Below are 55,833 nucleotides of genomic sequence, written 5' to 3'. Positions count from 1 at the left end.
CGGAGTCCGAGCGTGGCTGAGTCGCGCCTCGTCGACGATGAGTCGGCCGACATTCCGTCGCTGAAGAAGGAGATCGTGCGGCTGAACAAGATCGTGCGCTCGCTGATGGATCGGGCCGAGCGCAGCACGATCGTCTGCGGATCGGACTTCAGCCTGTTCCAGATGGCGGTCACGCTGGAGGACCAGGTGCGGCATCGCACGCGCGAGCTGGAAGCGGCGCTGCACGAGAACCAGAAGATCATGCACGCGCTGCAGCGCACGCAGGCGCTGATGAAGCAGGAGATCGACGAGCGGCGAAGGACGCAGGCGGAACTCGAGACCGAACGCGAAGCGCAGCGCCATTTGATCGAGCAGCTTGCGCAGGCGCACGGGAAGCTGCTGCAATCCGAGAAGCTCGCGTCGATCGGCCAGCTCGCGGCGGGCGTCGCGCACGAGATCAACAATCCGATCGGCTTCGTCGATTCGAATCTGCGCATGCTGAAGACGTGGGTGAGACAGTTGCTCGACGTGATGGCGCTGCAGGACACGATGGCCGGCGATCTCGGCGACGATGCGCGGGCCCGCCTGCGCACGGCGCACGAAGCGGCCGATCTGGATTATCTGCGCGGCGACATCGGCACGCTGATCGACGAATCGATCGAGGGCGCGTCGCGCGTGCGGCGGATCGTGCAGGACCTGCGCGACTTCTCGCGCGCGGGCACCGAGGAATGGAGCTTCGCCGACATCCACAAGGGCCTGGAGGCGACGCTGAACGTGGCGCGCAACGAACTGAAGTACAAGGCGGACGTCGTCAAGGATTACGGCGAGCTGCCGCCCGTCGAATGCATGCCGTCGCAGTTGAACCAGGTCGTCATGAATCTGCTGATGAACGCGGTGCAGGCGATTGTCGAACGCGGCACCATCACGATCCGCACGCGCCGGGAGGGCGATGGCGTGACGATCGCGGTCGAGGATACCGGCGTCGGCATGCCGGCTGACCGGCTCGCGAAGATCTTCGATCCGTTCTATACGACGAAGCCCGTCGGCATGGGAACCGGGCTTGGGCTATCGGTTTCGTATGGAATCGTCGAAAAGCACGGCGGCAGGATCGCGGTCGACACCGAGCCGGGCAAAGGGTCGTGCTTCACGATCTGGCTGCCGATCGTGCGTCAGCGAACCGAGCCGGCGGAACATTGACCGATGCGCTGCCGGATTACCGGTTCCCGCCACGGAGCATGCGCGCGCTCCATCCGTCGACGCGGCATGTGCCGCGGAAGATTCGCGCGCGGGTCGATTTCATGAAGCGCTGCGTTCGGCGGCGTGCGGACGTCTGACGCGTCGTGCGCCGGATCGGAATGCAATCCGTATTGCGCGGTCGGTCGAGCCATGCGGCGCGCGCCGTGGCCGTGGCCGGCATCGGCCGGCTTCGATCGCGCGACGCCGCTAGCCTTCCGTTCTTTCGAAGGCTGCCCCCGCAAATACCGCATTGTCCGGTGCGAATCGAGTGGCGACAATGAGCTCGTTGTCCCACTCGGCGACGCGCATCGAACCATGTCAGTCCCCTACGACGCGGCTGCATCGGCATCGCGCAGCTGGCTGTTCACGCCGGCCGCGCGCCCGGATCGCTTCGCGAAAGCGCGCGAGTGCGGCGCGGCTTCGCGAGGCGCGGCCGTCGTCGACGGCCGCATGGTCGACGAAGCCGTCGCGCGTCGAAGGCAACCCCCCGTTCTTTCTTTGACAAGGAGACGAGCATGAGCACGACGATTCCCGCCTATCGACAAATCGGCGACAAGCGTTTTCGTGAGATATCCGGCCTGTATTTCGAGGATTTCGAGCCGGGCAACGTCTACGAGCACCGTCCGGGCCGCACGATCACGGACGTCGACAACATCTGGATGACGCTCCTGACGATGAATACGCAGCAGGTGCATTTCGACGCCGAATACGCGGCGAAGACCGAGTGGAAGAAGCTGCTCGTCGACAGCACGTTCACGCTCGCGCTGCTGACGGGCATGAGCGTGCGCACGGTCAGCGCGAAGGTGGTCGCGAATCTCGGCTGGGACAAGGTGAGGGCGAGCGCGCCCGTGTTCGCGGGCGACACGCTCTATGCCGAATCGACGGTGCTGTCGCGCCGCGAATCGAAGAGCCGGCCGACGCAGGGGATCGTGACCGTCGAGACGAAAGGCGTCAATCAGCACGGTGTCATCGTGATGTCGTTCGAACGCACGATGCTGATCTACAAGCGCGGCCAATCCCCGGAAGCCGAAGCCAACTATTGAACGTGAACGTCAAGGAGATTCGGGATGCAGAGGAATCAGGACGCGAGAGCAATCTATGCGGGCAAGCTGACGTCGCCGGACGACGCGGTATCGGCGGTGCGCAGCGGCTCGGCGATCGCGCTCGGCATGGCGATGTCGCAGCCGCCGGCGCTGCTCGCCGCGCTCGCCGCGCGCGCGGAAGCGGGCGACGTCGACGCGCTGCGCGTGTACTACTTCCATGCGGAAGCGTTTCTGCGCGAGACGCTGCTGCGCTATTCGCTGATGGGGCGAATCCTGCCGCACTGCATGTTCATGGGGCAGCCCGAGCGCGAGCTCGTGAAGCTCGGCGAACAGGACGGAGGACGCAAGGTCGTGTTCTTCGTGCCGAATTCGTTCAGCCAGTCGCCGCGGCTCTTCGCGGACCACATCGACGTCGACACGATGCTCGTGATGGTGTCGCCGATGGACCGCAACGGCTATTTCACGTTCGGCACGAACAACGACTACACCAGCTCGGTCGCGCGCGCCGCGCGCCGGCTGATCGTCGAAGTCAATCCGAACATGCCGCGCGTGTTCGGCAACTCGCTGCTGCACGTGTCGGAGGTGGATGCGATCGTCGAATCGAACCAGCCGCTGCCGGAACTGATCCCGAAGCCGAGCGGCAAGCTCGATCGCGTGATCGGCGAGCAGATCGCGGAATGCGTCACGGAAGGCGCGTGTCTGCAGATGGGGATCGGCGCGTTGCCGAACGCGGTATGCGGCGCGCTCGCCGGCCATCGGCACCTCGGCATCCACACCGAGCTGCTGACGCCGGGGCTCGTCGAGCTGATCCGGCGCGGCGTCGTCGACGACAGCCGCAAGACGCTCAACCGGGGGAAATCGGTGTTTACGTTCGCGATGGGCGACCGGGCGATGTACGACTTCATCCACGACAATCCGGCGATCGAGAGTCATCCGGTCGATTACGTGAACGACCCGTGCAACATCGCGTGCAACGACAACATGATTTCCGTGAATTCGACGATCGAGATGGACCTGACGGGCGCGTGCAATTCCGAGCACGTCAACGGGCATCAGTTCAGCGCGTCGGGCGGGCAGCTCGATTTCGTGCGCGGCGCATACGCGTCGCGCGGCGGCAAGTCGATCCTCGCGTTCCACTCGACCGCGGCGGGCGGGACGATCTCGAAGATCGTCCCGCGGCTGACGGGACCCGTCACGACGCCGCGCACCGATACGCATCTCGTCGTGACCGAATACGGCGTCGCGAATCTGAAGGGCTTGTCGTCGACCGAGCGGGCGCGCGCGCTGATCCGGCTCGCGCATCCCGATTTTCGCGACGACTTGACCGTGCAGGCGCGTCGGCTGCACTTGATTTGAACGGAGGATCACATGGCAAGCATGATTGCGGATGACCTCGCTCAGCCGCTGGCCGCCGCCGGCGTCACGAAGATCTGGGGCGTGACGGGCGATAGCCTGAACGGATTGTCCGACAGCCTGCGCCGGATCGGCGGCATTCGCTGGATGCACACGCGCCACGAGGAAGCGGCGGCCTTCGCGGCGGGCGCCGAGGCGGCGGAGACCGGCCGGCTCGCCGTGTGCGCGGGCAGTTGCGGGCCCGGCAATCTGCATCTGATCAACGGCCTGTTCGATTGCCATCGCAATCACGTGCCGGTGCTCGCGATCGCCGCGCAGATCCCGTCGACCGAGATCGGGCTCGGCTATTTCCAGGAAACGCACCCGCAGGCGCTGTTCCAGGAGTGCAGCCACTACGTCGAGCTCGTGACGAACGCGTCGCAGTTCCCGCGCGTGCTCGAACGGGCGATGCTGCTCGGCGATCTGCTGACCGCGCGGCAGCTCGATCTGCCGATCAAGGTGATCGTCTACAACAACAGCTCGCTCGGCTTCGTCGCAATGGAGATGATGGCGGGCGGCTGTCTGGATACCGGCACCGATCTGCACGAGACCGACTTCGCGGCGATCGCGCGGGGCGCGGGCATCCATGGGCTGCGCGTGACCGAGTCGGAGGCGCTGCCCGACGCGATCCGCAAGCTGCTTGCCTATCCGGGACCCGCGTTGCTCGATGTCGTCACGGACAAGCACGAGCTCGCGATGCCGCCGAAGATCGAATGGGCGCATGCGAAGGGATTCAGCCTGTACATGCTGCGCGCGGTGCTGAGCGGGCGCGGCGACGAAGTGCTCGAACTCGCGCAGACGAACCTGCGGTGACGGGGCGAGGCGGCTTCGCGGGGAGCCGCCTCGCCGACGAACGCGTGACGGCGCTTGCGCGCCGAGAAGAATGTCGCGATCACGGGCGGATGGCTCACGCCGCTCGTGTCGTTTGCGTCAATCGCGCTTCGGGGAAGGCAGCGTCTCGAAGTCGTTATGCAGGCTCGCCGTCGCGCGCGATGAGATCTGAGGGTCCGGATGCTGTCTGGCCGCCTCGAAATCGCGCGCCGGGCCGACGGTCATCGACGCGGCGGCGTTGATCGCCGATCCGAACGCGGTGACGGCGCCGTCACGGTATTCCCCGGCCCGCAGATGCTGCTGCGCGTCCCTGCCGAACGACGCGCTTTCGGCCAGGTGCGCGCCGGTGTGCGTCTGCGTGCCGTCGTGGATGCCCCGCAGGTTGCCCAGTACGCTGTCGTGCGACCCTTGCGTGATGCCGAGCCCGTTGTCCTGCAGTGTCGAGCTGACCTGATGCACGGCGGCCGAATAGTAAGTCGCGTTCGGGTGCGACGCAAAGGCGGCCGCCTGGTTCGTCACGTTCTCCCGGCGCGTTTGCGGCGTCGACTGACCGCCGAGATTCTGCAAGCCGCGCAGCGATGCGTCGCCCGCCGGCCGCTCGCTCGACCGACGGGTCGACTGCGGATTGCCGCTGGATGACGACGAAGCGGATGAGTAGTTGTCCAGAGGTGCTGTGCTTCCACCGGTGACTTTGCTTGGCATGGTCGGTACCTTCGATCAGGAGGAGGAAAAGGGCGTCGAGCGCGATGGCGCTCGGCGTCGAGGTCGACGGGCGGCCGGCCCGTCGGAACCGCATGACGGCGACTGTCGGTCGATGTGCTAATGGTGCGCGTTGTCGCGGAGCGCGGCGTCCGGATGTGCGAAGCAAGCGGCGCGAACGCGAAACGCGCGGCGCCCGATGCGATGCCGGGCGCGTTGCGGCCCAGTTCGTATGCAGCGCGGTTCATCCGGTTGCCGGCGATTTCGTGGCGGATGTACAGCGTCGGCAGCCGGTCCTTCGCGTGCGCGCTCGCCTGTGCGAGCTCGGGGCTGTCGTCCGCCGCGCGCTTCATCACCTTGCCGGGGTCGTGGCCGAACGTTCCATTGCGATCGCGCGCTTGGCCCGATGCCGCGCCTGTCGGCATCAATCCCGGAGTCGGCGAACGGACGTTACGCTGGGGGCGTCAGAAGATGCCTGAAGTCCGTGAAGTTCCTGAAGTTCCTGAAGTTCCTGAAGTTCCTGAAGTTCCTGAAGTTCCTGAAGTTCCTGAAGTTCCTGAAGTTCCTGAAGTTCCTGAAGTTCCTGAAGTTCCTGAAGTTCCTGAAGTTCCTGAAGTCGCTGAAGCCGCTGAAGCCCCCGAAGCCCCCGAAGCCCCCGAAGCCCCCGAAGCCCCCGAAGCCCCCGAAGCACCCGAAGCACCCGAAGCACCCGACCGCGCGTCGCGCGACGACCATTGCGCAAGCTGCCTGACCTGCTGCGCGAGCCCGGCAAGCGAGATCTGCCCGCGCACCTCGGTGACGAAGCTGCCCGCGAGCACCGCGACGATCAGCACCGCGATCGCCCCTTTGAGCGGCTGGCTGATCGACATCAGATCGAGCTTCTGCGCCGATCGCGTGACGAACGCGAGGCACAGGTCGATCAGGAGCACCATCACCATCATCGGCGTCGCGATTCGCGCGATCATGTTCATCAGCATGTCGAGGCGCGCTTGCGCGAACATTTCGAGAAGCGGCGCGGGAACCGGATCGAACGACCCGAGCGGCCACCACGCATACGATTCGTACAGTGCGCCGAGCAGGAACATCATGCCGCCCAGCATCCAGAACGACGCAATCGTCAGTTGCCCGAACAACGTGCCCATCAGCGAGGTCTGCGCGCCCGTGCTCGGGTTCTGCATCTGCACGTTATTGAAGCCGGCGACGTCGTCGACGTAGGTGCCGATCGCTTCGGCGGCCCAGAACACGGTCGACGCGGCAATGCCGAGCACGAGTCCGATCACGGCTTCCTTCGTGCAGACGATCACCAGGAACGCGCCGCGCAGCTGCGGAATCAGCGCCTGCTGGCCGCACGCGACGAACAGGCACCAGACCGCGGCCGCGCCGTTGCGCAGCGTGCCTTTCAGCACGTTGTCGGCGGTCGCGGGCAGGATCGTCATGATCACGAGCAGCCGCTCGCTCGACAGCGCGAGCAGGGTGATGAAGCCGATGAATTCGTCGCCCAGGTGTTGCAGCGCAAAGATGTCGTAGGTCGTCATTCGCATGCCTCGGTCGATGCTCGCGCGGCGGCGAGCCGGTGCGCGAGCACGCCTTCTTCGATCTCCTCGTCCTGCACGTCTTCCGCGGCTGCGTCGGCCGCGCGCGCGAGCCGCCGGACACGCTCGCGCACGACGTCGATCTGCGCGTCGTTGCGGGCGATCCGGCGCGCGGTCGTGGCGAGCTGGTCGAGCTTCGTCTGCAGCGCGGCGCGCAAGCGCACGCACTGCGCGTCGGCGAGCGCATGCGCGTCGAGCAGCGCGTCGCGATAGCGGCGGCAGGCCGCGTAGTCGGCGATCGCGAACGGCGCGCGGCCGGCCGCCATCGCGTCGACGCGCGCCGCATAGCGGTTCGCCGCGTCGAGCTTCGCCCGCGCGTGCGCTTCGCCCTCCGCCAGTTCCGTGGCCGCCGCGTCGCGCTCGGCGCGCTGCGCGGTCTGTTCGGCGCGCAGCTTCGCGCCGCGCTGCTCGCGGCGCGCGAGCAGCGTCTCGAACGCGCGTTGCTTTCGAGGCTTCATTGGACGAGTGCGTGCAGCGCGGCGAGCGTCGCGTCGGGCGGCGAATACTCGTCGGTGCGCTGATTGAGGAACGTGCGAATCCGGTCGATCTTCGCGACCGCCTCGTCGGCCGCCGGATCGCTGCCCGCCTGGTATTCGCCGAGTTGCAGCAGCGTCTCGATCTCGCGGTGCTTCGCGAGCAGTTGGCGCAGCCGGCCGGCCGCGCCGATGTGCTCGCGCGTCGCGACCTGCGGCATGATCCGCGACAGGCTGCCGAGCACGTCGATCGCCGGATACTGGTTGCGCGCGGCGATCTCGCGCGACAGGATGATGTGGCCGTCGAGAATGCCGCGCACTTCCTCGGCGATCGGATCGCTGCCGGAATCGTCCTCGGCGAGCACCGTGTAGAGCGCGGTGATCGAGCCTTGCTCGCCCATGCCGGTGCGCTCGAGCAGGCGCGGCAGCTCGGCGAACACGGACGGCGGAAAGCCGCGCCGCGCGGGCGGCTCGCCGGCCGCGAGGCCGATTTCGCGGCCGGCGCGCGCGAAGCGCGTCAGCGAATCCATCATCAGCAGCACGCGCTTGCCCTGGTCGCGGAAATACTCGGCGATCGCGGTCGCCGCATACGCGGCCTTCGCGCGCTCGATCGACGAGCGGTCGGACGTCGCGCACACGACGACGGAGCGCGCCATCCCGTCCTCGCCCATGATCAGCTCGACGAACTCGCGCACCTCGCGGCCGCGCTCGCCGATCAGCGCGATCACGTTGATGTCGCATGACGCGCCGCGCGCGAACATCCCGAGCAGCGTGCTCTTGCCGACGCCGGCGGGCGCGAAGATCCCCACCCGCTGGCCTTCGCCGAGCGTGATCAGGCCGTCGACGATGCGCACGCCGGTCGCGAGCGACGCGTCGACCATGCGCCGCGACATCGGGTTCGGCGGCGGCGCGAGCACGGGGCGCAGCGCGTCATAGTCGAGCGGGCCGCGTCCGTCGATCGGTTCTCCGAAGCTGTCGATCACGCGTCCGAGAATGCCGTCGCCGACCTTGACCGACAGCGGCCGCCGCAAGCCGATCACGCGGGTGCCGCGATTGATTTCGCCGAGCGTGCCGAACGGCGACAGCAGCGCGACGTTGCGCGTGAAGCCGACGACTTCCGCATGCTGGAGCAGCGCGCCCGATGCGCTGCGCAGCTCGCACAGCTCGCCGAGCGTCGCTTCGAGGCCGACGACGCGCACGAGCGTGCCGATCACTTCGAGCACCTTGCCCGTCATGCCGACGGCGGGCTCGATCGCGAGCCGCGCGGCCATCGCGTCGGCGACGCGGGACAGGTCGGTCAGCGCGTTCATGAGCGCCCCGCGTCGTCGAGCGCGCGGGCGAGCGCCGCGCGGATCGCGTTCAGTTGCGTGTCGAGGCTCGCGTCAACGGTGCCGAAATCCGACTCGCACACGCAGGTGCCGGGCGCGACGCGCGGCTCGACGACGACATCGACCGGCACGTTGCGCCCTTGCCGGCGCCATGCGTCGGCGAGCGCCCCGAACTGCTCGCGCGCGGCTTCGTAATCGGCGTCGCACACGCGCACCGTCAGGTAGCTCGCGCCGGCGACGACGCGCTCGACCGTTTCCGCCGCGCGCGCGAACAGCCCGCGCGCATCCTCGGCGCGCACCATCTGCTGGACGGCCGCCGCGACGAGCTCCGCGAGCCGTTCGCGCATGCGATCGCGCACGCGCCGCTCCTGCTCGAACGAATCGGCCGCCTGCGCGTGCCAGTCGGCAATCGCTTGCGCGCGGCCCGCGCCGTAGCCGCGCGCGTACGCGCTGTCGTGCTCGCGCCGCGCGGCTTCGACGAGCGCGTCGGCTTGCGCGCGCGCGTCGGCGGCGATCCGTTCGGCGTCGTCGCGGGCCGCGCGCAACACGGCGTCGCGTGCTTCGGCGAGTGCGTCGAGCGCGGCGTCGAGCATCTCGACCGTCTCGAACGCGTCGCGGCGCAGCACGCCGTGCGGCGTGTCGATGCAGAGATCGTCGGCGAGCGGAATCTGTCGGTTCTTCAGCCAAAAAGCCATGACCACTCCGGAAACAGCGACGGCAGGCGCGCGAGCAGCATCGCGCCGTCCGCGCCCGCCGTCGCGCGTTCGATCCATGGCGGGCGCACGGTGTCGCGCGGCAGCGCGAGACGCACGATGCACATCGGGCCGGCCGCCGACCAGACCCGCTCGCGCTCGAACAGGCGCCAGCCTTCCCATGCGAGACCGTCGCCGGACAGTTGCGCGAGCGGCGCGAGCGGCGCGAGCGGCTCGCGGCGATCGAGGTCGCGCGAGCGGGGCGCGTCGGGCAGCGCGGCGAGCGCGCGATAGCCGTCGGCGCCCACCCAGCCGATGAGCCGCTCGCGGCTCGCGCGGTCGATCCAGTGGCGCAGCTCGGTGCGCCGGAACAGCAGCGCGCGCAGGCGCAGCAGCCGCAACGCGTCGGCGACGGGCAGCGCGGCGAGGCGGTCCGCGGGCGCATCGAAGCCGTCGAGCGACGGCGACGCCGCCCCAAGCGTGCGCAACAGCAGCAGCGAGCACGGCGCGCGCAGCGCGGGCGCGCGATCGCGCATCGTCGCGACGAGCGGCGCGAGCGCGCCGTGCCAGCTCGCGTGGACCCAGTCGGCCGCGCGCCGCACGTTCGCGTCGTAGCCGGCGAGCCACGCGGCCCGCGCCGCGACGCTCGCGACGGACGCGCCGCCGCCGTTCATCGCGCGCCGGCCTGCCGGGGCGCGGCCGCGGCCGCGGCCTTCGCGTCGCCGCCGCCGCCGCGCAGCCGTGACGCGAGGCCGCCCGCGCCGGCACCACCGTTCTTGCGCGCGCGCCACCACAGCGCGCCGCCCACGGCCGCGAGCGCGATGCAGACGATGACGGCGATCAGCACGCCGATGAGCGCCGCGCCGCCGGACTTTCGCGCGGGCGGCTGGCCGGCCGACACGAGGTCGATCGGATCGGCCGCGACCGACGTGACGCTCACTTCGTCGTACGTCAGCCCTTCGACGCTATGGACGACGAGGTTCTTGATCTGCGGCGTGAGCGTCGCGAGGTTCGCGTTCGGCCGGTACTTGATGAACACCGACGCCGACGAAGGCTTCGCGACCTGCGCGAGCGGATCGTTGTTCGGCAGCACGATGTGCACGCGCGCGACGACGACGCCGTCGATCTTCGACAGCGTGTCCGACAGCTCCTGCGACACGCCGTAGATGAAGCGCACGCGCTCTTCGGTCGGCGTCGACACGAGGCCGTCCTTCTTGAACAGCGCGCCGAGGTCGTCGTAGCGCGTCGCGGGCAGGCCGCGCGCGCGCAGCACTTCCATCGCCCTGACGATCTGCTTGTCGTCGACGGCGAGCGTCCAGGTCTTGCCGCCGTCGGGCGTCCTCTTCTGCGCGTCGACGCCGTTTTGCAGCAGCGCGGCCATCATCTCGTTGCAGTCGCGCTCGGCGAGGCCGCCGTACAGCTCCTGCTGGCAGCCGGCGACGAGCGCCGCGCACGCGAGCAGCGCGCAGAGCCGGGCCGCGCGGCGGCCGCACGCGGCGGCGGAGATCGGGAGACGGATTCGTTTCATGATCACTGGTTCTTCATCAGTGAACCGATCGCGTCCTTCGTCGACGTGACGACGCTCATCTTCGCCTGCAGGTCGATCTGCATCGCGGTCGCCTCGGTCGACGCCTGTATCGATGCGGCGAACATCTGGTTCATCGTCAGCGCGTCTGCATGCTGGCTCAGGTAGGCGGCGTTGTCGAGCACCTGCTTGATCGCGGCATCCGACGTTTCGACGAGCTTCGCGATCGAACTGGTGTCCTGCGCGTGCGCGACGGGCGGCGTCGGCACGGCGTTCGACATCAGCGCCTGGAAGCGGTTGGCGACTTCGGCGGGCACGTCGGGGATCGACGCGGCCGTCGCACCGGTCGGCGCGGCGGCCGCATCGGAGAACGCGACGTCGAGCGCGCGGGTCAGGTCGATCGGAGAAAGCGGGGCGTTCATGCCGATCTCCTCGTCAAAGACGCAGATATTGCTGGTGCGCGAACTCGGCCTGCGGATCGAAGCTGCTCGCCGGATTCACGGGCGGCGCGTCGGCGGTTTCGCCGCTCGCCGCCGCGACCGACTCGGGCAGCTCCCATACGCCGGTGCGCTCCGCGCGTTCCTTCGCGAGCATGACGTCGTGCTGCCGCTCGAGCGCGCGCACGAGCGCGACTGCCTGCGCGGGGCTGCCCGCCGCGAGCACTTCGTCGGCGGCGATCCGCCATTGCGGATCGCGCTTCAACTGCAGCGCGAACGCGAGCAGCGCCTTGCCGTAGATCGCGTTCGTCGTGCCGTTCGCGATCTCCGCGAACACGCGCACCGCGTCGTCCCAGTTGCCGAGCGCGACCTGAAGCATGCCGTCGAACATGTCGGCGGCGGGCAATTGCGGCGCGAGAACGCGCAGCGCGTCGATCAGCAGGCCGATGTCGTACGGATCGGCGGCCGGGCCGCCGAGCGCGCCGCCGAGCGCGAGGCTGGCGGCATCGATCAGTTCGTTCAGCGCCGCTTGGCTGCATCGCAGATAGGTCGGCCGGGATTCGTCCATGGTGTGCGCTCCGTGTCGCCGCGTCCGCGGCGCATGTCGTTGAGGGGAACAGCGTATGGAGCGCAAGGTAGCAGCGCGGCGCGGCCGGGCGGCCGCCGATGCGAAGCGCGCGCGCCCGGTGCGAAGCGTCGCGCGCGCTTCGCATCGGGCGGCGCGGCTTCGGGCCGGTGCGCGCGCGCGGCGCGGCGCGCCGCTAACGTACGCGTCGTGTCCGACTCTCGACAGGAACGGCGGCCATGGCCGAAGAGAAAACGGAAGAGCCTTCCGAGAAGAAGCTGAAGAAGGTGCGCGAGAAGGGGCAGGTCGCCAAGAGCAAGGACATCGCGGACGCGATGACGCTCGCGGCGGCGATCGGCGTGCTGACGGCCGGCGAATCGATGCTGGGCGGCGGCCTGTCGCGCGTGATGCGCACCGCGCTCGATTTCGTGCACGGCGAGCGCACGCCGCAGGCGGCGCTCGCCGCGCTGCACGACCTCGCCGCGAGCGCCGCGCTGATGCTGCTGCCGTTCGTCGCCGGCGCGATCGTCGCGGGCATCGTGTCGCAGGCGCCGCAGGCGGGCTTTCTCGTCACGCTCGAACCGGTGATGCCGAAGTTCGGCGCGATCAATCCGATGGCGGGCATCAAGCGGATCTTTTCGCTGAAGTCGCTGCTCGAGCTCGTGAAGATGATCGTCAAGGCGGTCGTGCTGGCGTGCGTGATGTGGAAGATGATGACGTCGCTGTTTCCGCTCGTCGTCGCGAGCGTGTACGAAGCGACGCCGCAGCTCTCGCGCGTGCTGTGGACCGTGCTCATGAAGCTGCTCGGCGTCGTCGTGCTCGTCGTCACGGTGTTCGCGGCGGCCGACTACAAGATCGCGCGCGTGATGTTCATCCGGGAGAACCGGATGACGAAGGAGGAGACCAAGCGCGAGCACAAGGAGAGCGAAGGCGATCCGCACACGAAAGGCGAGCGCCGCCGGCTCGCGCGCGAGATCGCGACGAGCGCGGCGCCGCGGCAGAAGGCCGGGCAGGCGAACGTGCTCGTCGTCAATCCGACGCACTATGCGGTCGCGATCCGCTACGCGCCCGACGAGCATCCGCTGCCGCGCGTGATCGAGAAGGCGATCGACGACGGCGCGCTCGCGCTGCGCCGCCATGCGCACGCGCTCGGCGTGCCGATCGTCGGCAATCCGCCCGTCGCGCGCGCGCTGTACCGCGTCGAGCGCGACGCCGCGATTCCCGAAGAACTGTTCGAAACGGTGGCCGCGATCCTGCGCTGGGTCGAGGCGGTCGCGGGCGCGCGCGCCGGCGCCGCCGATGCCGTTGCTGCCGTTGCCCCATCCGCGAGGTCGACATGATGCTGAAAACCCTCAAACTTCCGGCCGGCGGCGAGGTCGGCATCACGGCGCTGGTCGTCGCGATCGTGTCGCTGATGATCCTGCCGCTGCCGCCCGAAGTGATCGACGTGCTGCTCGGCGTGAACATCGCGATCAGCGTCACGCTGCTGATGGTGACGATGTACGTCGGCAGCATCGTGTCGCTGTCGGTGTTTCCTTCGGTGCTGCTGTTCACGACGCTGTACCGGCTGTCGCTGAACATCGCGTCGACGAAGTCGATTCTCCTGCACGCGAACGCGGGCGACATCATCGAGAGCTTCGGCGAGCTTGTCGTCGGCGGCAATCTCGTCGTCGGTCTTGTCGTCTTCCTGATCATCACGACCGTGCAGTTCATCGTGATCGCGAAGGGCTCGGAGCGCGTCGCCGAGGTCGGCGCGCGCTTCACGCTCGACGCGATGCCCGGCAAGCAGATGAGCATCGACGCGGACCTGCGCGCGAACATCCTGACGCCCGACGAAGCGCGCCGCAAGCGCGCGACGCTCGCGAAGGAGAGCCAACTGCACGGCGGGATGGACGGTGCGATGAAATTCGTCAAGGGCGACGCGATCGCGGGGCTCATCATCACGCTCGTCAACATCGTCGCGGGCATCGCGATCGGCGTGATGTACCACGGGATGACGGCGGGCGAGGCGGCGAACCGCTTCTCGATCCTGTCGGTCGGCGACGCGATGGTGTCGCAGATTCCATCGCTGCTGATCTCGGTCGCGGCGGGCGTGATGATCACGCGCGTCGCCGACGATCACGACGAAGGCGACGGCACGTCGCTCGGCGCCGAGATCGCGAAGCAATTGGGCGGCAGCTACCGCGCGCTGTATTTCGCGTCGGTTCTGCTGATCGGCTTCGCGGCGGTGCCGGGTTTTCCGGCGGCGCTGTTCGTGCTGCTGTCGGCGATCCTCGCGTTCGCCGGCTACCGGCTGCAAAAGGGCGCGCACCGCTCGAGCGCGCGCGGCGAGCCGGTGATCGCGCTGCAGCGCGCCGGCGCGAAGAGCAGCACGCCGTCGATCCTGCCGCGCGCGCCGCTCTTCACGTGCGCGATCGGCGTGCGCGTGTCGCCGGATCTCGTCGCGCGGCTCGCGCCCGCGGCGCTCGATCAGGCGTTCGACGAAGAGCGCGCGAAATTGCAGGAAGAGCAGGGGCTGCCGTTTCCGGGCATCACGCTGTGGACGAGCGCGACGCTGCCCGAATCGACCTGCGAGATCCTGATGCGCGACGTGCCGCAGTCGCGGCTCGAACTGCCGGCCGACCAGACGATGCTGCCCGATGCGGCGTCGGACCCGGCGCTCGCCGGCCGCTGCACGAAGCGCGGGCCGGCGGGCGGCTTGGCCGAGAGCTACTGGATCGACGACAAATCGGCGCCGGCCGGCGCGCGCGCGTGGCGCGCCGAGCAGGTGATCGCGCACGAGACGATCGCGCTGTTGAGACGCAACGCGCATCTGTTCCTCGGCATTCAGGAAACCCAATGGATTCTCGACCAGCTCGGCACGGATTATCCGGGGCTCGTGGCCGAAGTGCAGAAGGCGCTGCCGACGCAGCGGATCGCCGACGTGCTGCGCCGCCTGCTCGAAGAGCACATCCCGATCCGCAACGCGCGCGACATCATGGAAAGCCTGATTGCATGGGGGCCGAAGGAAAAGGACATGCTGATGCTCGCCGAATACGTGCGCGGGGACCTGTCGCGCTATCTCGCGTATCGCGCGGCGCGCGGCGCGCGGCAGTTGCCGGCCGTGCTGCTCGATCTGCCGGTCGAGCAGCACATCCGGCAGTCGATCAAGCAGACGCCCGCGGGCAATTTCCTCGCGCTGCCGCCCGAGCAGGTGCGCTATCTCGTCGACAGCATCGCGTCGTTCGTCGGCGAGACGGCGCGCGACGACGTCGTGCTCGTCACGTCGATGGACGTGCGCCGCTATACGCGGCGGATGCTCGAGGCGCGGCTCGGCTGGCTGCCCGTCTATTCGTATCAGGAGCTGGGCGACCAGGTCGAATTGCAGCCGGTCGGCCGCGTGTCGATGCCGACGGCGGCTCGCGCATGAGCGCCGCCGATCTGCGGCCCGTGCGGATCATCGCCGGCGAGCCCGCCGTCGAGCCGGGCGGCGCGTCCGCGATGCGCGGCGCGCGGCGCGGGTTCGACTACGCGCAGTTGATGCGGCGTTCGCGCGTCGCGCCTGCCGTCGAGCGCGCATCGGCCGACGACGAAGGGCGATGCGACGCGCGATCGCCGTGGCGCGACGACGCGACGCCGTCGTACGCGCGCGATCCGGCCGCGCTGCCGGACGCGGCCGGGCGTGAAGCGATGGCGCGTGCACGCGCGGGCTCCGATGCGTTCGTCAATCAGGTATTCGCGCAGCGCGAGCGGATGGTGCGCGTCGCCGAGGCGCTCGCGACCGAGATCGCCGCGCTGTGCGGCGACGATGCGTCGAGCCAGTGGGAAATCAGCCTGCCGCTCGACGCCGCGCTGCTGCCCGACACCGTGCTGCATCTCGTTCTTTCGCGTTTCGACCTGCGGCTTCGGTTCGACACGCCCGATGCGGCGACGCGGCACTTACTCTGTACACATGGCGCGACGCTGCACGCGCGACTCGACACGCTGCTCGCGCATTACGGCGCGCCGCGCGCAATCGAGATCGACGTCGGCTGAGCGCGACGCAACCGAACCGACCGACCGCGACGATGGACACCGAGCTGATCGAATTCGAACCCGATACCGCCGAGCCGCCCGGCATCGATGCCGCGCTGCCGCTGCCCGCGTGCGGCGCGTTCGACGCGGCGCTCGCGCGCCTCCTCGCCGATGCGCGGCTCGGCGCGTGGCTCGCGCGCTTTCCGACGCTGTCGGACTGGCGCGCGACGACGGGCGAGCGGCCGCGCTTCGAGCGGCCGGGCGTGCTCGATCTGCGGCTTGCCGGCGCGGCCGCGCGCGTCGCGATCGATCTCGCGGCGTTCCCGGCGCTCGACGTCGTCGCGGTGCCGGCGCTCGATGCGCGCGGCGACGCGAGCGTGTCGCTGCGCACGGCGCTCGCGTCGACGCTGCTCGCGCCGCTCGTCGCCGCATTCGCGGCGGCGGGGCTCGGCGACGTGACGGTCGCCGGGCTGCGCGCCGCGCATCCGGCGGCGCTCGACGCGATGCGCTGCGTGCTGTCGTTCGCGCTCGACGGCGCGCCGATGCGCTGTGCGCTGCTCGACGCGCAAACGCCGTGGCTCGACGCGCTGACGGCGCGGTTGCGCGGCGAGCGGCTGCATGAAGCGGCGAGCGCGCTTGCGCGCGTCCGACTGCCGGGCCGCGTGCGGCTCGGCACGCGCATGCTGCCGCTCGCGGTGCTGCGCAGCCTGCGGCCGGGCGACGTGCTGCTCGGCGCGGCGCCGGCCTCGCTCGGCGGCGCACAGGCGGGCCCGCTGCACGCATGGTGGGGCGCGCGCCGCACGACGCAATGGCACGCAAAAGTGCTGATCGAGGGAACCACGATGACGATGACCGAAACGCCAGACACCGCCGACGATCTCGACGAGCCGATCGCGCCCGACGACCTGCCGGCCGCCGCGCAGGACGACGGCGCGCCGGCCGCCGCGCCCGAAGCCGCCGATCTCGGCGACGTGGAGCTGCCCGTGCATGTCGAGATCGACACGCTGTCGCTGTCGATCGCCGAGCTGGCCGCGCTGCGGCCCGGCTACGTGCTCGAGCTGCCGCTCGCCGCGCGCGACGTGCCGGTGCGGCTCGTCGCGTACGGGCAGACGATCGGCGGCGGCGAGCTCGTCGCGGTGGGCGCGCATCTCGGCGTGCGGATCAACCGGATGGCGGGCGACGATGGTTCAGTTTAACGACATCACCGGCCTTCTGATCGCCGTGCTCGTGATGAGCATGGTGCCGTTCATCGCGATGGTGGTCACGTCGTACGCGAAGATCGTCGTCGTGCTCGGCCTGCTGCGCAACGCGCTCGGCGTGCAGCAGGTGCCGCCGAACATGGTGCTGAACGGCATCGCGATCCTCGTGTCGCTGTACATCATGGCGCCGATCGGCTTCGCCGCGCAGCAGCAGCTCCAGGGCCAGGCGCTGTCGCCGCAGCCGACGCAGGCGATGCTGCAGGCGTTCGGCGCGGCGAAGGAGCCGTTCCGCCAGTTCCTCGCCGCGCACTCGCGCGAGCGCGAGAAGCGGTTCTTCCTGCGCTCCGCGTCGGTGATCTGGCCGAAGGCGGCGGCCGCACAGCTTCGCGACGACGACCTGATCGTCCTCGCGCCCGCGTTCACGCTTGCGCAGATGACCGACGCGTTCCGGATCGGCTTCGTGCTCTACATCGCATTCATCGTCGTCGATCTCGTGATCGCGAACGTGCTGATGTCGATGGGGATGAACCAGGTGCAGCCGACCAACGTCGCGATTCCTTTCAAGCTGATGCTGTTCGTCGTGATGGACGGCTGGTCGACGCTCGTGCACGGCCTCGTGCTGACCTATTCCTGATTACCGATTACCGATTACCGATTTCGAGGAGGCTCGCCCGATGGAAATCGACGACCTGATCCGGCTCACGTCGCAAGGCATGATGCTGTGTCTGTATATCTCGCTGCCCGTCGTGCTTGTCGCGGCCGTGTCCGGGCTCGCGATTTCGTTCCTGCAGGCAATCACGTCGCTGCAGGAACAGAGCATCTCGTACGGCGTGAAGCTCATCGCGGTGACGGTGACCGTCGCGATCGCCGGACCGTGGGCGGCCGCCGAGATCCTGCATTTCGCGCAGCAGCTGATATCCGCGGCGGTGCCGTCATGAGCCGCATCACACGTGCGATCGCGCAGGCCGTTCACGCGGCGAAGCCCGATATGCGGCGTCGCCGGCCGGTGCGCGCGCGCACCGCGACGACCTACGGCAAGTACGGCACGCGCTTCGCGTATTCGAACGGCTATCAGGCGAATGCGATCGCCGTGCGCAACCAGATGCTGGCCAAGCTGAAGCCGCGCCCGAAGGCGGGGGCGGCGTCGACGCGCCGGCGTCGCCGCGCGGACAGACAGACGGACGCGTTCGACGCGGGCGACGAATCGTCGGTGCAGCACGCGCACGTCGTGCCGCATGAAGAGCGCGAACGGCATTCGGGCGGCCAGGGCGGCGGGCGGCAGCAGCGCGACGAGGACGAGCGCGACGACGAATCCGCGAGCGTATCCGCGCTGCCGCGCGTGCGCGCGGCGCGCGCACGGCCGACACCCGCGCCCGCTCAGCGCGCGCTGACCGACATCGCCCGCACCCTCGCGGACGCGGCGGAGCGCGAGCATGCGCTGAGGCATCTGTGGGCCGACACGCTGGTGCGGCTCGGCCGACGTCTCGACGCCGAGCCGGGCGCGCGGATCACGGCGGCGCTGCTGAATCACAACGCGGACCTGCTCGCCGCGCGCCTGCGCACCGGGCCGTGGATGCCGATCGGCTGGGACGGCGTGAAGCCACTGCTGCTCGATGCGATGCGGAGCATCGGCGGCGCGCCGCGCGACGCGGCGGCCGCGCGCAGCGAACGCGCAAGCACGCATTACCTGTTGCTGCCGCTGCTCGTATTCAACGCGGAGCGTCCGTCGACGAGCGTGCAGCTCGCGCGCGCGGTTGCCAGCGTCGGGACGCTGCGCGGCGGCGCGTCGATCGGCGAGCGGTCGCGTTCGTGAGCGGCGCGATGCGCGCGGCGCTTCGCAAACGCGGCGGCGATTTCGCACGACGAACGAACCGCGACGCTGCATCGAACTATTCTGGCGGCATGGATGAACGATGCAGCGCGATCGAAGCGGCGCATCGAACCCGATCGATTCGATCGAAGCAATGAAGCACTCGACGCAAGGAGCGACTCATGAAGCTGTTGCGAATCCTGACCGGCTTGCACGCCGGCGCGGAAATCGCGCTCGACGCCGGCGAGCACCGGATCGGCGCGGGCGAGGACACGGAGATTCGCATCACCGACTGGCGCGACGGCGATCTGCTGCTGTCGATCGATGCGCAGGGCGTGACGCGCGCGCGGCGCGCGGCCCCCGTGCCGTCCGGGACGGCCGCCGATCCGTTCGACGCGGACGGCTCGCCGCTCCTGATGCTCGACTTCGTGCCGGTGCCGTTCGGCGAGACGGCGCTCTGCGTCGGGCCGGCGGATGGCGAGTGGCCGGGCGATCTCGAATTGCTCGCGACGCTGTGGGCGCCGCCGCCCGGCGCCGATGCGGCAAGGCGCGGCGCGCAGCGCAAGCTCGCGGCATGCGCGGCGGCAGGCGGCGCGCTCGTCGCCGGCCTGCTCGCGATGGGCGCGATGCTGGCGAGCGCGCATCCGAGCGCGCCGCCCGCGATCGAGACCGTCGATGCGCTCGCGACGCGCGTCGGCGCGGAGCTGAAGCGCGCGGGCCACGCGGAGCTGCACGCGGCGCCGCGCGGCGCGATGGTCGCCGTCACAGGGATGGTCGCGACGCCGGCCGACGACCTCGCCGTGCGCAAGCTGCTCGACCGGCTCGCGGCGCGCCGCGCCGAACGCCAGTACGACGTCGCGCAGGACGATGCGCAGAGCATCGGCGAGTCGCTCGGCGCATCGGGGACATCGGGCGCGACGCTCGCGTATGCGGGGCAGGGGCGCTTTCGCGTGTCGGGCGTCGTGCCGGACCTCGCGCAGCTGCGCAAGGCGGTCGAGCGCGTGCGCGCGGACGTCGGGCCGAACGTGCGCGCGATCGAAGTCGATGCGCGCCAGTCCGGCGACGCGCCGGTGCCCGTCGCGTACTCGGGGATGCTCGAGATCGGCGACGTGCGCTACATCGAGACGCCGGACGGCGTGAAGCACGTATTTGCCGGTGCATCGGCGGACGGCGCGCCGGACCTCAACTGACGAGACTCAACTGACGAGACTCAACTGACGGGAGAAGCGGCATGTACGAAGCATTGGAACGGGCGGCGGGCGAATTCGGACCGATCGAGCAGGCGCTCGCGGCGCCCGACGCGGCCGTGCGGATCGGCGCGATCCGCCAGGCGCTCGGCGAGACGGCCGAGCGGGTGAGCGCGGCCACCGTGCAGGCGGCGAGCGACTACGACCGCGATGCGATGCAGAAGATCTATCGCGGGCTGCTCGCGGCGCAGCGGATCGTCGCGACGCTGCACGACGCGAACGCGGCGGCCGCCTGACGGCCACGGTTTCGCCGCGCGGCGTGCGGCGGCTGAAGGCATGGCGCGAGCCGTGCCCGACGAAGCCGCACGCCGCGCGGCATAAAAGCGGCGAGCCGCGACACGAAGCGGCGCGCCGGATCTTTGTCACCGCGTGAACGAATCACGCACTTTCTGGAGAGCAATCATGGGAGCAATTCTCGGTTCAATGCTGGGCGGCATGACCAAGGACACGATGGAGGGCATCGCGTTTTCGAAGGCAACGACCAAGCTGAGTATGCTGACGGAAACGCAGAAAGCCGAAAACGACCTGAAGAAGACGGTAACGAAGATGGTGGCGGAAGGCTCGAAGCCGGCGCAGTAAGCCGGCTGCCGTTCGGCATCGTGTTGGGCGGCCGGCGCGCGAGCGCCGGCTGTTTTCTTTGGGGACGCCGGATACCGGGGTGGAACTGTCATGAGTTGGGAACGTTATGCACAGGTCGTCGCGGAGGTCTGCGCGGTCGTCGACCTGCCGGACGTCGATTACGTGCTCGAGACGCGCACGATCGACGTCGAGGGCTTCGACGTGCGCATCGAGTACTTCGACGAAGATCCGGAGTCGATGTACGTGAACTTCCATTACGGGATCATCAGCGCGGGCCGCACGCTCGCGGTGTACCGGCTGCTGCTCGAGGCGAACCTGCTGATCTACGCGCAGGACCAGGCGCAGCTCGGGATCGACGCGGACACGGGCAGCATCGTGCTGCTGATGCGGCTGCCGCTCACGCCGGACGTGACGGGCGAGACGGTCGCCGATCTGTTCGCGCACTACGCGGAGCACGGCCGCTACTGGCGGCAGAACATCATCGAGTCCGGCGACGAGATGTTCAGCGGGATCGCGTCCGGCGAATATTTCTGGCTGCGGGTGTAGCGGCGCGCGGCGCGCGGATGGCGACGCCCGCCAATCGTAACGGAACGTCACAAACTGCTGCGCGGATTCGGCCCGGGCGAGACGATAGCGGCACGCATCCACGCGCTGCGCCCCGCGACGAGCGGCGGCGCCGGGCGCGCGGATCGAGCCTGGACACTTCGTATTCGAAACCGCCCGCCGAGAGGACCCGCCATGTTTTCGACACTGTATTTCGCCGCCGCCGCCGCGCTCGCCAATCCGTCGTCCAACCCCGGCTACGCCGCACGCGCGCTCGATGGCCGCTTCGGCGAAGCAGCCGCGCTCGTCGCCGCGCGCTGCGACGCCGAGCCGGGCGGCGCGGCCGCCGACATGCGCGATGTCCACGCCTATGCGGACATCCAGCTCGTGCTCGGCCGCTTCGAAGAAGCCGAGGACACGTTCCGCCGCGCGCAGAAGCTGCTGCGCGAATCGCGCGACCAGACGCGCGTGATGACCTGCCGCAACGCGAGCTGGCAGGCGTTCTTCCAGAACCGCTTCGGCATCGCGCAGGCCGGATTCCAGCGGATCGCCGACGATCGCGCGGCAGGCGCCGAGCAGAGGCTCGAGAGCCTCGTCGGCGCGTGCGTCGTCATGCACCATCTCGGCCGCGCCGAAGATGCGATGGCGACGCTCGATATGCTCGACGCGGCCGCTCGCGACGCCGATCCGCGCTGGCGGCAGCTCGCGGGCGCACTGCGTGCGGATTTGCTGCTGCAATACCAGATCGGCCGCGCCGACGCGCTCGACGATCACGTGTATTGGCGCTCGGCGCTCGCCGATCTGCCGCTTTCGGCGTTCGCGGAAACGCGCGCGTCGACGGCCGACGCCGACGCCGAAGCGATGCCGCTGCTGCGGATGCGTGTCGACTACATGCGTCAGGTGCGCGCGCTCGCCGCGGGCGACCACGCGGCGCTCGCGCGGATCGACGCGCACGTGAGCTGGTGCGCGAAGGCGGGCCTCGTCGACTATCAGCGCAGCGTGCGCCTCGAAATCGCGCTCGCCGCGCTCGCCGGCCAGGCGCCGAACGTCGCGGACACGATGATCGCGCCGTATCGCGACGCGGCCGGGCGCTGCGGCTCGCACGTGCGCTGGACGCTCGATTATCTGTATTGCGCGGCGAAGGTGCGCGAGCAGCAGGGGCGGATTCGCGAATCGTCGTCGTTGTATGCGCGCTATGCGCTGGCGTCGGTGCGGCATGTGCGATCCGACGGCGCGGCGCTCGCGCCGGCGCTCGCGATCGCGCGCTGCGGCACGCACGCCGCCGCGCCGAGCGACGACGTCAGCGCGCGGCTGCCCGGCAAGTACCGGCGCGCATATCGCTATCTGATGGAGCGGCTCGACCAGCGCGACCTGTCGGTGCGCGAAATCGCCGCGCATATCGACGTGACCGAGCGCGCATTGCAGGCGGCGTTCAAGACGTATCTCGGGCTGTCGCCGAGCGAGCTGATCCGCAGGCAGCGGATGGAGCGGATTCGCGGCGAACTGCTGTCCGACGCGCCGCGCGCGACGAGCGTGCTGGAGATCGCGAGCCGCTGGGGCATCCAGCATCGCTCGACGCTCGTGAACGGCTATCGGCGGATGTTCGACGAAGCGCCTTCGCAGACGTTCGATCGGTGAGTTGTGTGGCGGCACTGTACGTCGACGTGCGCGTCGCGGCCGGTCGCGGTGCGACGCGATGCGACGCGATGCGACGCGATTGCCCGCGAACGTCGCGGGCGCGATACAGGAGCGATCGCGGTTCGCGCACGCCGCCACGCCTTCGCACGCGCCCGGCGCGGCCGCGCGTCGACGCCCGACAATTGGCGTGTCTTTTCCTTGAACCGGAGTCGCCGATGAACGCCTTCCGTCCGCCCGAGCTGATCGAAACCGAACGTCTGCGCATGCGCCCGCTCGTCGACGACGATGCACACGAAGCCTTCGACGCGCTGTTCGGCGATCCCGTGACGACGCTCGATTTGCCGTGGCCGATGCATCGCAGCGTCGACGAATCGCGCGCGAGCATCCGCCGTCTCGCCGACGGCTGGCGCAGCGGCACGTTCTTCAGTTGGGGATTGTTCGAGAAGCGGGACGGCTGCCTGATCGGCACGCTCGAGATGCACGGCTGTCCGCCGCGCGTCGAGATCGGACTCCTGACGAGCTTCGCGCCGGGGCGCGTGAGGACGCGCGCGTGGTCGGAGATGCTGCGCAAGATCCTCGGCTGGCTGATCGCGCAGCCGGGCGTGTACCGGATCGAGGCGTTCTGCTCGGTGACGGGCAAGGCCGCGCCGTTCATGCCGCGCTTGGGCTTCGTCTGCGAGGGGGCGGTGCGGAATTACGAGGCGCGTCCGAATCGCGGGATGAGCGCGGGCGACAGCTATCTGTTCGCGATCACGAAGGCGTCGCGGGCGTTGGGCGAAGTCGTGGAGGCTGGCGGCGAGCGAGCGTCGTCGCGGCGAGCGGCGTGAACGGCGGGCCGGCGGACGAATCGGTTCGTCGGTTCGTCGGCTCGTCGGCTCGTCGGTTCGGGGAGCATGCCGATTTCCATTGCGGCCGGTCTGTCGGCGCGGAAGGGATCGCGCGTGACGACGATTTCGACTGTCGCGAATTCACCGTGGCATGGTGCTGACGCGACACCTCACGAGGCTTCGGTGTCGTGTTCTTCGCATCCGAGCCGTTACGGTTTCTCCGCGTTCGAGTGCCGTCGCGCCGGCCCGCGTGAGCGTTTCATCGAATTCTACGTCGCGGCAAGGGCCGAGGGGTGACGATATTCGAACGATCGGTGCTTGCGGTCGAACAGTTCGTCGAGCACCGGATTCTCGACGCGGGTCAGGGCATCTTGATGCCGTTCGAGCCAAGTCACATGCGAGGGAATAGCGATCGCGCCGCGACTGCGCGGCATGGAGCCGGACGTCGTGCCGATCCGCAGTGCCGGCACGCGCATTCGCGCAACGCGTCGAGCATTGACTGACGGCATGTTGCGGCGCGCATCGCCAAGCCCGTGCGGCCCGGCTTGCTGCGATGCGCCTGATCGCGATCGCAGCCACGAACTGCACACTGCGCATCGCAGACCAAGAGTCGAGCACCAAGCACTAAGCAAGCACCAAGCACCAAGCACCAAGCACCAAGCACCAAGCACCAAGCACCAAGCACCAAGCACCAAGCACCAAGCACCAAGCACCAAGCACCAAGCACCAAGCACCAAGCTCCAAGAGCCAAGCTCCGAGCACCAAGCTCCGAGCTTCGAGCTCCGAGCTCCGAGCTCCGAGCTCCGAGCTCCGAGCTCCGAGCTCCGAGCTCCGAGCACCAAGCTCCGAGAGCCAAGCGCCCCCGAAAACCACGCGAACCGAATCCAAGCCCTCAAGCAATCCCGCTTGCATGCGCGTGCCGCGCCCACTGATAGCGATCGAGCCGCAGCAGCTGCGCGATGCGCGCGGCGACGTCGTCGTCGTGGCAGCCGACGCCGCCCGTCGCGAACGCGCTCACTTTCAGGAACCGGCCGACGAGCACCGTCGACGCCTGATCGCCCGACAGCAGCACGGTCTGCGCATAGCGCCGCCAGTCGTCGTCGTGCAGCGCATACAGACACCAGCTCTGCAGCGCCGCGCACAGCGGCGTGCCGCGCTCCTGCTCCTCGAGCGTGCGCAGGATGTGCAGCGCGCCGATCCAGTCGCGCCGGCCGATGCGCAGCCGAACGTCGCACAGGTCGACCGCGGCGCTGCGAGGCTGCATCACGCGCAGCGCGAGCAGCAGTTCGTCGAGGTCCGCGTGCGCGCTCGCGCGCAGCCCGGCCGAGAAGACCGAGAGCAGTGCGCGCAACGCGGCCTTGTTGCACGGGTTGATCGCCATGTTGGTGCGATGCGATGAGAAGAAATGATCCGTCGACGATGATCGCCGTCGCGCGCGCGTGAGCGGACGGCGCACGCGAAGCGCCGTTGCGCGTGACGAAGCGCGGCGTGTCGCGCGATGACGAGGTGCGATGACGAGGTGCGATGACGAGGTGCGATAACGAGGTGCGATAACGAGGTGCGATGACGAGGTGCGATAACGAGGTGCGATAACGAGGTGCGATAACGAGGTGCGATAACGAGGTGCGATGACGAGGTGCAATGACGAGATGCAATGACGAGATGCAATGACGAGGTGCGATGCGCGCCCGATCGATTCGGCCGCCGCGACGCCGCTTCGCGCGGCTCGCGGCGCGCGCGGGCGCGCTGTCTAAGCTTGTCGACGAACCGCAGGCACAGGACGGCCGTGCGCGTTCTTTTCCCTTTCCTTCATTGGATTCACATTCATAGCGAGACGATCATGAGCGTTAACAACATTTCGTCGCAGACTCTCAATCCGACGCAGTACCAGCGCCCGTCGACGTCGTCGAGCAGCCGCGATCAGAAGATCGAGGAACTGCTCCACGAAATCGAAGACCTGCTGATGCAGGACGATTCGGGCGGCGGCGACGACACGAACGTCGGCGGCGATCCGGGCAACAACACGCCGACGGGCCACGACGGCACGACGAACAACGTGACCGCGCCGCCGGCCGACAAGCCGGGCCAGGGCCTGCACGACGTGAAGCTGAACACGAAGGCGGGCGGCGAGGCGCTGCATCTGAAGGAAGACTCGCAGGGCAACCTGTACAACGGCAGCAACAACTCGGTCGGCGTCGTCGACAAGAACGGCAAGGTCACGCTGAACGCCGGTGCGACGAAGGAGCTCGAGCGCCTCGAGACGGGCGGCAATCCGTTCATGAACGCGAACGTCGGCAAGCGCGGCGCGGGCGGCAACATGGAGTTCACGTCCGACGAAGTGACGGTGAGCGTGGGCGATCTGGACCAGAAGGCCGACTTCTGACCGCGCGGGCGGCGCGGCGGCACTGGACAAGCGCTTTCGAATCGGTACACACTGCGCGCTCGCGCCGCCGCGTCGCGGTCCGTCCAATCATTCGCGGAGCCCAGCGTCCGCCGGAGTCGAACTTGAGCGTGCCGCACGGAGCCGATGCCCGAATCTTCCAGGTGATGCAGGACCAGCAGGCGTCGGGCACGCTCGCGCTCGACCGCGACGGCGCGATCGTCGCGGCCACCGCGCGTGCGCACGCACTGTTCGGCTGCACGCTGTCCGCCGGATTGCCGCTGCGAACCGTGCTCGGCGACGCGGCGGGCGCCGATACGGCCGCACTCTTCGAGGTGCTCGAACAGGGACTCGAATTCGAAACCGACGACGCGATCCTGTGGCTCACGCTGCGGCTGGTCGAGTGCGATCCGGCGATCGCGGCGACGGTCACGGTTGCCGAGGTCACGCCGCTGCGCCGCGCGCTCGACGAGCGCGTCGCGTCGCTGCGCTTTCTTGCGCACGATCTGCGGTCTCCGCAGAATTCGATTCTCGCGCTGACTCAGCTGCACGACGCCGACTCCGATGCGTTCGCCGCGTGCGGCGGCCTCGAGCGGATCGCGCAGCTCGCGCGGCACGCGCTGCTGCTCGGCCAGGACTATCTCGTTGCTTCGGCGGCGGACGATCTCCGGCAGCGCCACTTCGTGCGCTTCGACCTGCGCAAGATGCTGGGCGAGCTCGTGCCGAAGCTCGAAGTGGGCGCTGTCTATCGCGGCGTCGCGTTGCAGCTATGGCTCGACGACGCCGCGCCGCTGTGGTTGCGCGGCGCACGCGTGTTTGTCGCCCGCGCGTTGCAGAATCTGATCGACAATGCGGTGCAGGCATCGCGTCAGGGCGCGCGCGTCGAGATCCGGATGCACGTGCGCGACGCGCACGCGGAAGTCACGATCCGCGATTGGGCGGGCGGCCTGCCGGGGCTCACGCCGGACGGGCGGATGACGGATTTCGCGCCGCTCGCGAAGCGCGGCTCGATGGGCTTCGGCCTCGGGCTGCAGCTCGCGTCACAGGTGGTCGCCGCGCATGCGGGCACGCTGCACGCCGAATCGAATCGCGGCGTCGGCACATCGTTCGTGTTGCGTCTGCCGATGCTCGTGCCGGTCGGCGGCGCACCGTCGGTGCCGGAAGGCATCGCGCGCTGGCGCGCGAGCGTCGCGCCGGACGGCTGAGCGGCGGCGCGCGCGCTTTTCGCCATTTTTTCGCTTGACGACCTACATTTACACGATGTCCGAATCGAACATGCAGCGCACCGTGCAGCCGCCCAAGCAGATCGTCGTCGTCGAGGACGATCCGGTGCAGCGCACGCTGCTCGTCACGTGGCTCAAGGCCGAGGGCTACCGCGTCGAGGCGTTCGACGACGGGCTCGAAGCGCGCCGCTTCCTCGGCGACAGCTGGGCCGATCTGCTCCTGCTCGACTGGGACCTGCCCGGGATGACGGGCGAGCGCCTGCTCGCATGGGTGCGCGGCCGCGCGCGCTCGATCGTGCCCGTGATCTTCCAGACCGTGCATTCGGACGAAGAAGACATCGTCAAGATCCTCGACGCCGGCGCGGACGACTTCCTCATCAAGCCGCTCGAAAAGCAGACGCTGCTCGCGCGCGTGCGCGCGCTGCTGCGGCGCTTCGCGGCGCTGTCGGTCGACAGCGGGCGCATGCAGCTCGGCCGCTACATGCTGTCGCGCGCGACGCTGACCGTGTCCGACGGCCGCGCGTCGCATCCGTTCAGCGCGAAGGAATTCGACATTCTCTGGCATCTGGCCGAGCATCCGGGCACGGTCGTGCAGCGCCAGGACCTGCTGCGGCTCGTTTGGGGCTCGGATGCGTCTGCGCAGACCCGTTCGGTCGACATGTACGTGAGCCGGCTGCGCGGTCGCCTGAAGGCGGCGGGCATCGGCTGGAGCGTGCACGCGGCGTACGCGACCGGCTATCGCCTCAATCTCGGCGCGAACGCGGAACCGACGGATCGCGCATCGTGACGCGGCGCGCGGCCGCGTCGGCTGCCGCCGTTGCGCTCGCGCTCGCGGGCCATGCGCCGGCGCTGCATGCGGTGCCGCTCGCGTGGCCGATCGCGCGCTTCGATTATCGCGTCGGGCAGGTGAACGCCGCCGACGCATTGAGCGAGCTGAGCCGCCGCTCGGGCGTCGCGATCGACATCGACGCGCGTGCGTCGTGCCGGCTCGACTTGCGCGACGCGCTGCCGCCGCGGCGTTTCATCGACAGGGTCGCGCGCACGTGCGGACTCGCGTGGTACTACGACGGCGCGGTGCTCCAATTCGTCGCGCCCGACGCGTTCGAGCGCGCGGCGGTGCGGCTCAATTACGCGACGCCGGCCGAGCTGCGCGCGACGCTCGCGCGGCAGCGAATCGTCGATCGGCGCTGGCGGCCCGATGACGACGACGCGGCGCGGATCGTGCGCGTCGCCGGTCCGCCGCGCTATGTCGCGCTCGTGCTCGCCGCCGCGCGTGCGCTCGATCGGGCGGCGCAGGCGCGCGTGCCGACGGAGACGCGTGCGTTCAAGCTGCGCGCGCGCGCCGCGACCGATCGCCTCGTGCGCGGCGACGCGGGCGACGCATCGCTGCCGGGGCTCGCGACGCGGCTGCGCCGCCGGCTCGAGCAGGACGGCGTCGCGCCGCGCGCGGTGCCGGGCGTGCGCGAATTCACGGCGTCGCTGCCGATCGTCGACGCGGACGCGCGTTCGAACACCGTGCTGATCCGCGACGTGCCGGCGCGCCTCGCGCGCGATGCGCGGCTCGTCGCGCAGCTCGACACGCTGCCCGCGTCGATACGGGTCGACGCGTTCGGCGCGACGCTGCAGCCGGCGCAGCTCGATGCGCTGGGGCTGCGGTGGCGCGACGAGGCGGGAGCGTCCGCGGCGTCGAGCGGGGCCGTCGACATGGCCGATACATTTCGGCTATCCGGTCGAACCGGCTCGTCCGGCGCATCGGGCTCGCCCGGTTCGTCCCGCGCGACCGGCGTACCGAACGCATCCACCGCGTCAGGCTGGTCCGCCGCATCCGGCGCGGTGAACTCAGCCGGGATATCCGGCCCATCCGATCCGTCGAATGAGTCCAATACGTCCAATACGTCCAATACGTCCGCACCGCGCATCGCGATCGCAACGGACGGCTGCGCGCAGACGCGCGCACGCATCGCCGAACTCGCCGCGCATGGCGCGGCATCGATCGACGTTGACGGCTCGACGTTGACGTTCCCCGACGGGAGCGCGGACTTCGGGCGTTTGCGGCAGGCATTCGTCGCGTCGAACGACGGCGGCGCGCCGTCGCTCGACGCGCAGCGAAACGGTTTCGCGATGCGGGTCACGCCGCGCGAGACGGCACAGGCGGGCCGCTACGCGCTCGATATGCGGATCGTGGCGCGCTGGGCGGCGGACGGCGACGGTCGCGCGGCGGGCGCTGCGGCGGGCGACAGCATGTCGAGCGCGACGCTCGCGGCGGGCGAGTGCGCGGCGATCGCGTTGCCGCCCGGGGCCGGGCGCGGCGTGCAGCGGCTCGTCCTGGTGACGCCGCGCGTGATGCCGGCCGATCCGGCGTCCGCGACGCCGCAGGCATTGTCGACAGCGCCGGCACCCGCGCCGGCGCGGGCCGCGGCGCGAGCGACGGCCAAGCCCTCTGCGCGAGCGTCTTTGCCGTCGCACGCGCGTCCGCTCGCGGCGCAGCCTCTTTCCCCGAAGCCGGACGGTCTCGGCCTCAGGATTCAGACCCGCCTGATCGGTAATTGATGCAAAATCGGCCCGTTATTGAGCGCCGGTCGCGCACTTTTTAGATGCGCCATCGCAATCGACTTTTGAAATTAATGCGGCCAGTCGATTAACACGTGATCCGGCGTGTTTATATGATTTTTTTTCGATTTTAGATCGACATATAAAAATGCCGGATCACAGGCATGAGCGGCTACCGATTAACAATGGACTGCATCATTTCGTGCAGTTCGAGCCGATTGTAAGTTGCCCGTAACGCATCCTTCGTCGTGATCCGGTTGCGGGCCGCCAGCGTGGCGAGATCGTCGTTCAGCGAGCGCGACATGTTGTCTTCCCGGCGCCGCAGGAAGTCGTTGACGAGGTGCAGCTTCGTCGGGTCCGCGATCAGCTTCGCGACCTGGTTGTTGTTGTTGAACAGCAATTCGCTCGCGAGCACGAGGCTCTCGCCGTCCGCGCTCGGCACGAGGCTCTGGCAGACGATGCCGATCAGCGATTCCGCGAGCGCGACCGCGTGCCGGTCGCGCTGCTCGACCGGGAAGAACGACAGCAGCTTGTTGAGCGCGCTGACCGCGCTGCCCGTGTGCATCGTCGCGAGCACGAGATGCCCGGATTCGCCTGCCTGCAGCAGCGTGTCCGCCGTCTGCGCGTCACGCACCTCGCCGACCATCACGACGTCCGGCTTCTGCCGCAGCGCCTCGCGCAGCCCGTGCGGGAAATTCGGCGTGTCGGTCGGCACTTCGCGTTGCGAGATGATCGACTGGCGGCGCTCCAGATAGTATTCGATCGGCTCCTCGATCGTGACGATATGCGTGTTGCGGGTCGTGTTGACGTGCTCGAGCAGCGACGCGATCGTCGTCGTTTTGCCCGAGCCCGTCGGGCCGGTGACGAGGATGATGCCCTTCGTGTTGTCGAGCATCGAGCGCACGTAGACGGGCAGGCCGAGCTCCTCGAGCGGCAGCGGCGTGAGCGGCAGCCGGCGCATCGAGATCACGATCTTGCGGCCGCCGCCCGCGCGATACACGTGACAGCGCAGCCGGCAGCGCGTGAGGACGAACGGGCGATCGAGCGTGCCTTGACGCAGCGCGCTCTCCCAGTGCTCGTCGATCGCGTCGAGGAGCGGCCGCATGTCGTCGAGCAGCACCGGTTCGTCGCTCGTCTCGATCCAGCCGCGCGGCGTCTTGATCGTGACGGGGCGATCCTGCTCGATGTGGATGTCGGTGAACATCTGCTTCAGGTCGATCAGACCGAGCACTTCGCCCGCGAGATCGCGCAGCGGGGCGGCGGCATGCTGGTTCATCTTGAGGATTCGAATGAATGGAATGGGCGCGCATTGCGCGCGCGGCGAGTGGGAAATTGAATGGTCTATTGAATTTTGCACGTCAACTAGCTTTTGTCAAACTATTCGGGGTATATTTGCCGCGCAATAATCAATTCAATAATGCGACTGCGTGCGTAGACCTATTATGTAAAGCCGAGGTAATCCCGGGTTCGGAAAGCCATTTCCGGCCGCGAAGGCGCTCCGATGTATCGGACGCGGCATCCGGGAGCGTCGAGCGGCGAAGCGCGGGGGCCACAGGCGCACGGCAGCAGTCGAATAACGAGGAAAATCATGATGCACGGCGCCACGGTCGCCGCGGCCGCGTCTATCGCGATCGCGCTTCTTGCAACCGATTGCGCGGCGAGCGGTCCGCCGGCCGGCGCCGATCCGGCGCCGGCCGGCGCATCCGCCGAGCGCTTCGATCACGCGCCGCTGACAGCGCAGCGCGTCGACGTCTTTCGAGCGCAGCCGCCGTCGGCGCCCGCCGTGTCCGCCGTGTCCGCGCCGGCCGCGGAGGCTTTGCCCGCGGCGCCGGCCGCACCGCTGGCGCCGCTGCCCGTTTGGGACGTGCGCGCATCCGACGGCACGATTCGCGGCGTATTGTCGCGCTGGGCGCGCACGGCGGGCTGGCAGCTCGTCTGGGATGCGCCCGTTGATTTCAGCATCGATGCACAGGCGACGCTGCGCGGCTCGTTCGAGGATGCGCTGCAAGCGCTTGTCGCGAGCCTCGACCGCACGTCGACGCCGATTCAGGCGATTCTCTATCAAGGCAATCACGTGTTGCGCGTCGTTGCACAAGGAGCGGGCTGATGCGTGTCTTTCTGGCGATTTCGTTTCTGGCCGTCGCGCTGCTGAGCGGCTGCACCGGGCTCAAGGGCGGCATCGAGCGGGACGTGCGGCGCGATTCGACCGAATCCGGCGCGCTGCTCAAGCGGACGGCCGCCGGCGACAACAGCGTGCACGCGCTGTCGCCCGTCGTCGTCGATGACGGGCTGTGGGTGTCGGCGGGCGCCGTCAAGCTGCAGAGCGGCGAGCAGTTGCCCGCGCTCTTCGACGAGCTGGCGTCGTTCGACCGGTCGGTCTCTTCGTTGTCCGAATTCGCCGAGCAGATCACGCGGCTCACGCAAGCGCCGACGCAAGTCGCCGCGAGCGCGATGCAGGCGGCCGCGCGCTCGCAGCACGGCGGCGCGGACGGCGCCGCGCGCGGCGCGCCCGCTTTCCTTAACGCGGCGGGCGAGCGCTCGGTGCCGCCGCTGCCGCCCGGCATGCCGGGCGGCGCGTCGTCCGGCGGCGGCAAGCCGGGCGGCGGCGGGGCGGGCACGGACGGCGGCGGCGCGGGGACGTCGTTCGCGCCCGTGCGCATCCTGTACACGGGCGGCACGCTGCGCGGCCTGCTCGACGCGGCGTGCGCGCGTTTCGGCGTCTTCTGGAAATACGAGCAGGGCACGATCCGTTTCTTCTTCACCGATACCCGCACGTTCCAGGTCAACGCGATCCCCGGCGACTCGTCGCTGAACGCGTCGGTCGTGAGCGGCGCGACGAGCGACGGCACGTCGGGCGGCTCGCAATCGGGCGGCGCGGGCGGGGGCGCGTCGTCCGGCACGACGGGCCTCACCGCGAACAATTCGGCGAACACCGCGGTCAATTCGCAATTGTCCGTGTTCAACGGCTTGCAGAGCGCGATCCAGTCGATGCTGTCGCGCCACGGCAGCTCGGTTGCGTCGCCCGCGACCGGATCGATCTCGGTGACCGACACGCCCGACGTGCTCGAACGCGTCGCTGCGTTCATGACGCAGCAGAATCGCGCGCTGTCGCGGCAGGTGCTGCTCAACGTGACCGTGCTGAGCGTGTCGCTGTCGGCGGGCGACGCGTACGGAATCGACTGGGGCCTCGTCTACAAGACGCTGTCCGCGCAGTTCGGCATCGCCAATACGTTCAAGCCGGCGTCGCTGACGTCGCCCGCCGAGCTGTCCGCGTCGGTGCTGAGCCCGACAAGCCGCTTCAACGGCACGAAGCTCCTGATTCGCGCGCTGTCGCAGCAAGGGCAGGTGCGGCGCAAGACGTCGGCGTCGGTGACGACGCTCAACAATCAGCCGGTGCCCGTGCAGGTCGCGACGCAGACCGGCTATCTCGCGTCGGTGTCGACGACGAACACCGCGAACGTCGGCTCGTCGACGGCGCTCACGCCCGGTTCGGTAACGACGGGCTTCAACATGACGCTGCTGCCGCACGTGCTTGACGACGGCACCGTGATGCTGCAGTTCTCGACGAACATCTCGTCGCTGCTCGCGCTGAAGAAGGTGGCGAGCAGCACGGGGAGCGGCGCGATACAGATCCAGGCGCCCGACATCGACATGCGCAACTTCCTGCAGCGGGTCGCGATGAAATCGGGCGAGACGCTCGTCATCAGCGGCTACGAAGGCACGAACGATTCGCTCGACGAGCGCGGCGTCGGCACGCCGAAGATGATCGCGCTCGGCGGCGGCTACGAAGCGCAGCGCGCGCGCGAGGTGATCGTGATCCTGATCACGCCCGTCACGCAGCGCGGCGGCGCGTGACGAGGCGGACGATGAGCGAGCAGGTCATTCAAATCGGCCGCCAGCGCTTCGTCGGCGGCCTGTTCTGGCAGTCGCTGTCGAGGCGCAACGAGCTGCGCGCCGAAGCGCTCGAGCTCGCGAAGAAGCTGAAGTTCGACCTGATGGTGCTGCGGATCGATCGCGGCGTCGCGGCGGCGGGCTACGCGAACACGCGCGACGGCTTCGCGCCCGGGCATCTGTCGCTCGGCGCGATGGTGTCGCGCGCGATCGCGCTCGAAGGCGCGTTCTACAACGGACGGCGCCAGCCGGCGCCGAACTGGCTCGGCGCATTCGCGCTGCCGGACGGACGCTGGGCGTACTTCGCGGTGCGCGATCACGCGTTCATGCCGAACGGCGACTGGGTCGGCAGCCGCGAAGAGGCGCTCGAGCGGCTGCATACCGATTACGCGTGGGGCGGCTGGAACGTCGTGATCGGCGAGCCGGAGCTCGAAAAGCAGGGCTTCCAGAATTTTCAGCCGAAGCGGCTCGACGAACTGCTGCCGCGTCGCGGCGGGCGGCCGCGCACCGAGCGCTGGTGGGCGCTCAAGCCCGTCGAGCGGCGCCTGTCCACGCGCACCGCGCTGATCGCCGCGACGGCGGTGTGCGTCGCCGGCGGCGGCGTGCTCGCGTATTGGCATCATCGCGCGAAAGTCGAGGAAGCGGCGCGCGAGGCGGCGCTCGCGCGCGTGCGCGCCGAGCTGGCCGCGCGGCAGGCGAAGAGCGGGGCCATCGCGCATCCGTGGGCGATGCTGCCCGACGCGATCGCGTTCGCGCGGGCGTGCGCCATGCGCTTCGGCCGGCTCGCGCCGGGCGGCTGGCGGCTCGACCGCTACGAATGCACGCCGGGCATCGCGCATTACGCGTGGACGCGCAACGGCTCGAACGTACGCTACCTGCTCGCCGCGGAGCCTGCCGCGATCGTCGACACCGACGGCGAACGCGCGACGCTCGACGTGCCGCTCACCGCGCCCACGGCGGACGATACGTCGCTCGTCGACGATTCGGCTGTCAGGACGCAACTTCTGTCGCGTCTCCAATTGCTGGACGCGGCCGCTAAACTGGACCCACTGCCTCCCGATCAATCGTCGCGCGCGCCGCTCGCGAATCTCGCCCAGCAGGCGGCCGCCGCGCCGGCGTGGCGTGCATATCGGCTGAATGCGAGCCTCGGCGGCTTCGCGCCGCCCGAGTTCATGCGTGCGATCGACGTGCCGGGGCTGCGCGTGCAGCGCATCGCTTACCAGAACAATCAGTGGACTCTCGAAGGAGTGCTCTATGCGAAATAGTCGCGTCCGATCGATGTGCGCGCTCGGCTTGGCGCTCTTTGCCGGCGCCGTATGCGCGGCGGGCCCCGTGTCGTCCGACGACGGCGGCGCGACCGCCGCGCGTCTCACGCGGCTTCAAAGCGAGACGGTGCTGCTGCAGGCGCAGTTGAAGAAGCTCGAGGCCGAGCAGCAGGTGGCCGAGCGAACCGCGCAACTCGCGCGCGCGCGCGGCGGCGCGCCGGCCGGGCAACTCGCGGTGACGGCGATCGAAGGCGTCGGCAAGCGCGCGTTCGCGACGCTGCGAATGAACGGCGGCGCCGAGTTCGAAGTGCAGCGCGGCGACGCGCTGCCGGACGGCGGCCGCATCGTCGCGATCGAGCCGCGCGCGGTCGTCGTGTCGAATCGCGGGCGCACGTACCGGCTGTCGACGGCGGTGGCGTTCTCCGGCAATCCGCCGCTGCCGGCCTTGCCCGCACTGTCCGCGAGCGGATCATGAGCCACGACGCGCAACGCCCAACCGGCGCGGTTCCGCGCGCGGCGGCGCACGCCGGCGCCGATGTCGCACAGCCGCGCGGCCCGCGCGCGGTCAGCGAGGCCGGCGATTTCGCCGCGAGCGTCGAGGAACGCAAGTTCGTCTGCCTGCTCGACGACGGCCGGCTGCTGATCGCCGAAGGCCACGAGATGAATGCGTTCGTGCTGTCGTATCGCGCGCGGCTCGACCGGATGGGCCGGCCGTACCGGCCGACGCCCGCGACGCTCGCGCAGGTGCGCGAGGCGTACCGGCACGGCGTCGCGGGCGGCGGCGAGCGGCTCGACCACACGGTGATGCAGGTGCTCGCGAAGGAGCTGATCGGCCGCGCGTGCCGCGAGCGCGCATCCGACGTCCACATCCGCGTGCGCCGTTTCAGCACCGAGGTCTATTTCCGCATCCATAACGATCTCGTGCGCGTGAACGAGCACACGCGCGAGCACGGCGAGCGGCTGCTCGCGACGCTGTACGGCGCGATGACGACTGTGTCGGACAACAGCTACCGGCCGAGCGAGCGGCAGGACGCGAGCATCGGCGACCGCGACAAGCTGCCGGACGACCTGTACGGCGTGCGGATCGCGACGACGCCGACGAGCGACGGCAGCCTGATGGTGCTGCGGCTCCTCTACAACGACGCGGGCGATGCGACCGATCTCGCCGCGCTCGGCTTCGCGCCCGAGCACGTCGCGGCGTTCCGCGCGCTGCGCGTGCAGCCGCACGGCATGAACATCATCAGCGGCCCGACGGGCTCCGGCAAGTCGACGACGCTACAGCGGATGCTCGCCGCGCAGATCGACGAATCGCGCGGCAGCCTGCACGTGATTACGGTCGAAGACCCGATCGAATACCCGATCGACGGCGCGGTGCAGACGCCCGTCGCGAACGCGCAGACGGAGGAGGCCCGCGCGCTCGCGTTCGCGGCGGCGATCACGAACGCGATGCGGCTCGATCCGGACACGATCATGATCGGCGAGATCCGCGACCGCGCGTCGGGGCAGACGGCGCTGCGCGCATCGATGACGGGGCACCAGGTCTGGACGACCGTGCACGCGAACAGCGCGCTCGCGATCGCCGACCGCCTGATCGATCTCGGCCTGCACGCGCGGATGATCACCGATCACACCGTGATCTCCGGCCTCATCAGCCAGCGTCTCGTGAAGCTGCTGTGTCCGCATTGCAAGCTGCGGCTCGCCGATCGTCCGGACAAGGTCGACCCGGGCCTCTTCGCGCGGCTGCGGCTCGCGCTCGACGGCCGGATGCAGGACGTGTGCATCGCGGGCGACGGCTGCGCGCACTGCCGGGAGGTCGGCACGATCGGCCGCACGGTCGTCGCCGAAGTGATCCTGCCCGATGCGCGACTGTTCGAGTCTCTGCGCGAAGGCGACAAGGTCGGCGCGTTCGAGTACTGGACCCGCACGCTCGGCGGGACGACGCTCGCCGAGCACGCGCTGCGCAAGATAGCGGCGGGGCTCGTCGATCCGCACGGCGTCGAGCGGGTAGTCGGCACGCTCGCGCCGGTCGCGGGCGAAGCGCGGCAGCAACTGTCGCTCGTCGGATTCAGCTATGGCACTTGAGCTGAATCGCCGCTGGGCGAAGCTCCGCCTGAACGCCGACGAGCGGCTGCGCATCTATCGCAAGATCGCGAAGATGCTCGGCAACGGGCTGCCGCTCCTCAAGGTGCTCGAGGAGCTCGAATGGCGCGCGTCGCACGAGGGCCGCAAGCCGCGCGAGCCGCTCGCGATCGTGCTGTCCGACTGGCGCTTCGCGGTGCAGAACGGCCGGATGCTGTCCGAGGCGATGGAATCGTGGGTGCCCGCGACCGAGCAGATGATCGTCGCGGCGGGCGAGCAGGCGGGACGCATCGAGGATGCGCTCGCGTCGGTCGCCGCCATCGTGCAGTCGAGCCGCAAGATCCGCCGTGCGGTCACGGGCGGCGTCGCGTATCCGATCGGGCTCGTCGCGATGGTGATCGGCTACCTGTATCTGTTCGGCACGCACGTGATCCCGAAATTCGCATTGGTCGCCGATCCTTCGCACTGGCGCGGCGCCGCGCGCTCGCTGTACCTGATGTCGCTGTTCGTGCAGGGCTGGATGCTCGTCGTCGTCGCGTTGCTTGTCGCGTTCGTCGTCGCGCTCGCATGGTCGCTGCCGCGCTGGCGTGGCCCGCTGCGCATCTATGCGGATCGCGTGCCGCCTTATTCGATCTATCGGCTCGTCGCGGGCAGCGGTTTTCTGATCGCGTTCTCGGCGCTGCAGGCGTCCGGCGTGACGGTCGAGAAGGCGCTTCTGAAGATCGGCGCGGTCGCGGGGCCGTGGCTGCGCGAGCGGATCGACGACACGCTGATCGGCGTGAAGTCGGGCCTCAACGCCGGCGAGGCGCTGCTCAACACCGGCTATCAGTTTCCGTCGCGCGAGATCGTCGAGGACCTGTGCATCTACGCCGAATACGGCGGCTTCGACGCGGCGCTCAAGATGCTCGCCGACGAATGGCTCGAAGAGGGCGTCACCCGGATTGCCGCGCAGATGCGCGTGCTGAACGGCGTCGCGATCGTCGTGCTGGCCCTGCTGATCGGCTGGCTCGTGACGGGCTTCTTCGGCATTCAGCAGGAAATCGCCGCGATGACGCGCGCGATGCATTGACGTCACGCATGTTCGAGTCGCGCATTTTCAATCCAGGAGAAACCAATATGAAACCACTCGCCGCCCATCCCGCCTATCGACACGAACCGGCGTTCTGCCGACGCCACCGCAACGAGCGCGGCGCGTCGCTGCTCGAGAGCATCGCGTACCTCGGCGTCGCCGCGATCGTGATCGTCGGCGCGATCGCGCTGCTCGGGTCGGCGTTTTCGAGCGCGAATACGAACCGGCTCGCCGAGGAGCTGAATGCGATTCAGACGGGAACCAAGAAGCTCTATATGGGGCAGGTGAACAATTACGGAGATGCTGCTGAGCTCAACGCGAACCTGATTGCGGCAAAGGTGTTTCCGAGCACGCTGCCTGTCAACGGTGCAAACGTATCGGATGCATGGGGCGGGAATGTCACGGTGACGGGACAAGGACAGACCTTCACGGTTCAGTACACGAACGTCCCGCGCGACGTCTGCATCAACACGCTGACCGCAGGCGGAAATTGGCGGTCGGTTGCGATCGGAGGGAATGCCGCGATCGAGTACCCGGTTTCTCCGACTGACGCAACGACGAACTGCGTGAACAACGCGTCGATCGTCTGGACGTCGAACTGACGCGGCCCGGTTCCCTGACCGTCGCTCACGCCGCACATGTACGCTCTCGCCGCCGCGCTGGCCTTCGCATCGATCGTCGCCGTCTACGCGACGCTGCAAGGTCCGTCCGCCATTCCCGCGCTGCAGCCGTCGCGCACCGCGCAAGCGCTTGCCGACAACCTCGCCGTCTACCGGCTGGCGGCGCTCGACTACGCACGCCTGCATCCGGGCACGCGCGGCGCGGTGCCGACCGCGCAGCTCACGTTTCCTTCGTGGTATCCGGGCGCGAATCCGCTGTGGCGCAACTACATCGCGGACGGCACCGTCGTTGCGTATGCGGTGTCGATGCCGCCCGTGAACATCGCGGGCGAGATCGAAACGCTCGCGGACGGCTCGCTGTTCGCGGGCGTCGCGTATCGCGGCGCGGTCGTGCATCCGGGCCTCGCGCGCCCGAACGCGCCGGCGAACGGCGTGCCGCTGCCCGCCGGGCTGTCGATCGCGAACGGCGTGCCGGTCTGGATGGGGCAAGCCTACTGATGCGTTTCCCGCTTTCCCGCCGCCGCGCACGCGGCTTCGCGCTGATCGAGATGCTCGGCGCGCTCGCGATCGCCGCGCTGATGCTGGCCGGCATCGCGATGATGATTGACACGTCGCTCGACGACGTGCGCGCGCAGCAGGCCGCGCAATACCAGGCGCAGGTGACCGCCGCGGCGACGCGCGCGCTCAAGCGCGACTACGATGCGTGGCTGCAGCGCGCGAACACGCAGACGCCCGTCGTGATGACGCTTGCCGATTTGCAGTCGACGAGCGATCTGCCGGCCGCGCTTCAGCCGAGAAACGCATACGGCCAGCACACGTGCGTGCTCGTCAAGCGGACCGCGAGCGGCGCGGGGCTCGACGCGCTCGTCGTGACGACGGGCGGCGAGACGATCGGCGACAAGGAACTCGGGCTCGTCGCAGCGAGCGCAGGGCCGGGCGGCGGCTCGATCAGCACGCGCTTGCCGACGGAGGCGCGCGGCGCGTTCGATGCGTGGCGAATGCAGACCGGCACGTTCCTCGGCGGCAGCTCGCCGAAATGCGATGCGTCCGACGCCGCGCCGCCGAGCGCCGGCCACCTCGCGAGCGAGATCTTCTTCAATGGCCCGGGCCAGCAGATCAACAGCGATTATCTGTACCGGGTCGGCGTCGGCGGCCATCCGGAGGCGAACGCGATGCAGGTGCCGATCTGGCTCACGCACACGTTCGTCGACGGCAGCGCGGACCCGGCGAACTGCGGAACCGCGGGCGGCTTCGCGAACGGCAAGCTCGGCGCCGACGCGGGCGGCAATCTGCTGAGCTGCAAGAACGGCGTGTGGCGCGGCGCGGGCGGGCACTGGAAAGATCCGGTCAACACCACCGATGACCTGCCCAACGACGCATCGAACGAAACCGGCGACGTGCGTCTCACGCTCGACACATTCCGTGCGTACGCGTGGACGGGCGGCGGCTGGCAGGCGCTCGCGGTCGACCGTGAAGGCAACCTGATCGTGCCCGGCGTCATCTCCGCGAAACAGTACGAAATCACCGGGCGCGTCGTCGTCAACTCGCCGTGCTCGCCCGATCCGGGCCGGCCGAACGCGGGGCTCGTGTCGATGGGTCAGGACGGGCAGGTGCTGTCGTGTCAGGACGGCAAGTGGCTGCCGCAATCGGGGATCAAGATCGGCAGCACCGAGACGGCGTGCGAGATCCTGATGGAGACGCCCGGCGCGCGGGATTTTTCGTGCGGGTACACCTACCGCGGCCCCTATCCGAACGCGCCGCTCATCACGTACGAACCGGACGGCACGTACACGTACACGATCGATCGGCAGGTGAAGCTCGACAACAACGGGCTCATTTCGGTGAGCGCGTACATGCACATGAGCTATGCGACGTGCGACCTGAAGGGGCGGCAAGGACAGATGCGCCTCGTCGTCGACGTCATCGACGTTCAGGGCAACAAGGTGATCGCTCACAGCGAGGCGCAGTCGTCGAAGCTGATCGAAGACGCCGCGACGATCAACGTCACGCTGAACCAGGCCGCCGAGCCGCGCAGCGGATACGTGGTCAGGCTCTCGAGCAAATGGGCGACGTACGACAACTACGCGAGGACGCCGTGGCAGTCCACCTATTGCAGCGGCGGCCAGACGTTCCTCCAGACGCCGCTCGTGACCGGCTGGACCATCAATTCGTTCTATTGAACGGGCCTTCGCCGCGCGCGGTCGCCGCCGCGTGCGGCTGCGGTTAACTGCAGGGGTCTCCCATTCGTGGCGCGCGATCCGTCCGACCGACGGCCGCGCGTCCCCACCGGACGGACCCATGAAGGCCAAGATCCCCGTTTTGCTGTCCCTGCTGTGCTCGCTCGCGAGCCTTTCCGTCGATGCCGCGCCGATCCGCTGGCGCAGCACCGAAATCCAATACGCGGCGGAAGGCAAGGACGTGAAGGACGTGCTGCGCGACCTCGCCGCGAGCCAGAACATCGCGGCGAACGTCGCGTCCGGCGTGAGCGGCGCCGTCAGCGGCAAGATGAAGATGTCGCCGCAGCGCTTTCTCGACACGCTCGCCGCGTCGTTCGGCTTCGTCTGGTACTACGACGGCACCGTGCTGTACGTGACGCCGTCGAGCGACATGAAGAGCACGCTCGTCAAGCTCGACCACGCGAACACGGGCGACCTGCGCGACCTGCTCGAGCAGATGAAGGTCGCCGATCCGCGCTATCCGGTCGTCTACAACGCGCAGCAGCGCACCGCGCTCATCGCGGGGCCGCCGCGCTACGTCGAGCTTGTGACGAGCGTCGCCGCGCGCCTCGACGAGAACGCCGCGCGCACGGGCGGCACGACGATCCGCGTGTTCTCGCTGAAGCACGCGTGGGCCGCCGACCGCGACGTGAACGTCGACGGCACGACCGTGACGATGCCGGGCGTCGCATCGCTGCTCAGCCGGATGTATCACCCAGGGAGCGACGGCAAGCGCGCGTCCCAGACGACCGTCGGCAAGCCGATCAGCCGCGCCGCGCCGATGACGGATCTCGGCGGCGGGCGCGGCGGCGTGCCGCCGTTGCCGCCATACATGCAGGCAGCGCAATTGGGCGACGGCGGGGGCGGTCTTGGCGGTCAAGGCAACCCGGCGGGCGATCCGCGGCCGAGCGCGACGCTCGCCTCCGTGCTCGCGAATCAGGGCGGCTTGCGCGCGCCGGGCGGCATGCCCGATCCGTTCGGCGGCGTGAGCGGCGTGCCCGCGGGCGTGGGCGATCCGAACGATCTGCCGGTGATCCAGGCCGATCCGCGCACGAACTCGATTCTCGTGCGCGACGTGCCCGAGCACATGGCGCAGTACCCGGATCTGATCGCGCTGCTCGACGTGAAGCCGCGGTTGATCGAGATCGAGGCGCGCATCATCGAGATCGACGAGGGCGCGCTCAAGCAGCTCGGCGTCGACTGGCGCGCGCACAACAGCCACGTCGATCTGCAGACGGGCACCGGGCTCACCGCGCAGAACTCGTACGCGAATGGCTCGCTGAATCCGACGTTCGGCTCGATCTCGCTGTCCGGCAACGGCGACTCGGTCGGCGTGCCGGCGAGCCCGCTCGGCTTGTCGCTGACGGCCGTGCTCGGCGATGCGGGCCGCTACCTGCTTGCGCGGATCAACGCGCTCGAATCGTCGAACCAGGCGCGCACCGACGCGAGCCCGAAAGTCACGACGCTCGACAACGTCGAGGCCGTGATGGACAACAAGAAGCAGTTCTTCGTGCGCGTCGCGGGCTACACGTCGGCCGACCTGTACAGCATCTCGACCGGCGTGTCGCTGCGCGTGCTGCCGATGGTCGTCGAGGAGGGCGGGCGCACGCAGATCAAGCTCGATGTGCGGATCGTCGACGGCGAATTGTCACAGCAGACGGTCGACAACATTCCTGTGATCGTGTCGAACGAAATCAACACGCAGGCGTTCATCGAGCAGGGGCAGGCGCTGCTGATCGCGGGCTACAAGGTGGATTCGCGCTCGAGCACGCTGTCGGGGGTGCCGGTGCTGTCGAAGCTGCCGCTCGTCGGCGCGCTGTTCCGCTCGACCGACAAGCGGGACAGCCACACCGAGCGGCTGTTTCTCGTCACGCCGAGGGTGATCGAGCCTTGATGGCGCGTGCGGGCGGATGTCGGCATGGCCGGGCGGCGCGGTCGACGAAGGGCGCGTGCGTTGCGTCGAATCGCGAAACCGGTTCGCCGCGCGTCGTTCGAACGTGAAGCGGATTCAGTTGCGTTTGCGCGCGCGCATGCGAACCGCCGAATCGAACAGCGCCTGAGCGCTCGCGAGCTCATCCAGCGCACGATCGAGCCGCGACACCGCCGCCGCGTATTCGACGCTCGGCGTCGTCTCTTCGGCGTCACCGCGAACGGCGCGAAATGCGAGGTCGACGTTGCGCGTCGCCTCGAAAAAACGTTGCGCGGCCTGGGCTTCCCGTGAATGCGGGATGGTCGACATGGACGTTTCTCCTCGGTTGCCAAACATGACAAGCCGATGGCAAGCGTTCGCATCGCGCGACGCGCACCGGCATGAACCACTGAATGCAACTGCATCGGCCGCCGCGCGCGACGCTGCGTGCCGATTCTCTTTCCGTCTCGATCGCGCCGCCATGGCCGGCTTGCAACACGCGACTGGCGCGCGCGAAGCGGCGTGAACCTTCGCGTGCTGCCGGGCGTCGCGTGTCCGGTTGCGCACTCAGGCGCCCGACCCGTTACCACGCATGGTTCGCATGCGCGTGTGAAGCATTGCCGAACGGCGTGACGGATTCGACGGACGGCAAATCGAACAGATCCCGCGTGAACCCGCGCGCCTGCTCGGCGGCGGGCTGGCTGCGCAGACGCGCGACCTGCTCGACGAATGTGTCGAAATCGCCGTCGCGCGTCGCCTTCGTGACTTCCGCGAGATCGCGCGCCTTCAGCACGCTCGGCTGCGTGAGCCGCACGAAATACGGCGCTTCGAGCTCGACCGACAGCGCGAGCGGATAGCGCTTGCCGGTCTGCCCGGATTCGCGGCTGATGCAATCGACGACCGCCGCGCTCTGCGCGGCGCCGAGCACCTTGCCCGTGCTCACGCTGCGCAGTTGATCGGGATGCACGTGCAGGCGCGTGCCGATGCTGAGCTCGGTCGGCGATGCGCACACGAGCGCGTAGTAATGCTCGCGGCGCCGCCCCGAAGGCAGCGTCGCGCGGCTCGTGATGAACGTATGCGGCGGGAGCTGGCGCACCTGGCCGCTCGCATCGATCCACGCGTTCCATAGCAGCGCGCCTTCCTGCTTTCTTTCCGCCTGCCTCGGCTTGCTCGACGCCGGCGAGAACAGCGCGATCAGCGAGCCCGTTCGATGCGCGGCGATCTGCGCGCTGTTGCCGAGCGGCTGGCCGATGCCCCACAGAAAGCGCCCGCCTCCCAACCTGCGCTCCCATTCCTTTCTCAGCACGATGGTCGGGAGTGCTTCGCCGGACTCGGTACCGATCTTGGTCCAGCAAAACGTCGGGGGCAGGTGTTTCAGTGTCATCAACTTTCTCGGAATGCGGCCGATCGTCAACTTCGACGATCAATTCATTAGGCGTTAATGTATATGTATAATGCATACTATGGAAGCCCCCAAGACACATTTTTCTGTTCAGGACTTGTTGAGCCGATTGTTGGCCGATACCCGCTCGTCCAGCGAAATAGCTAGGCTTTCGGGCGTCAGCCAGCCCACCGTCTCGCGACTGCGGTTGTCGAGCGGGCGTCGGCTGCGCAGGAGTTCGTCATTCAATAAGCTATGCAGTTTCTACGGTGTCGAGACGCGGCAGTCAGGCCGGCTTTCGGCTCCGTACAACGACTTGCTGCGCGAGGCGATCGTCGAGGCGTGGGACGGCTCCGAAGAGCACGGGCGCGCGCTGCTCGGCGTGATCAAGGGATTGAAGGAACTGAGCAGCAAGCCGGGATGACGGCTGTCGCGATGTGCGTTTTCGATGCTGTGCAGATCGCGGCGCACTGTGCGAGGCGTCGCGATTGCGTGCGTTTGCCTTCATGCGCGAATCACGTTGCTGATTGCAAGCGAGGGGCTTCGTTCAGTGATGTCGGGCGTCGGGCGTCGGGCGTCGGATGTCGGATGTCGGATGTCGGATGTCGTCGGCGTTGCGGCGCACGCGCACGCGATCACGAATGCGAGATCGACATCCGTCGTGTGGAGCGTGAATGGTCGAGGGGAAGGGGCGTGCGTTCGTGCGAGCGTCGCCCGCAGCGACGGCACCGCTCGCGCGGAACTGTATTGGCGCGCGTCTTGACGCCACAGGCCATACGGTGATGCGATGCGACGCGCGATGCAATCGGCTCGCGCGCATAGGCGCGGAAAGCGGGCGGTCGAGGCGGCGTCCCCGCCAATTGCCTGAGCCGGCGATCGAGCGCGGCGGCGGGCGCCGCGCCCGCGTTCGACATCGCACGAAGCGGTTCCGTGTCGATTCGACGACAGGTTCCGCATTGACTGATTCAGCAGGCCGGCCGGCGCGCGACGCACCGGCCGGCTTCGTGCAAGGCGGTTCGCCGAAAGCGAGCCGCCTTTTTCGCGCTTATTTGCGGCCGAGATAGGTTTCGGTGCAGATGTGCGTGAAGCGGGCGATCGATGCGCCCTGATGCAAGGTCCCGTTGTCGAGGTAGGCCACCGCGAACGAATACGGGTTGTAGGTGATCCGCCAATGATCGGAGGGCACTGACATCGTATAGAAGTCGCCGGTCACCGTCCCGCCGCCTTGGCACAGGCCGACGTTCAGATCGACCAGCAGGTTGCCGTTCGCATCGGTATAGCCCGACGTTTCCGTCAACAGCGTGTTGGGGCCGTTCGGCCCCGCGCTATCGTATGCGCGTACCCAGATTCGCTCGCCCGGCGGCAGGCGGACGTTGCCCGTCGCGTCCCACGCGGCGACGCCCGGCGTCACGACCCGTGCGACGTTCTCGCCGCCGGTGCGTACCAGATGCGTGATGTTCTCGGTGTCGAGGAAGCGGTAGAAGCCCGCGGTGCCCGCGCCGTCCGACACGCGCAGCGTATAGGCTTGCGCGGCCGGCGCCGTCGTGCCCTTGTCGTAGACGCGGAACATCAGCGTCGCGCCCGCAGGCGACGTGATGTTGTACGACGTCCCCGAAGCCAGCGTCGCCCATGTGTTCGGCGTGGTCTCGAGCTCGGCCGTTTGCGTGCCCGCGCCCTTGAACGTCACGTAGTTCACCGTCTGGGCCGACGGCACTTGCACCGCGTAGTAATCGAAGTCCGCAACCGTGTCGAGGTTCGCGTTGATCTGCCGGTTGCCGGACAGCCGCGTCGGATGCAGGATCGAATCGTTCGGCTCGTAGCTGTCGTAGCCCGTCGTGCCGAGCACCTGGAACTGGAGCGTCGCGTTGCCCGCGCCTTGCTGCGCGCTGACGAGCAGCAGCAGGCGCACCGGGCCGTTGGAGATCGCTTCGACGATCTTGTTCGGCGACAGGTCGGCCTGGCTGTCGAGCACCGTCCACGAGCTGTCTTCGTTGACCTGCACGAGATGGACGTCGTGCTGTTCGTTCGCGGGCAGGTTCACGACGTACGCGACGATCTTCGTCGCGCTCGGCGCGACGAACTGGAAGCAGTCGGCCTGGCCGGCGGGCGCCGTGGGCGCGTTGTATGCGACGCCGATCGTCACGTCCGTGCAGTTCGCGACGCTCGGCGCGACGGTTGCGGCGGCCGCGGCGCCGAGCGTCGCTTGACGCGTCGCGAGCGGCGCGCGCACGCCGGCTTGCCGAATCGTGCTGGCGGGCAGCGTCGGCAGCGGACGTGGCAGGGTCGGCAGCGTCGCGCGGCGCTCGGCGAGCTGAGCGCCGATTTTGGTCGGCTCCGCCTTGCTGATGCCGGATACGTGCGATTGCGCGGTGAGGGTCGGGGGTTGCGCCCATGACGAGCTCATCGCCGCCGCGCTCAGCAGTGCTGCCGCGTACTTCAGTGTTTTCATTGAGGGTCTCCTTGCGTACGTGAATGCGCTTGACGCGCGGCAATCATCATACGTTTACGGCGGAAGAAAAGGGGCGGGAAAGTTTCGGATTCGATGCCGTGACAAAGGCCGATGTCGATGCAGCCATCGATGCGGCGGGTGTGCGCTGCCCGGAAAGTCGCGTTCGTCGCGAGCGGGATCGGGAAGGAACGGGCGGCGCTCGAGACGCGCGTCGGTTTCCGGTTGTGCGAGCGCGGGCGCAGCGGCCTTCGGCTGACGACGAAAGGCGAGCGCTTCTACGCGCTCGCAAAGAAGCTGCATGCGGCCGCCGACGCGTTCAGCAGCGAAGCGAGGCACATGGACAAGACGTTCGCCGGCATGCTCGCGATCGGCCTCATCGGCCTCATCGGCCACATTGGCCACATTGGCCACATTGGCCACATTGGCCACATTGGCCACACGCCGATCAGCGAGAACGCCCGCGTCAGCGACGCGATCGCGCGGTTCCGGCAGCGCGACGAAGCCGTGCGCTCCGTGATCTCGGTGCGGCCGCCGGGCGACCTCGAAGAGCGTCTGCTGAGCGGCGACGCGCAGATCGCGATCGGCTATTTCTGGCATCGCGTGCCGATGCTCGAGTACATGCCGCTCTTCGTCGAACGTCAGCTCGCGTACTGCGGGCGCGGCCATCCGCTCTTCAGGCGGGCGGGGCGGCACGCGCCGTCGAGCGTCGCGGATTTCGAGCGGGCGTGGCGCACCTATCCGCTGTCCGAAGTGGCGTTGTCGACCGCGCCCGCGAAAGTCACCGCGCAAGCCGGCGCCATGGAGGCTGTCGCGCTGCTGATCCTGTCCGGCCATCATCTCGGCTATCTGCGTCGGCATTTCGCCGCGCCTTACGTGAAGCAGGGGCTGCTCAAGGCGCTGAATCCGGGCACGCTGCGCTACGACGTGACGTTCCAGGTGGTCACGCGGCGGCGCGGCCGGCAGGCCCCGATCGTGCAGGCGTTTCTCGACGATCTGACTCACGCGCATCGGAGCGGCGCGTCGCGCGCTTGAAAGGGGATCGCGCGCGCCGCGGCGTTCACCGACGGCCGCGCGTTTCGAATGAGCGCGCGCATCGATTTCGTCCGATGCCGCGAGATCGGCCTTTTTTTCGCGATCGGGCGCGCGGAGGGACCCGTTCCATTTGAGCCAGGTCAAGCCGATTTGCCGCGACTGCACGCAGTATGCATCCGGGCGAATGGAGTCCCGTCGACGCCGCGCGTCCACGGGTTCGCAACGGAGCAATGCAATGGAACACAGGTACGAGCATCGTCGATATCGACGGCTGGCCAGGTGGATTCATGCGGTAGGCCTGAGCGTGCTGTTCGCAATCGGCGTGGCGTGGATCAGCGCGATCGTCGATCATCCGGTCGAGCAGGCGATCGTCGACGGAATGACGGCGTCGGAATGCGCGCAGGTGCGGGCGATGCCGGCGGGCTCGCTGCTGTCGGCGACGCAGCCGGACAACGCGGTCTGCCGGTCGTTCTTTCTGTACCGGGCCGCGTACGTCGACGCGGCGAGCAGCGCGGCCGGCTATTCGGCGGCCGTGATGCGGGCGCGCGTCGACGAGTTCTGGCAGCTCGTCGGCTACGTGCTCGCGCTGTGGTTCGTATTCGTCTGCATTGTCGTCGCCATCGTCCTGATCGTGCGGCGGCTGTTCGAGCAGCACGCCGGGCATCGCAAATCCACGTGAGCCGAGTGGCCGGGGCGGCCCCGGCCGAGCGATTGCCTATGTCGTCGAGGCGCCGGTCCGGCCGCAAGATGCGTTCGCCGCCGAGCGGCTGTTCCATGTCGTGCAAGCGATGGCCAGGCGATGCGAGCCAGCGCTCGGTGAGGGCGATCTTGCCTTCGGGCAACGTCGGCACGCCGAGCGCATCGCCGGTATAGCGCGCGTGCGGATCGTTTCCTTCGGTGCCGAGCTCGATGCCGAGCAGGTGGTCGAACGCCAGCGCCTTGCCGATCGGCGCCGTGACGAACACGTTGGTGGCGGTCACGATGCGGCACAGATCGCCCGCATCGCGATGCCGCTGCACGAGCGCGCGCGGCGGGCCGGATCGACGGCCCGATCACTGCGTTCATGAACCGCGCGTGCCGCACGTCGCATCGCTCGCGCGACAGGGTTCGCTGCACCGGCCGCGCCGCTTCCCCGCTACGCTCGCGCCGGCGATGCCGCGGCGAGTTTCGCATTCAGACGAAGCATCCCGCTGAAGATCGCGTCGGCGACGTCGCGCGGAAAATCGCGCGGCAGCCGCGCCGACACTTCGTCGATGACGCCCGCGGTTCGCGCGGTCAACGCGTCGATCATGTCGTCGACCTCGGCCGGCGCGAAGCCGACGCGCTGGCCCTGCGCGATCCAGTGCCGCCGCTGGATCTGGTTGATCGGATAGTGGATATTCTTGCCGCGCACGCCCATCGCGAGCCGCGCGCGCTGCGCCGGCAATTGATTGGCCCCCCGACCGATCACCGGATGCGCGGACAGCACGTCGTAGAGCGGCGTCGATCGATAGCGGTTGTCCGGCAGATGCGCGATGCTGAAGTTCTTCGCATGGCCGTCGGTCGCGGCGAGCAGCCAGAACACGATTTGCGCGGCGAAGAATGCGTAGCGGTCGGCCGCGTGCTCGGAGCCGGCGAGCACGTCCATGATCGTCTCGATGCCCGGTCCGCCGTCGGCCTGATATTTGTCGAATGCGGACGTGCCTGTCGCCTGGCACATGTCTTCCTGCGGCAGGCGCAGGAGCCAGCGCGCATCGCTCGACGGCTTGCGGTCGAAGCGCTCGACGACGAGCGCCTTCCGATCGTCGAAATGCGCGATGTCGCAATGCGCGATCGGCAGCCCGTACGCGGCGACGATTTTCGAGCACAGCCATTCGTTCTCGACCGACGTGCGCATGTCGGCGCGCCGGTTGCCGACGAGCCCGAGCGGCAGCTTCAGGATATGCGTGGTCGGCGTGCTGCCTTCGGGCAGCAGCCACCGGCCGCGATGGCGCAGCAGCGCGGTCTTTTCCTGCGCGCCCGCGATCGACAGGCGCAGATCGTCGAGCGGCTCGTGCTGCCCGGCTTGCGGCGCGGACGTGATCTCGCGCAGCAGGCGCGCGATGTCCGCGTCGGCGAGCGCGTGCCCGCGAATGCGATCGAGATCGTCCGGCGTTTCGTCGGGCGGCAGCATTTGCAGCGCGCCGACGCAATCGCGGCCGAGCGTCGAGAGCAGCTCGAACGGCGACGTGCCGCCCGTTCTGTAGCGCATCGCGATCCGGCGCCGGATCGGTTCGCTGTCGGGCAGCAGGTTGTCGAAGTAGTCGCTGACGAGCCGGCCGCGATACGGCTGGTTGCCCGGCGTGAACGGCAGCGAAAGCGACAGGGGGCGGCCTTGCGGGTCCGTGATCCATTCGTCGAAGTAGACGAGGCGCTCGCCGTCGCGGGCATGCTCCCAGTAGCCGACGGGCAGGCCGTTCATCCACAGATGCAGGCGCGCCGTGCGCGTGCTGCGGCGCGCGCTCACCAGTCCTCCCGCTTCTTCGGGGCGGCGCTCTTGCGCGGCGAGCGGGGCAGGCGCTCGGCGGCATGCAGGTCGGGCACGGATGGGCTCGCAGGCAACGCGGGACGCTTTGCGGCGACGCGTCCGCTTCCTGCCGTTTTCGCGGCTTTGCGCGCGGGCGCGGCGACCGCTTGCTTCGCGGCGGGCTTGGCAGACGCGACGTGGGTCTGGGTCAGCATGAGCTCGACGTTGAGGAGGCGCAGCACCTTGAACAGCCGCTCGACGCTCGCCGACGCCGGGTTCGCCTCGAATTGCGCATACGTCTGCTGCGTGACGCCGAGGCGGCTCGCGAGCATCGCTTGCGTCAATCCGGCGGCCTTGCGGAAGCCGCGCAAGATGGGCCGCCATTGGCTGAGCGTCTTGATCTCGTGTTCGATGGTGATGGCCATGCGTGCACCCGATTGATATGCAAAGTATTGCCCGTAGTCGAAGAAAACAGTCTATATGCTGTAAATTGAATTTACAAGCTTCAGACTGTATTTTAGAAAACAGTCCCTGACCTGTTTTTATGGGCGCATGGACATACCGGACGACGACGGCGGCGAGTCGATTTGTCGCGGTGCGCCGAGCGTGCCGATGCGGTCGTCGGCGCGGCAACGTTTGCGCGCACCCGGTTGTTCGTTTGCGCGTATCAAAGCGTGCATCGCCCCTGTTTTCACGCGGTTCCGGGACGCGCCGCACCCGCCGATTTCCCGTCAAAAATTGCGTTGGCCCGTGTGCTTTTGGGCGGCCACGTCCCGTATAATCCGCAGCTTTTTGACAATCTGACGATCGGCTCCAGCCGAGCTTCGCACCGCAGGCGGACACGACCGGCGGCGATCGTGCAGATCAGGCGATGTCGAGCGGCGGCGCAACGGGGCGTCTGTCGCGTCGAAGGCAATCGAGCGCCGGCATGTGCCACCATCCGGCCGATTCGCGATCGAAATCGTCAGATTAAAAACGGCACGCTGGCGAAGCCGTTCCGACGCCCCCGCGCGATTGCGTTTCCGACGCGCGCGCCGGCGCGTGAAGGATGCATTTCCCGGCAGGGCGACGCGCGGGCGGGGAGATTTCCGCGCGTTGTCCGCCGGACGCGAACGATCGAAACCCATCGTTCGCCGAGTGCGGAGCGACGCCGGCGAGGCCGGCGTCGAGTGACATGACGGGGGCGTTGCCGTCGGGACGGGATGACGGCGCGCGGTCACGCACGCGAACAATCGACAGCCGCAGGCCGCCAACGGTCCTGTCGGCGGGCAGGCGGCTTGCGCCTGCGCGGGCGATTGCGCGCGACTCGATATCGAGACAGTCAGCAGGCCAATCAAATGGCTGCCCATAACAGGCCAGGTTTTTTGCGGGGAATGTTGGAACATCGACGGACGGCAGTGCCAGCCGTCCGGCTTCGAAGCCGGCTTCGCATTGGGTCGGCTTTGCCGATGAAGCCGATTGCAACGTTTGCGAGCGCACTCGCGATCGCCTCTGCGCTCGTTTATCCCGGTTCATCGATCGCGGCGCCGCAGTCGCAGTCGCAGTCGCAGTCGCAGCCGTCGCAGCCGCAGCCGCAGCCGCAGAAGCAGAAGCAGAAGCAGAAGCAGAAGCAGAAGCAGAAGCAGAAGCAGAAGCAGCCGCCGGCGTCGACCGCCGCCGGCGCGTCCGCGCCGCTCGCCGCGCCGAAGCCGCCTGGCCTCGCCGGCGCCGCGATCCGCGTGCCGTTCGCGACGCTCGGCGCGTACGAGACGCTGCGCCTGCGCGGCAGCGACACCGCGCGGACCGTCAATGCCGGCGTGCGGCTCGACCGGATGGTCACGGCCGCGCGGCTGCGGCTCACCTATACGTATTCGCCGTCGCTCGTGTTTCCGGTGTCGCATCTGAAGGTGTCGATCAACGGCGAGTCGGTCGCGACGCTGCCGTTCGACAGCGAGCACGCGGGCCGCGCGGTCACGCAGGAGATCCCGCTCGATCCGCGCTATTTCACCGGCTTCAACCAGATCGAGCTGCGCCTCATCGCGCACTACACGCTCGATCATTGCGAAGACCCCGAGCACTCGGCGCTCTGGGCCGACGTGAGCCCGACGAGCGAGCTGATCTTCGACGAGGCGTCGGTGCGCTTGCCGAACGATCTCGCGCTCCTGCCCGCGCCGTTCTTCGACCGGCGCGACAACAGCCGGCTGCGCCTGCCGTTCGTGCTGCCCGCCACGCCCGACGACGCGACGCTGCGCAGCGCGGGCGTGCTCGCGTCGTGGTTCGGCGCGCTCGCCGATTACCGGCAGGCGCGCTTCCCGGTGTCGTCGACGCTGCCCGCGAACGATCACGCGGTGATCGTCGGCACCGCTGCTCAGTTGCCCGCGTCGCTGCAACTGCCGCCGATCGACGGCCCGATGCTCGTCGTCGTCGACAATCCGGCCGCGCCCGACAAGAAGCTGCTCGTCGTCACGGGCTGCGGCGCGGCCGACGTCGATGCCGCGACGAACGCGCTCGTGCTCGGCAACGCCGCGCTGTCCGGCCCGTGGGCGCGCGTGTCGCGTATCGACATCGGCGCGCCGCGCAAGCCTTACGACGCGCCGCGCTGGGTGCCGGTGAACCGGCCCGTGACGTTCCGCGAGCTCGTCGGCAACCCGGCCGATCTGCAGGTGCGCGGCAGCGCGCCCGATCCGATCCGGCTGAATCTGCGCGTGCCCGCCGATCTGCATTCATGGAGCGGTTCGGGCGTGCCGCTGTCGCTGCACTATCGCTACACCGCGCCGACCGTGCGCAGCGACTCGATGCTCGCCGTCGAGATCAACGACCAGCTCGTGCAGTCGTACCGGCTGTCGCCGCGCAGCCAGGACGCGCGCGGCCGTGTGCAGCTGCCTCTGCTGTCCGACGCGGACAGCCGCGCGACGAACGACGTCGACATCCCGGCGTTTCGCGTCGGCAGCGCGAACCAGTTGCAACTGCGCTTCACGCTCGATTCGGAGAAGACGGGGCTCTGCACGGGCGTCGCGAGCGAGCCGCAGCGCGCGGCGATCGATCCCGATTCGACGATCGATTTCTCGCGCTTCATTCATTACGCGACGCTGCCGAACCTCGCGTACTTCGCGAACAGCGGTTTTCCGTTCACGCGCTACGCGGATTTGTCGCAGACCGCGATCGTGCTGCCCGAGCGGCCGTCGCCCGTCGAGCAGGAAGCGTTCCTGACGATGCTCGGCCACATGGGGCAGTGGACCGGCTTCCCGGCGCTGCGCATGCAGGTCGCGCGGACGGCGCACGCGCCGCGCATCACGGACAAGGATCTGCTCGTGATCGACGGCGCGCCGCCGTATGCGCAGTTGTCGGGCTGGCGCGACGCGCTGCCGGTCGCGATCGGCGCGGGCGCGGACGGCGGCTTCGCGCGCGCGACGTTCTCGGTGAAGGAGCGCTGGCGCGACGACGCGCGCTCGCCGTCGGGCGGCGCGCGCTTCGAGCAGAGCGGCACGCTTGCCGCGCTGTTCGGCTTCGAGCTGCCGGGCAGCGACGGGCGCAGCGTCGTCGCCATGACCGCGACCGACGCGCGGCATCTCGGCGATCTGCTCGACGTATTCGAGAAGCCGGGCCTCGTCGCGCAGTTGCAGGGCGACGTCGCGCTCGTGCGGGCCGGCGCGGTCGAGAGCATGCGTGTCGGCGAACCCTATCTCGTCAGCTACGTGCCGTGGTACGCGCGCGTGTGGACCGCGGTCGGGAAGCATCCGGTGCTTCTCGGGCTGCTCGGCGCGGCGGCCGGGCTGCTGCTCGCGCTCGGCGCGTTCGGCGCGCTGCAGCGGATCGCCGCGCGGCGGCGGGGCATCTGACCCGATGGCCGGGCGGGCGGTGCGCGGCGCGCGGGCGCGGTGGGATCGGCGATGCTGGCGGACGTTTTGTCGGGCGGCGGCGGGCGTCGCGGCGGTGAGCGTCATGACTGCGGGCGTCGCGACAGCGGGCGTCGCGGCGGCTTCGGGAAGCGCCGCGCGTGCGGCGGCGCGCGCGTCGGCCGATGCCGGATGGCGCGACGTCGCCGGTCCGGCATCGCCCGGTTCCGCATGGCCGGGTTCGAGCGGAAATCGACGCATCGGCGCGAACCCGGCCGCGAACCCGGCCGCGCGTGCGGACGTCGTCCCAAACCTCGGCGCGGATGCGTCGATGGCTGGTGCGAACCCGGGCGGCGGCGCGCTTCGAGCCGAGCATGCGGGCCGGCTTGCACGCGCGAACGCGGGTCTGGATGCGGGCGCCAACGCGACGCGAAGCGGCCGTGCGAATTCGAGCGACGGCGCGCCGGCCGAGTCGGGTGAGCGCGTGAGTGTCGTCGCGAGTGCGCGCATCGGCGCGAGCGTCCGGACGAACGAGATTGCAAGCGAAGGCAAGCGTCCGCGCGACGCAACGGACACGATCGCGACGTCGGCGTCGCCCGCGGCGAAGTCCGCTCGCACGTCCGCCGCCGTCTGCACGCCTTCCTGGCCGCGCTGGGATCGCTTCAAGCGCGACTTCATGTCGGCCGACGGCCGCGTGATCGACGTCGGCTCGGCCGACGAACGGACCGTGTCCGAGGGGCAGGCATACGGGCTGTTCTTCGCGCTCGTCGCGAACGACCGGCCGGCCTTCGATGCGCTCCTCCACTGGACCGAGAACAACCTCGCGCAAGGCGACCTGACCGCGCATCTGCCCGCGTGGCTGTGGGGCCGCGCGGCCGACGGCGCGTGGCGCGTGCTCGACGCGAACGCCGCGTCCGACGCGGACTTGTGGATCGCGTACGCGCTGCTCGAAGCGGGGCGCCTGTGGCGTGAGCGCAGCTACACCGCGCGCGGCGCGCTGCTCGCGAAGCGCGTGCTCGACGACGAGACGGCGACGCTGCCGGGGCTCGGCCTCGTGCTGCTGCCCGGGCCGGCGGGATTTCGGCCGATGCGCGACCGGTGGCGGCTGAATCCGAGCTACTCGCCGCCGCAGGCGATTCGCGGCATCGGCGCGCATCTGCCGGACGACGCGCGCTGGGCGCGGCTCGCGGCGAGCGTCGGCCGCGTGCTGATCGATACTGCGCCGCGCGGCTTCGCGCCGGACTGGGCGCTGTACCGGGCGGACCACGGCTTCGAGCCGGATGCCGACTCGCATGCGGAAAGCGCGTACAACGCGATTCGCGTCTATTTGTGGGTGGGGATGCTCGACGCGAGCGACGCGCTCGCGCAGCCGCTGCTCGCGCATTTCGCGCCGTTCGCCGATCACGTCGCCGCGCACGGCGCGCCGCCGGAAACGGTCGACGCGACGACGGGCGTGGCGGGGCCGCGCGACGGCAACACCGGTTTTTCCGCGGCGGCCGTGCCGTTCCTCGACGCGCGCGGCGAGCACGCGCTCGCCGACGCGCAAGTCGCGCGCCTCGCGCGGCTCGAACACGAGGCGGCGAGCGGCTACTACGCGAACGTGCTGACGCTGTTCGGGCTTGGCTGGCGCGGCGGGCGCTACCGGTTCGCGGCCGACGGCACGCTGAACGTTCGATGGAGCGAGCCGTGCTCGACGCTCGCTCGCTGACGATGCAGCGCCTCGCGGCGTGCGCGCGGCGCCGTGCCCGGCTCGCCGGGATGGCGGCGATCGTCCGCATTGCCGCGCTCGGCCTGGCGTTCGGCGCGGCGCAAAACGTCGTTGCGGCTTTGGCTTCGGCGTC

General features: G+C 69.0%; 53 protein-coding genes and 4 pseudogenes (2 of these 57 running past the window's edge). 38 read left to right on the top strand and 19 right to left on the bottom strand.

Annotation, left to right across the window (positions count from 1 at the left end):
* The 5 genes from nosP to WS62_RS05180 form a co-directional block, all read left to right on the top strand.
* Window positions 1-20 carry the 3' end of a nitric oxide-sensing protein NosP gene (nosP, locus tag WS62_RS05205; RefSeq protein ID WP_066568665.1) on the top strand. The gene continues 1,162 nt to the left of window position 1, outside the view, so only the last 20 of its 1,182 coding nucleotides appear in the window; its start codon lies beyond the left edge, outside the window; it ends in the stop codon at window positions 18-20.
* Complete coding sequence (locus WS62_RS05200) at window positions 13-1,176, top strand: histidine kinase (RefSeq protein WP_066568668.1); 1,164 nt, start codon at window positions 13-15, stop codon at window positions 1,174-1,176. The genes nosP and WS62_RS05200 overlap by 8 nt, the downstream gene beginning before the upstream one ends.
* A gap of 554 nt (window positions 1,177-1,730) precedes the next feature.
* Entirely contained in the window at window positions 1,731-2,258 is a 528-nt protein-coding gene (gene ripB, locus WS62_RS05190) for a (R)-specific enoyl-CoA hydratase RipB/Ich (protein ID WP_066568589.1), read from the top strand.
* A 24-nt stretch (window positions 2,259-2,282) separates the two neighbouring features.
* Window positions 2,283-3,614: an acetyl-CoA hydrolase/transferase family protein gene (locus tag WS62_RS05185; RefSeq protein WP_066568586.1), complete on the top strand. Its 1,332-nt coding sequence runs from the start codon at window positions 2,283-2,285 to the stop codon at window positions 3,612-3,614.
* 12 nt (window positions 3,615-3,626) lie between these two features.
* Window positions 3,627-4,463, top strand: a complete 837-nt coding sequence (locus WS62_RS05180) for a thiamine pyrophosphate-binding protein (RefSeq protein WP_066568585.1) — start codon at window positions 3,627-3,629, stop codon at window positions 4,461-4,463.
* A 117-nt stretch (window positions 4,464-4,580) separates the two neighbouring features.
* Here the strand turns inward: WS62_RS05180 and WS62_RS05175 are convergent, their stop codons facing one another.
* The 10 genes and pseudogenes from WS62_RS05175 to WS62_RS05125 form a co-directional block, all read right to left on the bottom strand.
* On the bottom strand, window positions 4,581-5,183 hold the full coding sequence (locus tag WS62_RS05175) for a hypothetical protein (RefSeq protein WP_231748195.1): 603 nt from the start codon (window positions 5,181-5,183) through the stop codon (window positions 4,581-4,583).
* Window positions 5,184-5,359: 176 nt separating this feature from the next.
* Window positions 5,360-5,575 (bottom strand): annotated as a pseudogene (locus WS62_RS37875) (hypothetical protein); the annotation flags it as partial.
* 69 nt (window positions 5,576-5,644) lie between these two features.
* Window positions 5,645-6,715 (bottom strand): type III secretion system export apparatus subunit SctT, encoded by a 1,071-nt coding sequence (gene sctT / locus WS62_RS32645; RefSeq protein ID WP_082720709.1) that lies wholly within the window; start codon window positions 6,713-6,715, stop codon window positions 5,645-5,647.
* Window positions 6,712-7,230 carry a type III secretion protein HrpB7 gene (locus WS62_RS05155; protein WP_066568575.1) on the bottom strand — a complete coding sequence of 173 codons (519 nt, stop codon included), beginning with the start codon at window positions 7,228-7,230 and terminating at the stop codon, window positions 6,712-6,714. The genes sctT and WS62_RS05155 overlap by 4 nt, the downstream gene beginning before the upstream one ends.
* Window positions 7,227-8,555: a type III secretion system ATPase SctN gene (gene sctN, locus WS62_RS05150; protein ID WP_066568572.1), complete on the bottom strand. Its 1,329-nt coding sequence runs from the start codon at window positions 8,553-8,555 to the stop codon at window positions 7,227-7,229. The genes WS62_RS05155 and sctN overlap by 4 nt, the downstream gene beginning before the upstream one ends.
* The gene (sctL, locus tag WS62_RS05145; RefSeq protein WP_066568569.1) at window positions 8,552-9,268 is read right to left on the bottom strand and encodes a type III secretion system stator protein SctL; all 717 of its coding nucleotides are present in this window, start codon (window positions 9,266-9,268) and stop codon (window positions 8,552-8,554) included. Before sctL ends, sctN begins: the two co-directional genes overlap by 4 nt.
* Window positions 9,253-9,939 carry a type III secretion protein HrpB4 gene (locus WS62_RS05140; protein WP_066568660.1) on the bottom strand — a complete coding sequence of 229 codons (687 nt, stop codon included), beginning with the start codon at window positions 9,937-9,939 and terminating at the stop codon, window positions 9,253-9,255. Before WS62_RS05140 ends, sctL begins: the two co-directional genes overlap by 16 nt.
* Window positions 9,936-10,793, bottom strand: a complete 858-nt coding sequence (sctJ, locus tag WS62_RS05135; protein ID WP_066568567.1) for a type III secretion system inner membrane ring lipoprotein SctJ — start codon at window positions 10,791-10,793, stop codon at window positions 9,936-9,938. The genes WS62_RS05140 and sctJ overlap by 4 nt, the downstream gene beginning before the upstream one ends.
* Window positions 10,794-10,795: 2 nt before the next feature.
* Window positions 10,796-11,212, bottom strand: coding sequence for a type III secretion protein HrpB2 (locus WS62_RS05130; RefSeq protein ID WP_066568564.1), 417 nt, complete (start codon window positions 11,210-11,212; stop codon window positions 10,796-10,798).
* A 13-nt stretch (window positions 11,213-11,225) separates the two neighbouring features.
* A complete protein-coding gene (locus WS62_RS05125; protein WP_066568562.1) occupies window positions 11,226-11,795 on the bottom strand; it encodes an HrpB1 family type III secretion system apparatus protein in 570 nt (189 codons plus the stop codon).
* 236 nt (window positions 11,796-12,031) lie between these two features.
* On the opposite strand from WS62_RS05125, the gene sctU reads away from it, so the two are divergent.
* The 13 genes from sctU to WS62_RS05060 all read left to right on the top strand — a co-directional run bounded on the left by sctU (window position 12,032) and on the right by WS62_RS05060 (window position 23,628).
* Window positions 12,032-13,132 carry a type III secretion system export apparatus subunit SctU gene (gene sctU, locus WS62_RS05115; RefSeq protein WP_066568559.1) on the top strand — a complete coding sequence of 367 codons (1,101 nt, stop codon included), beginning with the start codon at window positions 12,032-12,034 and terminating at the stop codon, window positions 13,130-13,132.
* Window positions 13,129-15,201 (top strand): type III secretion system export apparatus subunit SctV, encoded by a 2,073-nt coding sequence (sctV, locus tag WS62_RS05110; protein WP_066568554.1) that lies wholly within the window; start codon window positions 13,129-13,131, stop codon window positions 15,199-15,201. Before sctU ends, sctV begins: the two co-directional genes overlap by 4 nt.
* The gene (sctP, locus tag WS62_RS05105; RefSeq protein WP_066568551.1) at window positions 15,198-15,806 is read left to right on the top strand and encodes a type III secretion system protein SctP; all 609 of its coding nucleotides are present in this window, start codon (window positions 15,198-15,200) and stop codon (window positions 15,804-15,806) included. The genes sctV and sctP overlap by 4 nt, the downstream gene beginning before the upstream one ends.
* 32 nt (window positions 15,807-15,838) lie before the next feature.
* Window positions 15,839-16,981: a type III secretion system cytoplasmic ring protein SctQ gene (gene sctQ / locus WS62_RS05100; protein WP_066568544.1), complete on the top strand. Its 1,143-nt coding sequence runs from the start codon at window positions 15,839-15,841 to the stop codon at window positions 16,979-16,981.
* On the top strand, window positions 16,968-17,618 hold the full coding sequence (gene sctR / locus WS62_RS05095; protein WP_066568541.1) for a type III secretion system export apparatus subunit SctR: 651 nt from the start codon (window positions 16,968-16,970) through the stop codon (window positions 17,616-17,618). The genes sctQ and sctR overlap by 14 nt, the downstream gene beginning before the upstream one ends.
* 40 nt (window positions 17,619-17,658) lie before the next feature.
* Complete coding sequence (gene sctS, locus WS62_RS05090) at window positions 17,659-17,922, top strand: type III secretion system export apparatus subunit SctS (protein ID WP_066568539.1); 264 nt, start codon at window positions 17,659-17,661, stop codon at window positions 17,920-17,922.
* Window positions 17,919-18,797 carry a type III secretion system protein gene (locus tag WS62_RS05085; protein ID WP_066568538.1) on the top strand — a complete coding sequence of 293 codons (879 nt, stop codon included), beginning with the start codon at window positions 17,919-17,921 and terminating at the stop codon, window positions 18,795-18,797. The genes sctS and WS62_RS05085 overlap by 4 nt, the downstream gene beginning before the upstream one ends.
* 179 nt (window positions 18,798-18,976) lie before the next feature.
* Window positions 18,977-19,984 carry an HrpD5 family protein gene (hrpD5, locus tag WS62_RS05080; protein WP_066568537.1) on the top strand — a complete coding sequence of 336 codons (1,008 nt, stop codon included), beginning with the start codon at window positions 18,977-18,979 and terminating at the stop codon, window positions 19,982-19,984.
* A gap of 41 nt (window positions 19,985-20,025) precedes the next feature.
* The gene (locus tag WS62_RS05075) at window positions 20,026-20,277 is read left to right on the top strand and encodes a type III secretion protein (RefSeq protein WP_066568536.1); all 252 of its coding nucleotides are present in this window, start codon (window positions 20,026-20,028) and stop codon (window positions 20,275-20,277) included.
* 166 nt (window positions 20,278-20,443) lie between these two features.
* Window positions 20,444-20,620 carry a hypothetical protein gene (locus WS62_RS37280; RefSeq protein WP_082720707.1) on the top strand — a complete coding sequence of 59 codons (177 nt, stop codon included), beginning with the start codon at window positions 20,444-20,446 and terminating at the stop codon, window positions 20,618-20,620.
* A 90-nt stretch (window positions 20,621-20,710) separates the two neighbouring features.
* The gene (locus WS62_RS05070; RefSeq protein ID WP_066492744.1) at window positions 20,711-21,166 is read left to right on the top strand and encodes a CesT family type III secretion system chaperone; all 456 of its coding nucleotides are present in this window, start codon (window positions 20,711-20,713) and stop codon (window positions 21,164-21,166) included.
* A 192-nt stretch (window positions 21,167-21,358) separates the two neighbouring features.
* A complete protein-coding gene (locus WS62_RS05065) occupies window positions 21,359-22,801 on the top strand; it encodes a helix-turn-helix transcriptional regulator (RefSeq protein WP_066568535.1) in 1,443 nt (480 codons plus the stop codon).
* A gap of 68 nt (window positions 22,802-22,869) precedes the next feature.
* Window positions 22,870-23,628 (top strand): GNAT family N-acetyltransferase, encoded by a 759-nt coding sequence (locus tag WS62_RS05060; RefSeq protein WP_066568656.1) that lies wholly within the window; start codon window positions 22,870-22,872, stop codon window positions 23,626-23,628.
* Between the two features lie 269 nt (window positions 23,629-23,897).
* On the opposite strand, the gene WS62_RS35955 is transcribed toward WS62_RS05060, so the two are convergent.
* Together WS62_RS35955 and WS62_RS05050 are read right to left on the bottom strand one after the other, a co-directional pair.
* Window positions 23,898-24,137, bottom strand: coding sequence for a hypothetical protein (locus tag WS62_RS35955; protein ID WP_156440871.1), 240 nt, complete (start codon window positions 24,135-24,137; stop codon window positions 23,898-23,900).
* Window positions 24,138-24,520: 383 nt separating this feature from the next.
* Window positions 24,521-25,009, bottom strand: a complete 489-nt coding sequence (locus tag WS62_RS05050) for an HrpB1 family type III secretion system apparatus protein (RefSeq protein WP_066568519.1) — start codon at window positions 25,007-25,009, stop codon at window positions 24,521-24,523.
* A gap of 459 nt (window positions 25,010-25,468) precedes the next feature.
* On the opposite strand from WS62_RS05050, the gene WS62_RS05045 reads away from it, so the two are divergent.
* The 4 genes from WS62_RS05045 to WS62_RS05030 all read left to right on the top strand — a co-directional run bounded on the left by WS62_RS05045 (window position 25,469) and on the right by WS62_RS05030 (window position 29,781).
* Window positions 25,469-26,011, top strand: coding sequence for a hypothetical protein (locus WS62_RS05045; RefSeq protein WP_066568516.1), 543 nt, complete (start codon window positions 25,469-25,471; stop codon window positions 26,009-26,011).
* Between the two features lie 128 nt (window positions 26,012-26,139).
* A complete protein-coding gene (locus WS62_RS05040; protein WP_066568653.1) occupies window positions 26,140-27,213 on the top strand; it encodes a sensor histidine kinase in 1,074 nt (357 codons plus the stop codon).
* A gap of 55 nt (window positions 27,214-27,268) precedes the next feature.
* Entirely contained in the window at window positions 27,269-28,018 is a 750-nt protein-coding gene (locus WS62_RS05035) for a response regulator transcription factor (RefSeq protein WP_066568650.1), read from the top strand.
* Window positions 28,015-29,781, top strand: coding sequence for a secretion protein (locus WS62_RS05030; protein WP_066568514.1), 1,767 nt, complete (start codon window positions 28,015-28,017; stop codon window positions 29,779-29,781). Before WS62_RS05035 ends, WS62_RS05030 begins: the two co-directional genes overlap by 4 nt.
* A 172-nt stretch (window positions 29,782-29,953) precedes the next feature.
* Here the strand turns inward: WS62_RS05030 and WS62_RS05025 are convergent, their stop codons facing one another.
* Window positions 29,954-31,057 (bottom strand): type IV pilus twitching motility protein PilT, encoded by a 1,104-nt coding sequence (locus WS62_RS05025; RefSeq protein WP_066568513.1) that lies wholly within the window; start codon window positions 31,055-31,057, stop codon window positions 29,954-29,956.
* Between the two features lie 312 nt (window positions 31,058-31,369).
* Here WS62_RS05025 and WS62_RS05020 point away from each other — a divergent pair, with 312 nt between their 5' ends.
* The 10 genes from WS62_RS05020 (at window position 31,370) to sctC (ending at window position 42,815) form a co-directional block, all read left to right on the top strand.
* The gene (locus tag WS62_RS05020) at window positions 31,370-31,888 is read left to right on the top strand and encodes a toxin co-regulated pilus biosynthesis Q family protein (RefSeq protein ID WP_066568512.1); all 519 of its coding nucleotides are present in this window, start codon (window positions 31,370-31,372) and stop codon (window positions 31,886-31,888) included.
* A complete protein-coding gene (gene pilN / locus WS62_RS05015; RefSeq protein WP_066568503.1) occupies window positions 31,888-33,636 on the top strand; it encodes a PilN family type IVB pilus formation outer membrane protein in 1,749 nt (582 codons plus the stop codon). The genes WS62_RS05020 and pilN overlap by 1 nt, the downstream gene beginning before the upstream one ends.
* An 11-nt stretch (window positions 33,637-33,647) precedes the next feature.
* On the top strand, window positions 33,648-34,937 hold the full coding sequence (pilO2, locus tag WS62_RS05010) for a type 4b pilus protein PilO2 (protein ID WP_066568649.1): 1,290 nt from the start codon (window positions 33,648-33,650) through the stop codon (window positions 34,935-34,937).
* A 13-nt stretch (window positions 34,938-34,950) separates the two neighbouring features.
* Window positions 34,951-35,412 (top strand): type IV pilus biogenesis protein PilP, encoded by a 462-nt coding sequence (gene pilP / locus WS62_RS05005; RefSeq protein ID WP_066568495.1) that lies wholly within the window; start codon window positions 34,951-34,953, stop codon window positions 35,410-35,412.
* Window positions 35,409-37,019: a GspE/PulE family protein gene (locus tag WS62_RS05000; RefSeq protein WP_066568494.1), complete on the top strand. Its 1,611-nt coding sequence runs from the start codon at window positions 35,409-35,411 to the stop codon at window positions 37,017-37,019. The genes pilP and WS62_RS05000 overlap by 4 nt, the downstream gene beginning before the upstream one ends.
* Entirely contained in the window at window positions 37,009-38,085 is a 1,077-nt protein-coding gene (locus WS62_RS04995) for a type II secretion system F family protein (protein ID WP_066568493.1), read from the top strand. Before WS62_RS05000 ends, WS62_RS04995 begins: the two co-directional genes overlap by 11 nt.
* 47 nt (window positions 38,086-38,132) lie before the next feature.
* Complete coding sequence (locus WS62_RS04990) at window positions 38,133-38,687, top strand: type 4 pilus major pilin (RefSeq protein WP_066568490.1); 555 nt, start codon at window positions 38,133-38,135, stop codon at window positions 38,685-38,687.
* 36 nt (window positions 38,688-38,723) lie between these two features.
* A complete protein-coding gene (gene pilM, locus WS62_RS04985) occupies window positions 38,724-39,203 on the top strand; it encodes a type IV pilus biogenesis protein PilM (protein ID WP_066568487.1) in 480 nt (159 codons plus the stop codon).
* Window positions 39,203-40,885 carry a shufflon system plasmid conjugative transfer pilus tip adhesin PilV gene (gene pilV / locus WS62_RS04980; RefSeq protein WP_066568484.1) on the top strand — a complete coding sequence of 561 codons (1,683 nt, stop codon included), beginning with the start codon at window positions 39,203-39,205 and terminating at the stop codon, window positions 40,883-40,885. Before pilM ends, pilV begins: the two co-directional genes overlap by 1 nt.
* Before the next feature lie 118 nt (window positions 40,886-41,003).
* Window positions 41,004-42,815, top strand: a complete 1,812-nt coding sequence (gene sctC / locus WS62_RS04975; RefSeq protein ID WP_066568481.1) for a type III secretion system outer membrane ring subunit SctC — start codon at window positions 41,004-41,006, stop codon at window positions 42,813-42,815.
* A 114-nt stretch (window positions 42,816-42,929) separates the two neighbouring features.
* Here the strand turns inward: sctC and WS62_RS04970 are convergent, their stop codons facing one another.
* Both WS62_RS04970 and WS62_RS04965 read right to left on the bottom strand, forming a co-directional pair.
* Window positions 42,930-43,160: a hypothetical protein gene (locus tag WS62_RS04970; protein WP_066568479.1), complete on the bottom strand. Its 231-nt coding sequence runs from the start codon at window positions 43,158-43,160 to the stop codon at window positions 42,930-42,932.
* A 253-nt stretch (window positions 43,161-43,413) separates the two neighbouring features.
* On the bottom strand, window positions 43,414-44,214 hold the full coding sequence (locus tag WS62_RS04965; protein ID WP_066568648.1) for a hypothetical protein: 801 nt from the start codon (window positions 44,212-44,214) through the stop codon (window positions 43,414-43,416).
* Between the two features lie 79 nt (window positions 44,215-44,293).
* Between WS62_RS04965 and WS62_RS37275 the strand changes: the two genes are divergently transcribed.
* Window positions 44,294-44,635, top strand: a complete 342-nt coding sequence (locus WS62_RS37275; RefSeq protein WP_025990308.1) for a hypothetical protein — start codon at window positions 44,294-44,296, stop codon at window positions 44,633-44,635.
* A 621-nt stretch (window positions 44,636-45,256) separates the two neighbouring features.
* Here the strand turns inward: WS62_RS37275 and WS62_RS04955 are convergent.
* Window positions 45,257-46,660 carry a hypothetical protein gene (locus WS62_RS04955; RefSeq protein WP_066568477.1) on the bottom strand — a complete coding sequence of 468 codons (1,404 nt, stop codon included), beginning with the start codon at window positions 46,658-46,660 and terminating at the stop codon, window positions 45,257-45,259.
* Window positions 46,661-46,852: 192 nt separating this feature from the next.
* Here WS62_RS04955 and WS62_RS04950 point away from each other — a divergent pair.
* Together WS62_RS04950 and WS62_RS04945 are read left to right on the top strand one after the other, a co-directional pair.
* Window positions 46,853-47,692, top strand: a pseudogene (locus tag WS62_RS04950) (LysR family transcriptional regulator); the annotation flags it as partial.
* Between the two features lie 235 nt (window positions 47,693-47,927).
* Window positions 47,928-48,371 (top strand): hypothetical protein, encoded by a 444-nt coding sequence (locus WS62_RS04945; protein ID WP_066568471.1) that lies wholly within the window; start codon window positions 47,928-47,930, stop codon window positions 48,369-48,371.
* A gap of 157 nt (window positions 48,372-48,528) precedes the next feature.
* On the opposite strand, the pseudogene WS62_RS39000 reads toward WS62_RS04945, so the two are convergent.
* The 3 genes and pseudogenes from WS62_RS39000 to WS62_RS04930 form a co-directional block, all read right to left on the bottom strand.
* Window positions 48,529-48,657 (bottom strand): annotated as a pseudogene (locus WS62_RS39000) (HAD-IB family hydrolase); the annotation flags it as partial.
* Window positions 48,658-48,827: 170 nt separating this feature from the next.
* Window positions 48,828-50,177: a type II toxin-antitoxin system HipA family toxin gene (locus WS62_RS04935; protein ID WP_066568467.1), complete on the bottom strand. Its 1,350-nt coding sequence runs from the start codon at window positions 50,175-50,177 to the stop codon at window positions 48,828-48,830.
* On the bottom strand, window positions 50,174-50,602 hold the full coding sequence (locus WS62_RS04930) for a helix-turn-helix transcriptional regulator (protein WP_066568456.1): 429 nt from the start codon (window positions 50,600-50,602) through the stop codon (window positions 50,174-50,176). The genes WS62_RS04935 and WS62_RS04930 overlap by 4 nt, the downstream gene beginning before the upstream one ends.
* Window positions 50,603-51,625: 1,023 nt before the next feature.
* On the opposite strand from WS62_RS04930, the gene bcsB reads away from it, so the two are divergent.
* The 3 genes and pseudogenes from bcsB to WS62_RS04915 all read left to right on the top strand — a co-directional run.
* Window positions 51,626-53,995: a cellulose biosynthesis cyclic di-GMP-binding regulatory protein BcsB gene (bcsB, locus tag WS62_RS04925; protein ID WP_066568454.1), complete on the top strand. Its 2,370-nt coding sequence runs from the start codon at window positions 51,626-51,628 to the stop codon at window positions 53,993-53,995.
* A 103-nt stretch (window positions 53,996-54,098) separates the two neighbouring features.
* Window positions 54,099-55,700 (top strand): cellulose synthase complex periplasmic endoglucanase BcsZ, encoded by a 1,602-nt coding sequence (bcsZ, locus tag WS62_RS04920; protein ID WP_331460066.1) that lies wholly within the window; start codon window positions 54,099-54,101, stop codon window positions 55,698-55,700.
* Window positions 55,688-55,833 (top strand): annotated as a pseudogene (locus tag WS62_RS04915) (cellulose synthase subunit BcsC-related outer membrane protein) (its annotated part continues 4,077 nt past the right edge of the window); the annotation flags it as partial. The gene bcsZ and the pseudogene WS62_RS04915, both read left to right, overlap by 13 nt.

The organism is Burkholderia sp. ABCPW 14, assembly GCF_001523835.1.
Lineage (GTDB): Bacteria > Pseudomonadota > Gammaproteobacteria > Burkholderiales > Burkholderiaceae > Burkholderia > Burkholderia mayonis.
The sequence above is the reverse complement of the archived record's forward strand: the minus strand, read 5'-3'. Positions and strand labels throughout refer to the sequence as shown.

Coding starts and splice junctions, on each gene's coding strand:
- WS62_RS04945 (WP_066568471.1), top strand. CDS start 47,928: ATGGAACACAGGTACGAGCATCGTCGATATCGACGGCTGGCCAGGTGG.
- WS62_RS05085 (WP_066568538.1), top strand. CDS start 17,919: ATGAGCCGCATCACACGTGCGATCGCGCAGGCCGTTCACGCGGCGAAG.
- sctN (WP_066568572.1), bottom strand. CDS start 8,555: ATGAACGCGCTGACCGACCTGTCCCGCGTCGCCGACGCGATGGCCGCG.
- sctQ (WP_066568544.1), top strand. CDS start 15,839: ATGGACACCGAGCTGATCGAATTCGAACCCGATACCGCCGAGCCGCCC.
- WS62_RS05180 (WP_066568585.1), top strand. CDS start 3,627: ATGGCAAGCATGATTGCGGATGACCTCGCTCAGCCGCTGGCCGCCGCC.
- pilO2 (WP_066568649.1), top strand. CDS start 33,648: ATGAGCGAGCAGGTCATTCAAATCGGCCGCCAGCGCTTCGTCGGCGGC.
- sctP (WP_066568551.1), top strand. CDS start 15,198: ATGAGCGCCGCCGATCTGCGGCCCGTGCGGATCATCGCCGGCGAGCCC.
- WS62_RS05045 (WP_066568516.1), top strand. CDS start 25,469: ATGAGCGTTAACAACATTTCGTCGCAGACTCTCAATCCGACGCAGTAC.
- sctU (WP_066568559.1), top strand. CDS start 12,032: ATGGCCGAAGAGAAAACGGAAGAGCCTTCCGAGAAGAAGCTGAAGAAG.
- WS62_RS05025 (WP_066568513.1), bottom strand. CDS start 31,057: ATGAACCAGCATGCCGCCGCCCCGCTGCGCGATCTCGCGGGCGAAGTG.
- bcsB (WP_066568454.1), top strand. CDS start 51,626: ATGAAGCCGATTGCAACGTTTGCGAGCGCACTCGCGATCGCCTCTGCG.
- WS62_RS37280 (WP_082720707.1), top strand. CDS start 20,444: ATGGGAGCAATTCTCGGTTCAATGCTGGGCGGCATGACCAAGGACACG.
- WS62_RS37275 (WP_025990308.1), top strand. CDS start 44,294: ATGGAAGCCCCCAAGACACATTTTTCTGTTCAGGACTTGTTGAGCCGA.
- WS62_RS05075 (WP_066568536.1), top strand. CDS start 20,026: ATGTACGAAGCATTGGAACGGGCGGCGGGCGAATTCGGACCGATCGAG.
- WS62_RS05060 (WP_066568656.1), top strand. CDS start 22,870: ATGCGACGCGATTGCCCGCGAACGTCGCGGGCGCGATACAGGAGCGAT.
- ripB (WP_066568589.1), top strand. CDS start 1,731: ATGAGCACGACGATTCCCGCCTATCGACAAATCGGCGACAAGCGTTTT.
- WS62_RS35955 (WP_156440871.1), bottom strand. CDS start 24,137: ATGCCGTCAGTCAATGCTCGACGCGTTGCGCGAATGCGCGTGCCGGCA.
- pilN (WP_066568503.1), top strand. CDS start 31,888: ATGCGTGTCTTTCTGGCGATTTCGTTTCTGGCCGTCGCGCTGCTGAGC.
- bcsZ (WP_331460066.1), top strand. CDS start 54,099: ATGACTGCGGGCGTCGCGACAGCGGGCGTCGCGGCGGCTTCGGGAAGC.
- WS62_RS04930 (WP_066568456.1), bottom strand. CDS start 50,602: ATGGCCATCACCATCGAACACGAGATCAAGACGCTCAGCCAATGGCGG.
- WS62_RS05140 (WP_066568660.1), bottom strand. CDS start 9,939: ATGAACGGCGGCGGCGCGTCCGTCGCGAGCGTCGCGGCGCGGGCCGCG.
- WS62_RS05155 (WP_066568575.1), bottom strand. CDS start 7,230: ATGAAGCCTCGAAAGCAACGCGCGTTCGAGACGCTGCTCGCGCGCCGC.
- WS62_RS04990 (WP_066568490.1), top strand. CDS start 38,133: ATGAAACCACTCGCCGCCCATCCCGCCTATCGACACGAACCGGCGTTC.
- hrpD5 (WP_066568537.1), top strand. CDS start 18,977: ATGAAGCTGTTGCGAATCCTGACCGGCTTGCACGCCGGCGCGGAAATC.
- WS62_RS05125 (WP_066568562.1), bottom strand. CDS start 11,795: ATGGACGAATCCCGGCCGACCTATCTGCGATGCAGCCAAGCGGCGCTG.
- pilV (WP_066568484.1), top strand. CDS start 39,203: ATGCGTTTCCCGCTTTCCCGCCGCCGCGCACGCGGCTTCGCGCTGATC.
- WS62_RS04965 (WP_066568648.1), bottom strand. CDS start 44,214: ATGACACTGAAACACCTGCCCCCGACGTTTTGCTGGACCAAGATCGGT.
- pilP (WP_066568495.1), top strand. CDS start 34,951: ATGTGCGCGCTCGGCTTGGCGCTCTTTGCCGGCGCCGTATGCGCGGCG.
- WS62_RS05175 (WP_231748195.1), bottom strand. CDS start 5,183: ATGCCAAGCAAAGTCACCGGTGGAAGCACAGCACCTCTGGACAACTAC.
- sctL (WP_066568569.1), bottom strand. CDS start 9,268: ATGGCTTTTTGGCTGAAGAACCGACAGATTCCGCTCGCCGACGATCTC.
- WS62_RS05035 (WP_066568650.1), top strand. CDS start 27,269: ATGTCCGAATCGAACATGCAGCGCACCGTGCAGCCGCCCAAGCAGATC.
- WS62_RS04955 (WP_066568477.1), bottom strand. CDS start 46,660: ATGAAAACACTGAAGTACGCGGCAGCACTGCTGAGCGCGGCGGCGATG.
- WS62_RS05065 (WP_066568535.1), top strand. CDS start 21,359: ATGTTTTCGACACTGTATTTCGCCGCCGCCGCCGCGCTCGCCAATCCG.
- sctR (WP_066568541.1), top strand. CDS start 16,968: ATGGTTCAGTTTAACGACATCACCGGCCTTCTGATCGCCGTGCTCGTG.
- WS62_RS04970 (WP_066568479.1), bottom strand. CDS start 43,160: ATGTCGACCATCCCGCATTCACGGGAAGCCCAGGCCGCGCAACGTTTT.
- sctJ (WP_066568567.1), bottom strand. CDS start 10,793: ATGAAACGAATCCGTCTCCCGATCTCCGCCGCCGCGTGCGGCCGCCGC.
- sctS (WP_066568539.1), top strand. CDS start 17,659: ATGGAAATCGACGACCTGATCCGGCTCACGTCGCAAGGCATGATGCTG.
- sctC (WP_066568481.1), top strand. CDS start 41,004: ATGAAGGCCAAGATCCCCGTTTTGCTGTCCCTGCTGTGCTCGCTCGCG.
- WS62_RS05050 (WP_066568519.1), bottom strand. CDS start 25,009: ATGGCGATCAACCCGTGCAACAAGGCCGCGTTGCGCGCACTGCTCTCG.
- WS62_RS05130 (WP_066568564.1), bottom strand. CDS start 11,212: ATGAACGCCCCGCTTTCTCCGATCGACCTGACCCGCGCGCTCGACGTC.
- WS62_RS05020 (WP_066568512.1), top strand. CDS start 31,370: ATGATGCACGGCGCCACGGTCGCCGCGGCCGCGTCTATCGCGATCGCG.
- WS62_RS05070 (WP_066492744.1), top strand. CDS start 20,711: ATGAGTTGGGAACGTTATGCACAGGTCGTCGCGGAGGTCTGCGCGGTC.
- sctV (WP_066568554.1), top strand. CDS start 13,129: ATGATGCTGAAAACCCTCAAACTTCCGGCCGGCGGCGAGGTCGGCATC.
- sctT (WP_082720709.1), bottom strand. CDS start 6,715: ATGACGACCTACGACATCTTTGCGCTGCAACACCTGGGCGACGAATTC.
- pilM (WP_066568487.1), top strand. CDS start 38,724: ATGTACGCTCTCGCCGCCGCGCTGGCCTTCGCATCGATCGTCGCCGTC.
- WS62_RS05185 (WP_066568586.1), top strand. CDS start 2,283: ATGCAGAGGAATCAGGACGCGAGAGCAATCTATGCGGGCAAGCTGACG.
- WS62_RS05000 (WP_066568494.1), top strand. CDS start 35,409: ATGAGCCACGACGCGCAACGCCCAACCGGCGCGGTTCCGCGCGCGGCG.
- WS62_RS04995 (WP_066568493.1), top strand. CDS start 37,009: ATGGCACTTGAGCTGAATCGCCGCTGGGCGAAGCTCCGCCTGAACGCC.